The organism is Pseudenemella bisphenolivorans (assembly GCF_051133435.1).
GTDB lineage: Bacteria > Actinomycetota > Actinomycetes > Propionibacteriales > Propionibacteriaceae > JAAYAO01.
The window spans coordinates 167696-223214 of the sequence record NZ_JBPGNY010000003.1; the positions used below are offsets into that span (position 1 = coordinate 167696).

Here is a 55519-nt window from a genome sequence, read left to right on the forward strand (position 1 = left end):
TACAAGCTGAAGTTCGCCAGCAAGCGGGAACTCGGACGCGACTACGTCGTCCCGCCGCTGGAGGGCCTGTGGTGGGCCGACGACATGACGTCCTTCACCTCGGCCCGGGACAAGTCGCGGTGGCACTGGACGATGATGCTGATGGTGCCCGACTGGATCGACCGTCCGCTGTTCGAGGATGCGGTGAGCCAAGCCGGTGCCGCGAAGTCGGTACCACCGCAGCGCTTGACCGATGTGCGGTTGGCCGGGTTGTCGGAAGGCCGGTGCGTGCAGACCCTGCACATCGGCCCGTTCGACGCCGAAGCCGACGTCCTGGCCCGGCTGCACCACCGGTTCATCCCCGAGCAGGGGCTGACGATGACCGGTAAGCATCACGAGATCTACCTCAGCGATTTCCGCCGGGTCGCCCCCGAGAAATTGCGCACGATCCTGCGGCAGCCCGTGGCCGCCGGGCGATGATGCATCCTGCGCAGACCCGTCCGGTGCGCTGTTCAAGCCCGGCTACCGGGTTCGCAACAGGACGAACTGGAAAGCTCCTTCGACGAAGTAGGTACGGCTCCAGACAACTCGCCGCCCGGTGCTATCGACATGCACTTGGTCGAGCAGCAGGTACAGCGGCTTGGCCGGGCGCTCATCGCCCCAGCCCACCAGCGGATCGTCCACCGCATTGACCCTGGCCACCGCACGCACCGGTTCACAACCGAGTTCGCGCATCTCGGCGTACACGCTGGCCGTGCCCAAGCGGGGAACAACGTCATCGGGGAACAGCCCGTCGGGAAACACGTCGTAGGAGAAAGCCACCGCTTCGTTGTCGGCCAGAATCGTGCGTCGCAGATCGAGCACCCGGGCACCGTCGGCCAGGCCCAATGCTTCCTGCTCATCCGGGGTGGCCGGTCGGCGTTCGCTGAGATGTGGCGTCATGCCGGGTTCGAAACCCATCTCGCGGATCGTGTCACTCATCGACTTGAGTTCTTGGAGTCCGGCGCGAATCTCCGCCCCGGTGTCGAGCACGAAGGAGCCGGTGCCGTGTTTGGTCTCGATCAGACCGCTGGAGGCCAGCACCCCCAATGCCCCTCGGACGGTGGATCGGTGCACCTCGTAATAGGAGGCCAGTGAGGTCTCGCCGGGCAGCCGACTACCCGGGGCGAACTCCCCGCTCACAATGCGGGCCTTGAGATCGGACAGCACCTGGGTGACCAGCGAGTCCCGGGTACGATTGCTCAGCGACGTGCTCATCTGGCCCTCCCCTTGGCTCGGGCCGTGGTCAGTCGCTCACGGCCTGCCGGAATGCTTCGGCACGCATCCGCAGGTCGCCGCGGTGCAGGTCACCGCCCACCAGCAAGCAGACATCCGGTCCGTACTGCTCCATGATGCCGCCGATCCGATCGAGCACCATACCGCCCCCGGGAGTGGGCCAGCAGGGCGCCCATTCCTCCCCATTGCGGCAACCATCGGCGATCTCGGCACACTCGTCCGCAGTGAGGCCGAACCGGCCACCGCTGTTCGGAAAGACGCTGAGGTCGGCACCGGCCAGCCGCGGCAGGGTGCCGAGGACGAAACCGATCGGAAGCCCGTGGTCGCGCGGCACCGTGAGCGAGCCGAGCATGGCCGGGTGGGTCATGATCGGCAGTCCCGATTCCCGTGCCACCACCCTGATCGCGTCGAACCCCGAGATTCCGGGCAGCATCATCAGGGCTCCGCAGCCCAGTTCGGCAGCCCGGACGGCCTTGGCCACCACATCGTGGGCTCCCACGTTGAGGCTCGGGGCGTAAACGGCTCCGGTGCCTGCCCGCTCGGCCGATGACCGCACCGCCTCGGCACACCGGGCGACACGCTCTTGCCAGGGTGCCCACACCTGGTTACCCAGGCTGTGGTCGTCCTTGATCACGTCGATGCCGGCGGCCGCCAGTTCGGCCGCGTCCCTGGCCAGGTCGGCGGCGCCGAGTCCGATCGGCTTCAGGGCGGTGGCCAACAAGGGACGATGTTCGGCGTCGAACATCCTTCGTAGCCCGGCGATGCCGAAGCGTGGGCCGTCCATCGCGGTGACGAAGTCGTCCGGCAGGTCGATGCGGGTGACCCGGACGCCGTGCAGCAGTGAGACATTGCCCCACAACACATTCAGCATTTCGGTGATCGAGTCACCGAACAAGCGGGCGTCGAAGCTCAGCACGAAGCTGTTCTCACCGACCTCCTCGATCGTGGCAACGAGGTCGCGACGGATCCATTCCGGAGCCAAGTCGGGTGGGAACTCGATGGTTTGTTCCACCGCCACGGCGCGCGCCATCTCCTCGGCACCGGCCGAGGCCGCCGAGCAGTCGTAGCCGACCCGAAGGCGTGACTCGGTCACAGCGCCTCGGCCCGGGCCGCACTGTGCACTTGGATCTGCCGGGCGTCCAACACCGCCGACTCATCGACGCTGACCTGACACAGCTCGCCCACGGCGCGGCACAACGCGGTCGCGTCGATGCCGTACTCGCGCTGCAGGTAGCTCAAGGAAGCACCGTGACAGTAGGTGTCGTCGATGCCGATGCGCACGAGCCGGGTACCCAGGCCGTGTTCGGCGATCAACTCCGCCACCGCGCTGCCGAGCCCACCGACGCGGAGATGGTTCTCCATCGTGATCACCCCATCGGAGGCGCTGCGGATCGCGTCGAGCACCTGCGGGTCGTCGAAGGGCTTGATGGTGTTCACGTGCAGGTGCTTGACGGTGACGCCGGCTGCGGTGAGGGCCGGCACGGCACGGAGTGCTTCCTCGGTGCAGATGCCCGAGCTGATCAGCGTCACCCGGGGGCCGGTGACCTCGGGGGTCAGGTCGCGGGCCACCCCGAAACGCATCGCATCGGCCGGGTCGAACAGTCTGGGCACCTCACCGCGCAGCATTCTGATGTACACCGGCCCGTCGATCGCATGGGCCACATCGAGCACGGTCTCGACCTCGGTGGCGTCACCGGTTTCCAGGATGGTCATGTTCGGGATGGCACGCATCACGGCCAGGTCGTCGATGGCCTGGTGGGTCACCCCACCGGGGGTCATCAGGCCGGGCAGGAAGCCGACCAGCCGTACCGGCAGGTTGGGGTAGGCCACCGACATCTGCAGCTGATCGAGGGGGCGGCGATAGAGGAAGACCGCGAAGGTGTGCAGCCACGGTTCGAAGCCCTCCCGGGCCAGGCCGGCGGCGAAACCGACCATGTTCTGTTCGGCCATGCCCAGGGAGAAGTACCGATCGGGGTAGGTGTCGCGCCACTGGCCGACCTCACAGGAGTTGGTCAGGTCGGCGGTGAGGACGAGCACCTCGGGTTTGTCGGCGCTCCAGTCGATGAAGTTCTGGACGTGGGGCCGCGTGACAACCTCGGACATCATCGATTCACCATCTTCTTGTGTGCGGCGATATAGCGTTCTCGTTCTTCGGCGCCGGTGAAGCGCAGGTAATGCAGTACCGGACGGCGGGAGTTCAGCTCGTCCAGACCCCGGGCGGGATCGGTGTCGCACAGCACGACGTGGGGTTTACCGGTGTCGCGATGCACCGCGTTCCAGATCGCGTCGATGTCGTGTCCGTCGACCCGGTCGACCGAGGCGCCGAAGGCCTGCAGCCGGTCGGCCAGAGGTTCGATGGTCATCACCTGTTCCATCGGTCCATCACATTGGGCAGCGTTCACATCGACGATCACCCGCACCGAGTCCAACCCGTGGAAGGCCAGGGCTTGGAAGGCCTCCCAGGTCTGTCCTTCCTGGAACTCCCCGTCACTCATGAACACCCAGATCCGGCCCGACTCACCCTTGAGCCGGCGTCCGAGGGCAAGGCCACCGGCCACCGACAGCGCTTGGCTGAGCGAGCCCGTGGTCAGTTCGAAACCCGGCGAGTGTTCCGCGCCGATCATCTCGACGGTGGACCCGTCCCGGTTGAAGTTGTCCAGCGCGCCGGGGTCGAGTCGTCCGGATTCGATCAGCGCGGTGTAGATCACCAGGGCGTAATGGGCCGGGGACACGATGAAGTAGTCGAGATCGCCACCGCGCGGGCCGTGCACAGCGGCACCGTCCATGCGCGGGGTGTTCGGGCCGGGTACCCCGGTGAACTCCCCCGGCTGTACCGGCGCCTCCGGCATCTCCAGACGAGCGCCGCCCCGGTACATCACGGCGAGGAGTTCGGCCGCCGAACAGGCCTGTGACATGTAGCCACCGTTGTTGGCGATCACGTGTTCGAGGACTCGGACGCGGATGCGATCGGCGAGATCGGCTATCTCCGCGCGCAGGTCGGGGGTCAATGATGCGGTCATGCGGTGCTCCCGGGGGTGTTGGTACGGCTGTCGACGAGTTCTCGGGTGGCGAGGTCGAGCAGGGCGGGGCATTCCGGCGCGCGGCGGTGCTGCCAGACCTCGTTGAACATCGCCGTGGCGGTGCGCAGCACTCCTCGGGCGGCTCCCTCGCGCACCGGTTCGGCCAGCGTTTCGACGTCGGTGGTCTTGGCCGCGCCGACGATGCGGCGCGACATCTTGGCCCCGGCGAACAGCCAGGCATCGCGGCGCCATTGTTCGATCCGCTCGTCGCGGAAGGTGTCGTCCCAGATCCGGTCGTCGCGCCGCGAGGGCCACAGCCGGATGAACTCGGCGGTGAAGCTGTCCCAGGTGCGGCCGATCAGGCTCAGACACCAATGCGCCCGGTCGTCCTCCCCCAGAGCGAGGGCTCGGGCGGCGGCGATCACGTAGTTGGCCCACAGCGCGCCCACGTCGTAGCCGACCGGTCCGTAGAAGGCGAACTCCGGGTCGAAGGCCTTGATGCTGTCCACACGGCCGTCCTCGCCGCGGCGCACCATCACCGATCCGGTATGCAGGTCGCCGTGAATCAGGGCCTCGGCCTGGGTCATGAAGATCCATTTGGCCCATCCCAGCGCCCCGCGCACCGCCGGGTCGGCGGCGAAGGCGTCGGCGTCCGGTTGATTGGCCGCCAGCACCGAGTTGCGGCCGATGTCGTGGACGGGCTCGGTGCACACCAGGTCTTCGGTGATCTCACACAGCTGCGGGTTCTGGGTTGCGGCGATCTGTTCGGACAGTTCTTCGCGGGGCAAGGCGAAGACCGAGGTGCCGAAGGCCAGGGAACCGACATAACGTCCCATCGCCTCGGCGACGCCTTCGTGGCTCTCGCTCTCGTTCAGCAGCCCCCGCCACACGTTGTGGTCGGAGAGGTCCTCCATCGCCATCACGTAGCGGTCGTGGTTGAAGTCGTAGAGCGTGGGCACCAGGTCGGGGGTCAGCGCGGCGTGGGTGCGCAAGGCATTGGCCTCGCGCCGGGCCCGTTCGGGGGTCATCGGCCAGCCCTCCCCCGTCATCCGCACGTAGGGCAGTGACTGTTTCAGGCAGATTCCTCGTCCGGTGTCGTCCTTGGCGAGGAAGACCAGGTTGAGGTTGCCGTCACCCACCTCGCGCACATCGACGAGGTTCTCGGGGTCGATGTGTTCGCTCAGACCCGGCCGGGTGCGTAGGTACTCCGCGACGGTGTCGACGGTCAGAAACTCGTAATCCGACATGGATAGCTCCTCAACTTCGTTGTTAAGTGGCTGGGGTGTAGCGCATCTTGCGGCGCGACAGGGTGAACGAGAACAGCAGGGCCAGCAGCAACACGATGCCCTTGGCGGTATCCTGGACGTAGTACGGGAAGCCCATCATCGTCAGGCCGGTCAGCACGATCCCGACCAGCACCGCACCGAGCAGCGTGCCCCAGGCGTTGGGCTTGCCCAGCCCGAGCACCGAGGTGCCCACCAGTGCCACCGCGACGGCTTCCAACAAGCTGGACGCGCCCGCGTTCACGTCTCCCTGGCCGACCCGCGAAACCAGGATCAGACCACCGATGGAGGCGAACAGACTGCACAGGACGTAAGCCATCGAGCGGTAGAGCCCGACGCGGACACCGGACAGCCGGGCGGCCTCCGGGTTGGCGCCGACCGCGTACATCAGACGTCCCCACTTGGTGCGGCTCAGCAGGAACCAGGTCATCGCGGCCAGCACCAGCATGATCATCACCGGAACCGGGATCGGGCCGATCATGCCGCGGTCGATGAGCAGGAAGCCGGAGGTGAACCGTCCGGGGGCGGGGGTGCCGTCCTTCAACACCATGCCGGCGGCCACCGACTGGCCGTTGACCGGAATCAGCTTGGCACCCTGGATCACGAACATCATGCCGAGTGTGGCGAGCAGGTCGGGTATTCGACAGATCACGATCAGGAAGGCGTTCGCCAGGCCCACCAAAAGGCCACCGACCAGTACCACGCCGACCGCGACACCGCCGGTGAAGTTGTAGAAGACCATCGTCATCGCGGCCAACTGCACCGCCAGGCCGGCGGTCGAACCGATCGACAGGTCCATCCCGCCGACGACCATCGCGAAGGTCATGCCCAGGCCGAGGATCGCCGTCACCGAGGCGAACTTCAGCATCGCGAACATGGTGTCGGAGGTGCGGAAGGCGGGTTGGGTGGCGGCGAAGAAGATGAACAGGCCGATCGTCACCACGATGAAGCCGTACTTGACCACCGCATCGCGGATCCGCATGCCGGTGGTGAGTTCCTCCTCGTCGCGGATGGCGGCCAGGGGACGCTCCTCACCGGCGTCCTCCACGCTCAGCTTCGATTCTGAAGTACTCACGAGTGTGCTTCCTCCTGGGACATGCTCTGCATGATTGCGTCGGCGTCTACTTCGCTGGTGTAACGGTCGAGGGCGATCTCCCCGTCGACAAGGACGACGATGCGGTCGGCGACCTCCCGGATTTCTTCGACGTCACTGGCCAGGACGACCAGGGCTGCACCCCGTCCGGCGATCGCGCGCACCTTGCGGCTGATCTCGCGCCGCGCACCGATGTCGACACCTCGGAACGGCTCATCCAGCACCATTAGGCGCGGTTCGTGATCGAGCCAGCGACCCACCACGACCTTCTGCTGGTTGCCGCCCGAAAGCGCATCGACCGACTGTCGCGGGCTGGTCGCGACGACCCGGAAACTCTCGATCAGCCGCCGTCCGAGCCGTTGTTCGGCGGCGAAGTCGATGGGCCCGCGGCGGGCGACCTTGTTCATGAATGGGAGGGTGAGGGTGCGGGCGATGTCCCAACCGGGAAGCATGGCTTCCTCGGCCCTGTTCTCGGGGGCGAGGTAGATACCGCGTCGAACCGCGTCGCCGACATGGCGGGGGGCATAGCGTTTGCCGTCCAGCCGCATGGTGCCGGCACGCCAGGCTTCGGCTCCGACGATGCCACGGGCCAGTTCGGATTTACCCGCGCCGACCAGGCCGAGAATGCCGGTCACTTCCCCGGCTCGAATGTTCAACTCGATCGGCTCGGATCTGGGCAGGAGCTGTACCCCGCTGAGTTCGAGCACGACATCGGTGCCGCGCTGTTCGACGATCTCGTCGGCGGCGACGGCACCTTCGTTGCCGAGCATCGAACGGACGGCTTCGTCCATTCGCAGCGGCGCGTCCTGACGATCGGAGATGATGCCGTCGCGCAGCACCACCAAGTCGTCGGCCAGATCGCGGATCTCGTTGAGATGGTGCGAGACGTAGAGAATCGCGACCCCCTGGCCGCGCAGGTTGCGTACTACGTGGAAGAGCCGGTCGGCCTCGCTGTGCGACAGCGTCGAGGTGGGTTCGTCCAACACCAACACCTTCGGGTCACTGTCGAGTGCCCTGGCCAGCAGGAGCAGTTGCTGGTCGGCGATGGAGAGTTGGAAGGCGTCGGCCATCAGTACCCGGTCGGGCCACTCGAGGCCCAGTTTTCTGAGCATCTCCCGGGCCCGGGGAATACGACTGCGGGGTGAGCCCACGAAGGAGGCGATGCCGGCCACGATCTCGGGGAACACCAGGTTCTCCGCGACGCTCAGGTCGGGAACGATGTTCTCGTCGACCCGCTGGTGCACCGTGTGGATGCCGCGCTTGGTGGCGTCCATCGGCGAATCGATGGAGACCTGCTCGCCCTCGACGACGATGCGGCCACCGGTGGCGGTGTAGACCCCCGACAGGATCTTGATCAGGGTCGACTTGCCCGCACCGTTGGCGCCCAGCAGCGCGGTGATTCGGCCGCGGTGCAACGGCAGGGTGACACCGCGCAACACTCGGTTCGTGCCGAAGGCCATCTCGATGCCATCGAGCAGCACAACCGGTTCATTCGGGGTACTCATACTTCGCTCCCCTCGGTGTGGGACGCCGAACGACCGACGCCCCACACAACGGGTCAGAACTGGACCGAGGGGATCCAATCGGCAGACGACACTTCGGAGATGTTGAGCTCGGGCTTCGCCTTGCGAAGGTCATCCATGTTCTTGATGTTCTCCGAGCGCAGATCCTCCTGGGTCACCAGGATCGGCGGGAAGTCGACGGTGTCGCCCTCTTCCATTTCCCCGGCGATATCCAGGGCCAGCGTCCGGGTCACTGCGGCACCGATCGCATTCGGGTCGGTTGCCCCGGTGGCCATCCACGGGCTGTCCTCAGCCACCATCAACTCGATATCGGCGGTCGAGATGTCGGCGCCGTAGACCTTGACCTTGCCCTTCAGTGACGGGTTCTGGGTCAGCGCCGTCAGCGTCGCCTTGGTGAGCTCGTCATAGGGGGCGTAAATCGCGGTCACGTCCGGGTTGGCCTTCAACGCGTTGTCGACCATCGGCGCGGTGTCGGTGGCGGTGGAGGCGGTGTACTTGCCGGTGAAGAACTTCTCGGTCCAGTTGTTGTCCTTCTTGTACTCCTCCCACACCGCATGGCGCCGGTCGAGCGGGGCAATACCGCGGACGTTCACGTAACCGACGTTGATGTCCTTGCCGTTCTCCTTGACCATTTGGTCGAGGACGAGTTCGGCCATCACCTTGTCCGACTGCTGGGTCTGGATCGCCCGGGGTGCGCACTGCTGGATTTCCACGTCGTAGATCACGACCTTGATGCCCTGATCCAGTGCCTTGTTCACACCGGGGCACAAGGTGTCACCGAAGCCGTGCCGGACGATGATGCCGTGCGGCTTCGCCGCGATCGCCTGATCGAGCTGGCTGGCCTGGGTGGCGTTGTCACCCTGCGCGTCGTAGACGTCCAACTTCATTTTCAGGGCTTCGGCCTGCTGACGGGTGCCGTTCAGGTACTGCTGGAAGTAGTCACCCTGACCGGTGTTCTGAATGATGGCGATTCTGACGTCGCCGCTGGCGAAGGGCTCGGGCAGTTCGCCGCTGGCCTCGCCCACCTTGCCCTTGTCATTCTCCTCGGGGGTGGCCTCGTTGCCACCACCGTTGTCCTGAGTACAGGCCGCCATCCCCAGGGACAGGAATGCGACGAGCCCCAATGTCATTGCTTTCTTGATCTTCATGGGTTCCTCTCTTTGCGTCCTCGTTGACGCGGGGAGTCAGTTCGCAATGCGCGCAAGCAACTCGGGGTCGGGATCTGTGGCCGGCTCCACCACTCCCTGTTCGGTGACGATGGCGCTGATCACGTCATGCGGCGTGACATCGAAGGCCGGGTTGAAGCCTCGTGCTGCCTCCGGTGCGGTGCGCACCGAAGCGATGCGGAGGACTTCGTCACCATCGCGCTGCTCAATCGGGATGTCGTTGCCATCTGCGGTCTGCAGGTCCACGGTGGAGCTCGGAGCCGCGACAACGAAGGGGATCTGGGCCCGTGCGCAGGCAAGTGCCACGCCCGCGGACCCGATCTTGTTGGCGGTATCGCCATTGGCGGTGATTCGGTCGGCTCCGATCACCGCCACATCGACCAAGCCGCGCAGAATGGTGGAGGTCGCCGCACCATCTGCCTGGACGACATGGTCGATGCCGTCCTTGGTGAGTTCCCAACTGGTCAGTCGGGCACCCTGCAGCAAGGGACGCGTCTCGTCGGCATAAACCATGCCGAGGCGTCCACGTTCATGAAGTTCGCGAATGATGCCGTAGGCGGTTCCCCAGCCGGCCGTGGCCAGGGCTCCGGTATTGCAGTGGGTGAGCACGCGCACCTTCTCGGCACCGGTGCGTTCCAGAATCCAATCGGCCCCCAGGCGCGACAACTGCCGGTTGGCGGCCTCGTCCTCGGCCACGATGCGGTGACCCGCGGCCAGCACTGCGTCGTATCCCTCGGCCATCAGGGGCCTGACCTCGTCGACCCCCCACATCAGGTTCACCGCTGTCGGACGGGCATTGCGGATGGCGTCCACCCGTTCTTGAAGCTTCTCGTCACTCCACGACTCCCGGACACCCTGGTTCATGGCCATCGCCACACCCAGGGCGCCGACCGCGCCCAGGGCGGGGGCCCCGCGAACCGCCAGAGATTGGATCGCAGCCACCAGGTCGTCGACGGTGTCGATGTCGAGGTAGCGCTCCGTGCCGGGCAGCACGGTCTGATCCAGTAACCGTATGCACGGCTGTGGTTCGTCTATCCATTCCACCGCCAAGACCATGGCAACCACCTCGAACTACCTTGTCCGACAACTGACGACTAGGCTAAGTTGTCAACTCAGGCGGAGTCAATACCCCTGTTGGGATGAACCACACCGACCAGCGGCCGCCCCTTAAACTCCGGTGAAGGAGGTGAGCCCATGAGCCGTCGCCCCACTCTGGTGGCCCGGATCAGCGAAGAGTTGCGCAGCGAGTTGGCTGCCGGGCTGCACCGACCCGGCGCCCGACTACCGACCGAGACCGAACTCAGCCAACGGTTCGGGGTATCGCGACCCACCGTGCGCAATGCGATCCGTGAGCTGGAGGCCCTGGGCCTGGTCACCACCCGGCACGGGGCCGGCACCTTCGTCAACAGCACCCAGATCGAAGCCGGCCTGGAGAAGCTCGACAGCATCACCGAATCCATCCGGGCCACCGGCAAGACCCCGGGCATGCTCTACGCAGACCGCGTCAGGCGCCCCGTCCTGCCTGATGAGGCCTCGCACATGGGGGTGCCGGGCGATACCGAAGTGGTCGAGTTGCGCCGAATGATCCTGGCCGACGGGGTGGTCGTCGCCTATTCCTACGACTTGCTGCCGGCCCGACTGCTCCCCCCGGATCTGGACCTCAATACGCTCGACGGTTCCATCTTCGGTTTCCTGCGCAACACCTTGGGGATCCACCCCAGCCACGCCTCCGCAGAGGTGCACGCCATCCACTCCGAGCACATCGGCTGGGGCCCCGAGGCCGCGGCGCACCGGCTCTTCGTCCTGTTGAACCAGCTTCATTACGACGCCGACGATCAGGTGCTGCTGTACTCGCGGACGTACTTCATCGAGGGACGGTACTCCTTCACCATCCGGCGACGCAGCTGATCAACACTTGACTAGCCGCAACCCTCGAGCCTAAGTTGTAAAACAACTATTCGTCCTTGAGGGGTAGGCATGTCTGTTGCGATGCACCTCTGTCCGCCCGATCTGATCCGGGTCTCGCGCGAACTCGGCCACGATCCCGACGTGGTGTTGCACGGTGGCGGGAACACCTCGCACAAGACCACCACGACCGACATCGACGGTCGGTCGATCGAGGTGATGTGGATGAAGGCCAGCGGCAGCGACCTGGCCACCGTCACCGCGTCCGGCTTCGCTCCCCTGAGACTGGAACGACTGCGACAGTTACTGCCGCCGACCGTGGTGCCCGACGACCTGCTCGTCAACGAGTTGCGATGCGCACTGCTGCAGGCCGATGCCCCCGATCCCTCGATCGAATCACTGCTGCACGCTGCGTTCCCCGAACCCTGGGTGCTGCATTCGCATCCCGACCTGTTGTTGTCGATCACGCATTCTCCTCAGGCAGCGCAACGGCTCGCCGCTCTGGACGAACGCGTGGCCGTGGTCGACTACGCGATGCCCGGGCCCGACCTGGTGGCGGTGATCAGCACCGTGCTGGCCGAACAGCACCCCGATGCGGTGATCGTGTTGAACCACGGCATCTTCGTCGCCGGGAACACCGCCGATGAGGCCCTCGCTCGCCACAACAGCATCCTGGAGACACTGGCTCGCGACCTGCCGGAACAATCCCCCGTTACCCATCCGGCCGCCTTGAACCCCGACCCGCGGGCACTGGCCGAACTGCGCCGGGACGTGGCCGAGCTGGCCGGACGTCCCTTGATTGCCAAGGTCCAGGCCGACCCCCAGATCGCCGCGTGGTTGCAGGACGAAGATCTTCTGGCCGCCACCCAGGCCGGGCCTCTGACCCCCGATCACGTCACCTGGACCAAACCTTGGCCGTTGCTCGGACGCGATATCGCGGGCTTTGCGGAGCGGTACCGCGGCTACGTCGACGCGAACCGCGGCCGCCGCACCCGGGAGTTCGTCGAACTCGACCCGGCGCCACGGGTGGTGATCGACCCCGAGCTGGGCCTGGTGACCTTCGGACGCACGCCGGCGGAGGCCGGGGCGGCCGGCGACATCGCCCGCCACACCTTGGGCGCCATCGAACGGGCGCAGGGCCTGGGCGGTTACCTGCCGGTCGGTGATGACCATGTGTTCGACCTCGAGTATTGGACCCTGCAGCAGCAGAAGGCGGCCCGGCGACGGTTGCCGAGCAAGGCCGGCCGGGTCGCCCTGGTCACCGGTGCGGCCAGTGGTATCGGCCGAGCCTGCGCCCGCGCCCTGCTGGACGACGGTGCCGCGGTGATCGGCTGGGATCTCAACCCGGACGTGGTTGACGCCTTCGACGAGCCGGGCTGGTTCGGTCACCGCGTCGATGTCACCGACGAGGCCGCGGTCATCGCCGCTCTGGACGAAGCGGTGCTCCGTTTCGGCGGGCTCGACATCATCGTTGTGGCGGCCGGGGTCTTCCCCTCGGCGGCCGATTTGGGTGATCTCGACCTGGCCACCTGGCGCAAGGTGATGGCGGTCAACGTCGATGCGGTGACCGCTCTGTTCACCCACGCGGCCGGGTTGTTGGCCCTGGCTGCCGACCACGGGCACGTGGTGGTGATCGCGTCCAAGAATGTGGTGGCACCCGGCCCGGGGGCTGCAGCCTATTCGGCGTCGAAGGCCGCCCTGACCCAACTGAGCCGGGTGGCGGCCCTGGAGTGGGCGTCCGCCGGCGTGCGGGTGAATCTGCTGCACCCCGACGCCGTTTTCGATACCGGACTGTGGTCACCCGAGTTGTTGCAGGCGCGGGCCAGTCATTACGGCATGAGCGTCGAGGAATACAAGCGACGCAATCTGCTGCGCACCGAGATCACCAGTATGGACGTCGGACGGCTCGCGGCGGCAATGGCAGGACCACTGTTCGACTGCACCACCGGCGCACAGGTGCCGATCGATGGTGGCAGCGACCGAATCATCTGAAGGGACACGTTCATGAAACACGGTCACATCGACGAGGTCGAGTTGCGTCACGGCGACTGGGGCCCCGCCTACCTGATCCAGGACCCGTCCAGTGACACAGGCGTGCTGGTGCTGCGTCCGGGCGATGCCATGACCAACCACATCCACGAGCACTGCGACGAATCGTTCTTCATCATCGAGGGCACCGCGACCCTGTGGATCGACTGTGCCGAGTCCTACGAGTTGCGGCCCGGTGATCTGTACCGATGCCCGCCGAACGAAATGCACTACTTCGTCAACAACAGCGATCGGCTCTTCCGGTTGCTGTTCATCAAGTCACCGGCCAGCCCGGGCGACACCATCAACCTCCCCTGGGAGCCCGGGCAGCCCAAGCCCAGTCTCCCGACCCAACGAAAGGACGACTGACCATGGCGGATCTCGAGGGCAATATCGACGCAGATCAGTTCGCGACGTCACAACCACAGGAAACTCCCGGTTTCCATGTCAAGGGTGCCGGCCAGCTCGACTTCGGCATCCGACACCGCTTGGCCCGCATCTTCCGTGAGGACGGGCGCACCGTGATGTTGGCCTTCGATCACGGCTACTTCCAGGGGCCCACCAGCGGCTTGGAGCGGGTGGATCTCAACATCGTCCCCCTGGCCCCTCATGCCGACGCACTGATGGCGACCCGCGGCATCATCCGCTCGGTCATTCCGGCCGGGTGTGACAACGCCCTGGTGCTGCGGGCTTCCGGCGGGCCCTCGATCCTGAAGGAACTGTCCGACGAACGCGTCGCGATGGAGATGCGCGATGCCGCCCGGATCGACGCCGCCGCCGTCGCGGTGCAGGTATTTATCGGCGGGGAGCACGAGACGCAGTCGATCAAGAACCTCAACGAGATGATCGATGCCGGCCTCGACTACGGCATTCCGGTGCTGGGTGTGACCGCGGTGGGACGGGACTTGGTGCGCGACGCGCGCTACCTCGGTTTGGCCACCCGGATCATCGCCGAGTTCGGCGCCCAGATGGTGAAGACCTACTACTGCGACGACTTCGAGAAGGTCACCGCGGCCTGCCCGGTGCCGATCATCATGGCCGGCGGCAAGAAGCTGCCGATCGGCGACGCGCTCACGATGGCTCGTCGGGCGATCGATGCGGGTGCCGCCGGGGTGGACATGGGTCGCAACATCTTCCAGCGGACGCGTCCCGAGGCGATGATCCAGGCCGTCAACGCCGTGGTGCACGACGGCTTGCAGCCCGGCGAGGCCGAGGAGATGTACCGCGACCTGTCGGACGGTGCCGACGACTGACCGCCGGCCCCCTGACGAGACGGTGCGGCCGTCCGGGTGTTGATTGCCCGGACGGCCGCACCGTCCTTTTTCTGTTCCGGCTGCTGCAGGCCTGGCTGTCAGCCGACGAAGCCCAGCAGAGCACCGCAGATGCCACAGATCACACCCAGCACCGCAGCGGTGTACAGCAACTTGGAGGCGGTCGGATCGGGGCGGCCGCGCATCAGGCGGATGATCACGAAACCGAAGAAGCTCAGCACGGCCAGCGCGCCGACGATCATGATGACCCAGAGCAAAGGACTCATCGCTTCATCACTCCCGTCAGGGCGAAGCTCACACCGATCACCGCGGCCACCGCGGCGGCGACATAGGCGACGGTGCGCAAGGTGGACGCGAGATCTCCCGAGACCATGTGGGAGACGATGTAGCTGATGACCGCGATGGCGCCGACGACGCTGACGCCGATCACCTGGAGCTTGAAGATTCCGGCCATTGCGGTGGATCCGGCGGATCGTCCGCTGGATGGTCGTGGTTCGTGGCTTTCGGTGGTCATGAGTGAACCCCTTCGCGATTGCCTCTGGTGGCACCAGAACAACAGAGGTCGGGGCCACCGCGCTACGGTTCGGCGACTACTCATGACGAATGTCATGGGTACCGGCCGCACACGACAGACAGGGCCGAACCCCGTGCTGGGGTCGGCCCTGTTTCGCGAGTCGGTCAAGCAGGGGTTCGCTCGCGCGCACCCGCCCGGTCAGTGCTCGTCGTAGTGATCTCCGTGCTCGGCATGGCGGTGGCCGTCGTGGATGTAGTCGACGTGGTCGTCGTGCTTGACGGCCTCGTGGCCGCAGCCTTCACCGTGCTCGTGCTCGGCCTTGGAGTGCTCGGCCGGGGCATGGCACTCGTCGTAGTGATCTCCGTGCTCGGCGTGCCGGTGGCCGTCGTGGATGTAGTCGACGTGGTCGTCGTGCTTGACGGCCTCGTGGCCGCAGCCCTCGCCGTGCTCGTGCTCGGCCTTGGTGTGTTCTGCCACCTTGTGGTCGGTCATGGCGCTTCCTGCTTTCTGAGGTCAGTCCTCGGAATGGGGCATCGGTTCCTGCACATGGACGAGGGCATCGGCGACGACGTGGGCGACGTGCTCGTCGGCAATGGCGTAGATCATTGCCTTACCGCGCCTGGTCGCGGTTACCAGGCCCGCCTGCCGCAGTGTCTTGAGGTGCTGCGACACCAGCGGCTGCGACATTCCGGTCGCCTCGGCGAGCGCCCCGACAGTCATCGGTTCGCTCTCGAGGATCCGAACCAGCCACAGCCGTGACTCGTTGCCGAGCACCTTGAAGAGTTCGGCAGCCTGCTCCAGCCCCTCTTCCTTGTGCATGACCCCAGTCAACCATAGATATAAACAAATCGCAATACTTTAATAGATGGGAGTCGTTCTCATTACGGTTAGAGAAGCCCTCTCCGCGTCCAGCGACCCGATCCCCTTCCCGCAACCCGAACTCGCTCCTGCGTCACATGGTTCGTGACGCAGGAGCGAGTTCGGGTTGCATATGCGAGGAAGCCGGACGCGCCGGTCGTCCCGACGCGCCCGCTTCGTTCAGGGGAGCGGTTCGAAGCGGGCTTGGAAGAACCGCAGATACTTCGGCTCGTAGACCATCTTCAGACCCTGCACCGACTCCCGCTCGTCGTAACACTGCTTGACCGCCCCGGCCACCACGTCCATGTGGGCCTGGGTGTAGACCCGCCGCGGGATCGTCAGGCGGGTCAGCTCGAGCTTCGGACGGCGGTGCTCGCCGGTTTCGGGATCCCGTCCGGCCGAGACGATGCCACGCTCCATCGAGCGGATGCCCGAGTCGAGGTAGAGCTGCCAGGCCAGCGACTGGGCTGGAAACTGTTCCTGCTCGAGGTGCGGGTAGAAGGCCCGGGCATCCAGGAAGATGCCGTGCCCGCCGACCGGTTTCACGAAGGGGATCTCCCACTGCTCCAGCAGCATGCCGAGGTAGCGCACCTGCCCCACCCGCGACTTCATGTAGTCGTCGTCGATCGATTCGCGGATGCCGATCGCCATCGCTTCCATGTCACGTCCGGCCATGCCGCCGTAGGTGTGCAGGCCCTCGTACACCACGACCAGGTTGCGGGCCTCGTCGTAGACGTCCTTGTCGTTGGTCGACAACCAACCACCGATGTTGACCAGCGGATCCTTCTTGCCCGACATCGTCGCGCCGTCGGTGTAGGAGCAGAACTCCTTGAGAATCTCGGCGATCGACTTGTCGGCGTAGCCCTCCTCGCGCTCCTGGATGAACAGCGCGTTCTCGACCGCCCGGGTCGCGTCGAGGTAGATCGGGATGTTGTGCTTGGCGGTGAGTTCGCGCACGGCCTTGATGTTGGTCATGCTGATCGGCTGCCCGCCGGCCATGTTGACCGTGGCGGCCACACACACGTACGGGATCTGGTCGGCGCCGACCTCGTCGATCAGCTTCTGCAGCTTGTCGAGATCGACGTTGCCCTTGAACTCGAACTGGGACGAGGCGTCATGGGCCTCGTCGATCACCACGTCGTGGAAGGTCGCCCCGTTGGCTTCCTGGTGGTAACGGGTGGTGGTGAAGTACATATTGCCCGGCAGGTGATTGCCCGGGCGGATCAAGGTGGTCGACAGCAGGTTCTCCGCACCGCGTCCCTGATGGGCCGGGACGAGGTACCGGTAGCCGTAGACCTCGCGGATGGTTTCTTCCAGGTGGTAGAAATTCTCACTGCCGGCATAGGCCTCGTCGCCGAGCATCATGCCCGCCCACTGGCGGTCGCTCATCGCGTTGGTGCCCGAGTCGGTGAGCAGGTCGATGTACACATCTCGGCTGTGCAGTAGGAAGGTGTTGTAACCGGCTTCGGCGATCGCGGTCTCGCGTTGTGTGCGAGTGGTCATGTGCAGCGGTTCGACGGCCTTGATTTTGTAAGGCTCGGCCCAACTGCGGCGATCCTGCTGTTGCCCCATGGTGTGGAGGCTCGGCATGAATTGTCCTCTCGGTCGTTCGCCGGGCATCGTTGCCCGGCTGCCCGGAATGCTATTGCCTGGCCGGGTGCGCGGGATAGGTCCCCGGGCGGCCTCCAATAGGTCCCTGACGACGGTGCTCGCTGCCGGACGCCGCGGGCCGTCGATACCGACCCTTCCCCTGCTATTATTTGACTGAGCACTCAGTTAATCTAAGGGGGCACGATGGCCGGACGGGTGAACCCCGAACGGGTCGCACGGAAACGGGAACAAATCGCCCTGACCGCTGGGCGGCTCTTCGCCACGAAGGGTTTCGAGGCGACCAGCGTGGCCGACATTGCCGCGGCGGTCGGGGTCAGCCAGGGGACGATCTTCTACTACTTCACCGACAAGCCGGCGGTGTTTCGGGCGATCTTCGAGCGGGACCTGCCGGCGGCACAGCAACTCATTGCGTTGCACCACGATGCACCGCGAGCCCTACCCGCGATTTTGGAGGTGCTCAGCGAACTCGCCAGGGATGCTGCCGACCCCAGCGCGTCGGGCTTGGTCGTGGAACTGCTACGCCGCATCGAACACGACCCGGAACTGCTGGACGTGGTAAGGCGCACCGAGGAAGTGATCACGATCGGCCTCAGCGAACTCATCACGCGCGGCATCGCGGAGGGTGACATCGACCCCAGCCTCGATCCGTTCGAAGCCGCGAAGTGGTTGCAGGCGATTGTCGACGCCGTCTACCTGAATGCACGCCCCGACCACTCCCCCGTGAAGGACCTGCGCCGCACGGCCCTCGGCTACCTTACTCGCCCCCACCGCTCAGGAGAACCCGCTGATGTCTGACAATGAGACCCGAGTTGCCATCCCAAAGGCCTGGGTCATCTCCTTCTGCCTCGCGGGCGCAGCCGCCGGCTTCGGCGCCTCCTTCATCGTGGGCCCGGTCGTGGACTGGCTGATCTCCCTGGTCGGGGGCGCGCCCGGCCCCCTGGAGATCGCAGCCCGCCTTCCGCGAGCGATGGTGGCACCCATCCTCAGCGTCGGTGGCGCATTCCTGGGGCTGTGGTTCGCCGATGACTGGAGCAAGGACGTGGGCGAGGTGACTGTCTCGAACACCGGCGTCACCATCGCCACCGGAAAGGTCAAGCAGCACGTCGCTCGCGACCGGATCGGAGGCATCTTCACCGACGGCAAAGACCTCGTGGTGACCGATGCGGCGACGAACGAACTCTCGCGCACCAGGACCGACTCGGTGCTGGCCGGGCGACTCCAGCGCGCCTTCGAAGTGCGCGGGTACCCGTGGCAGGGGCGCTCCGACCCCCACGAGAAGGCGTACGTCACGTGGACCGATGGCGGCAACGGCCTGGATCGTCGGATCAACGACCTGCTCAGGACACGGCACCGAGCCTGCTTGACAACCGGGTGGGAGCTGCCGATGACGCGCGCGACCACCTACGAGCACTCGGCATCGCCGTCCGGGATCGGGACGACATCCAGCAGTATCGAGAAATCCCCAGCAGCGAACAGTGAGCCACCCCTCGGCATATCGTCCGTGTATCGAGAATTCGATACACCACCGCAACAAGGCACCGCGTTGATTGGTGGACGTGGTTTTGACCCTTCGGCCCATTGGCACCCCGGAACACATGGCCTTCACACGGGCTCGGCGAGATGTGAGCTTTCAGCAGACGCCCGCGTGGGCCAAGGTGAAACCCGAGTGGCGCAGTGAACTGGTCGGCTGGTTCGACGCCGGACGGCTCGTCGGCACCGCGCTCGTCCTGCACCGGCCGGTGCCCGCACTCAAGCGCTACACGCTGGCCTACCTGCCACAGGGCCCGCTCATCGACTGGTCCGGTGACGTCAGCCGTTGGCTCGCTCCCCTGACCACCTATCTCCGGGCGCAGGGGGCTTTCGCCGTCCGACTGGATCCACCGGTGCGCACTCACCTCTGGAGCGCCGAGGAGGTCAAACGAGGAATCGCCGACCCGATGATCTCCACGCTGCCGGAACTGCCGGCAACACGGAGCGACCCGGTGGGGATCTGGGTGACTCATCAACTCGAGGCCGCCGGCTGGCTCCCTCAGCACAGCGAACATGGTTTCGGGAGCGGTCAACCACAGTTCACCTACGAGGTCCCGTTGGCAGACCGCTCGCCCGAAGACGTGCTCGGGGGGATGAACCAGCTGTGGCGACGCAATATCAAGAAGGCGGCCGCAGCCGGGGTCACGGTCACGGTGTCCGATGACCTTGCGGCGTTTCACGCCTTATATGTGCATACTGCCGAGAGGGACGGCTTCACGCCCCGACCACTGCACTACTTCGAGAACATGTTCGCGGCAATGAGAAGCGAACAGCCCGATCGGATCCAGCTCTACCTCGCCCGTCATGACGGCGACCCGGTGGCCGCCGGCATCTGCGTCCGGGTCGGTGGCAACGCTTGGTATGTCTACGGCGCATCCGCCACGGCCAAACGCGAAGTTCGCGGTTCGAACGCCTGCCAGTGGGCCATGATCCGCGATGCGCTGGCTGCCGACTGTGACCGGTACAGCCTCCGCGGCATCACCTCGACACTCGATCCGGACGATCCACACATGGGTCTGACCCAGTTCAAGGTGGGTACCGGCGGTGCCGCGGTGAGGTCTGTCGGGGAGTGGGATCTGCCGCTTCGCCCGACCATGTACCGCGCCTTCCAGTTCTACCTGCGGCGGCGAGAAGCCAAGAACAGGCGATAAGCCGACCTCGACGGCTCCACCTTGGCGCGTGCGCACCTCTTATCGTCCCCATATCGAAAATCCCATACGGGCTCACAACGTGGTTCTCCCTTGACTGGAACCATGACATTCAACGAACTGCATGCAGTACCGACCCTGCCTATCCCGCTCGGCCGGAGAGCAGGCGCACTCACCGCCTTCGGATGCGACCCGGACGAGGAAGCAGCATTTGACGATCTGGCCAACCGACTCAACGTGGAGCTACGACTCACCGACGCCCCGATCACCGAAGTCAACGCCGATCTGGCCCTGGGACACCGCTGTGTCAGCGTGAGTCACAAGACTCCGGTCGCCGAGAACACCCTGAATGCGCTGAGCCGAATCGGCGTCGAGTACGTCTCCACCAGGAGTATTGGGCGCAATCACATTGCCACCGGATACGCGGCGAGCCTCGGCATCGAGGTGGGTCATGTCGACTACTCACCGGACAGCGTCGCCGACTACACGTTGATGCTGATGTTGATGGCGGTGCGCCGGATGAAGCCATTGATCCGCCGCACCGACAGCCACGATTATCGGTTGGACACCACGCGTGGGCGAGAACTGCGCGACCTGACCGTCGGCGTCATCGGTACCGGACGCATCGGGACCGCCGTGATCCGTCGACTGCGGGGCTTCGGCTGCCGGGTTCTGGCTCATGACGGACGTTGTGTCGGTTCGGGCCGGATGCCCCTCGGAGAGGTGCTGAAACGCAGCGACATGGTCACCGTGCACACTCCGCTGACCGCACAGACCCACCACCTGCTCGACCACGACCGAATGGCCCAGATCAAACCCGGTGGCTACGTGGTGAACACCGGCCGCGGCGCCCTCGTCGAAACCGAAGCCTTGATCCACCTGTTGGAGCAGGGTCACTTGGCGGGAGCTGCCTTGGACGTCCTCGAAGGAGAGGACGGCATCTTCTACACCGATCGTCGCGGCCGATCTGTCGAGAACGAGGCGTTGCTGCGGCTCCAACAGATGCCCAACGTTCTGATCAGCCCGCACACCGCCTACTACACCGACCACGCACTGCGCGACACGGTCGAGAACAGCCTCATCAATTGCCTGAACTACGCGCGAAAGGAATCGGCATGAGCGCACTGGACGTCGGAATCATTTTTGGCGGGACGGGCGAGGAGCATCCGGTGTCGGTCAAGTCCGCACGCGAGGTCGCTCGACATCTCGACACCACGAGGTACCGACCCCACTGGATCGGAATTACGACCGAAGGCGCCTGGCGGCTCTGCGATACCCCCGAGGGTGATTGGGCGAATACACGCTCTCGGCCGGTGGTGATCTCACCGGACCGAAACGTCCACGGTTTGATGGTGTTGGACGACGGTCGCTACGAGCTGATCCGCCTCGACGTGGTGTTTCCCGTCCTACATGGCTCCTTCGGTGAGGATGGGACCATTCAGGGGCTGTTGGAGTTGTCCGGCATTCCCTATGTGGGCTGTGATGTCCAGGCGTCGGCGGTCTGCATGGACAAGGCGCTGACCTACACGGTCGCGCGGAGTGCCGGCATCGAGACGCCGCCGTATTGGGTGGTCGATGCCGACCAGCAGCCGGACGCACAGCGTCTCCGGTATCCGGTGTTCGTCAAGCCGGCGCGATCCGGTTCCTCCTTCGGCGTCACCATGGTGACTGGTGAAGACGAACTGTCCGAGGCGGTGGCCGAAGCTCGGCGTTACGACACGAAGGTGGTGATTGAGCAGGCGGTGGCCGGAGCCGAGGTGGGTTGCGCGGTCCTCGGCCAGGGCCACGACTTGCTCACCGGTGAGGTCGACCGCGTGGCGCTCACCCACGGCTTCTTCCGGATTCATCAGGAGGACGCACCGGAAACCGGATCCGAGAACGCGAGCTTCATCGTGCCCGCCGACATTCCCGAGGCGTCCCGTCGCCTCGTCCACGAGAGTGCCAAAGCGATTTATCGGATCATGGGCTGCACGGGGCTGGCTCGTGTCGATCTGTTCCTCACCGAAGACGGTCGGGTGGTGCTGAACGAGGTCAACACCTTGCCGGGGCTGACTTCCTACAGCCGTTACCCCCGGATGATGGCTGCTTCCGGGATCTCGATGGCCGACCTGCTCGACCGACTGTTGTCGATGCCCCGGCAGGAGGCGAAGCGATGAACCCGGATTTCGTGTTCATCGACGAGTTCGTGCCCGGCATCAGGTGGGACGCCAAGTACGCCACCTGGGACAACTTCACCGGGCGGCCCGTCGACGGTTATCTGGCCAATCGCGTCGTCGGCACGAAGGCACTGTGCGCTGCCCTGGGTTACGCCCAAGCACGCGCCGAGTCCCAGGGATTCGGTTTGCTGCTGTGGGACGGCTACCGGCCACAGCGCGCCGTGGACCGCTTCAAGCAGTGGTCACAGGAGCCCGAGGACGGGCGCACCAAGCTGCGTCACTACCCCAACATCGCCCGCAGCGAGATGTTTGCCAAGGGCTACATCGCCGCGCATTCGGGCCACAGCCGAGGCAGCACCGTCGACCTGGCACTGTTCCACCTGGACACCGGGGAGCTCGTTCGGATGGGTGGAGGTCACGACTTGATGGATCCGATTTCACATCACGCGGCCGAGGGCATCACGTCCGACGCGGCACGTAACCGTCAGCGGTTGCGCACGATCATGGAACGCAGCGGATTCAGCAGCTACGAGCCCGAGTGGTGGCATTACACGCTGATGGACGAACCGTACCCGCACACCTACTTCGATTTTCCGATCACAACGGTGTCGAGTGTGGCGGCGTGATCGGCGCTCACCTCGTTGGTGCGACCCGGGGCAGCCGCACCGTGACGTTCAACCCACCTTCGACACGTGGGCTGAGGGTGAGCGTCCCGTTGTGGGCTCGGGTGATGCCTTTGACGATCGCCAGACCGAGGCCGACGCCCGCATGGTCGCCACGGGCGCGTTCGGTGCCTCGTTGGAACGGCTCGGTGAAGGTGTCCACCATCTGTGGGCTGAGCCGTTCACCGGTGTTCGACATGGTGAGCACGGCCGATTCCATGTCACCTGCAGTCGTGATCTGCACTGTGCCGTGCTCGGCAAGATTGTGCGCGATGGCGTTGTGCAGCAGGTTCGTGATCAGTTGCAGCAGCAGTGCCTGCGAGCCACTGGCGAACACCGGGGTTCCGGCCACCTCGACGGTGATGCCCTGTTTTTCCGCCAGGGGAAGCAGGTTCTCGGCTGCTTCTTCCGCGATCAGGGACAGGTCGACCGGTTCGCGGACGAAGGATCGCTGCTCGGTTCGGCTGAGCAATAGCAGCGCTTCGGTCAGTTCGATTGCTCGGGAGTTGACGGCCCTGAGCCGCGCATCGATTTCGCCGCCGTTGCGGTTCGGGTCATTACCGGCGACATCGAGCAAGGTTTGGGTGATCGCCAAGGGAGTGCGCAGTTCGTGCGAGGCATTGGCGGCGAAGCGTCGCTGTTCTGCGTCGTGGGATTCCAGACGGGCCAACATGGTGTCGAAACTGTCGGCGAGTTCGCGAAACTCGTCCCGGCGCCCGCTCATCTCGATGCGATGTGACAGCGAGCCCCGTGCTGCCGCACGTGTCGCGTCATTGATCTGTGTCAGGGGAGCAAGCATCCGTCCTGCCAGGAGCCACCCACCGACCAGGCCGAAGATCAGCAGGAACCCCAGCACCATGATCGCCGAGGGGACGAACACCACCGGACCGAAACTGCCCGGGGAGAACACCCGGACGAAATCGTCCAGGCTAGGAGGTCGCAGGGCCTTTCGGGCATCCTGCCCCAAGAGAAAGAGCCACACCGCAGTCAGCAGCAGAACACCGGCGATCATGAGGAAGCCGACGTAGCTCAGGGTCAGTTTGACGCGAACGTTCAGGCCGCGCCTTCTACGCGTCATCGGCCGCAGCATCTGTGTCGGCCGTGGCGATGCGATAACCGACACCGGGCACAGTGATGATCAGCCACGGCTCGCCCAAGCGTTTACGCAGCGCGGAGACAGTGATGCGGACAGCATTGGTGAATGGGTCGGCGTTTTCATCCCATGCGCGTTCGAGGAGTTCTTCGGCTCTGATCACTCCACCTTCTGCGCCCACCAGGACTTCCAACACCGCGAACTGTTTGCGGGTCAGTGCCACGTAGCGACCGTCGCGGTACACCTCCCGACGGAACGGGTCGACCCGAAGGCCGGCAATCTCACGCACCGGCGGTCGAGTGTGGGCTCGACGCCGATCGAGGGCCCTGAGACGTAGCACGAGTTCGCGCAGTTCGAAGGGCTTGGTGAGGTAATCGTCGGCACCGAGTTCAAAGCCGGACGCCTTGTCGTCGAGGCGGTCGGCCGCGGTCAGCATCAGAATCGGGATTCCGCTCCCGGACGCAACGATGCTTTGGGCGACCTCGTCGCCGGAGGGACCCGGAATATCGCGGTCCAGAACAGCGATGTCGTAGTCGTTGATGGTGAGCATCTCCAAGGCGGTATCGCCGTCGCCGGCAATGTCGGCGGCGATGGCTTCGAGGCGCAGCCCGTCACGAATGGCTTCCGCCATGTATGGCTCGTCTTCCACGACCAACACGCGCATGGACTCATGGTAGGAGCGGCCACCTATCGTCGACGTATGAAAACGTGACCGCCGCGACTCGGGCCACGACGTAGCGTGCCGACGGCAGCGGGGTGTTACGGAAGCCGCGCTTGACTTCCGGGGATTCACCCATAGAATAGGTGCATGCACACACACCTACCTGATCGATCGCCGGGCACCCTCGCCTGCGGCGAGACCTGGTCGCGTGTGGCAACCTTCGTCTCGGCGGTGGACGCGAACCTCGACCGATGGCTCACCGACACCCATCGGGTCGGCTTGAGTGATTACCGCGCCCTGGCCGCGATCAGCCGCGCCCCTGACAAGGAACTGCGCATCGCCGTACTCGCCGAGCGGATCAGGTTGACCTCAACGTCGACCACCCGCCTGGTGAGCCGACTGGAGACCAAGGGACTGGTGCGGCGCGACGTGTGCGGTGACGACGCCCGCGGCGTCTACGCCGTCATCGAGAAGGCCGGCGAAGAACTGCTGACCCAGGCGCGTCCTGCCTACGAGGAACGACTCACCGACCTCCTGAGCAACCCTGCGCAGCATTTTCCGCACCTGGACCCCGCTGCCACCGCCTCGGCACTGAAGGAGGTAAGCGAACTCACTGCCCACTGACGCCCGCAGCTCGTGCCCTGCGGGCTCTTTTCTTGACCATATAGATGCATGTACACACACTTTCACTTTGATCAGCCCGCTGGTCGCGTGTCCGCACGACTGAGCCACCCGAAAGGAACACCCATGAGCTGGATCCATCTGAGCATTGCCGTTGTCTTCGAGATCGTCGTCGCCTTCGCCGCCGGCAAGGCGAACGGCTTCAAACACCGCTGGTGGACGGCCGCCACCCTGATCAGCGGAGCAATCGCCACACTGTTCTTGAGCCTGGCCCTGCTGACCTTCGATGTCGGCGTGGGTTACGCCCTGTGGACCTCACTGGCCGGCGTCGGGATCGTCATCAGCGGCGCATTGTTCTTCGCCCAACAGCTCACCTGGCGCAAGTTGATCGGCATCGCCGTCGTCATCGGCGGCGTCGTCGGACTGAACCTCGCCGGAACCCTCTGACCCCCACCCCACCCCCTGAAGGGATCTACCCATGACCACCTCCACTTCCGTCCCGACTCCGGCCACCGTCCGCAAGAGTGGCGCCTGGATCGCCCTGCTCATCGCCGGCGGCTTCGAGGTCGGCTACGCCTTGAGCGTCAACGGCAGCGTCGGCTTCACCCAACCACTCTGGTCGGCCATCGCCGTGGCGTTCTTCCTCGCCACCCTGTTCTTTCTCAGCGTTGCCCTGAAGAAGATCGACGTCGGCATCGGCTATGCCGTGTGGGCGGGCATCGGCGCCGTCGGCGCAGCCGTGCTGGGCCCGGTGTTCTTCGACGAAACGTTGACCCCGACCAAGGGGTTCTGGCTCGCGGTGATCATCGCCGGAGTCATCTGGCTCAAGCTCGCCGACAGCCCGAAGGCACCGCCGTCCGATACCGACGGGCCTCCCGCTCCCGGACCGGCCGGCATCACCATGATGGCCGCGCCGCCCCGGTCAGCGCCTTCGATGGAGCAACCTCACGTGGCGCCCTGGCGGGACCCCAACTCCAAGACGCATGCCTGGAACCGTTGAAGATAAACGTACATTCGTTTATCTTGTCGGGATGGCATCCTTCCACGCCTTCCTCGGCTGCAGCCTCGATGGCTACATCGCCGGACCCAACGGCGAACTGGACTGGCTCACCGTTTACGACAACAGCGGCTTCGACGACTTCTTCGCATCCGTCCAGGCGATGGCCATGGGACGCGAGACGTACGACGTGATGCGCGAACTCGCGCCGGACTACTACCGGCAGATGCCGATTTATGTCCTCTCGACCACGCTGGCGCCCGGATCGCACCCCGACATGGGCTCGTCACCGATCACCGTCCACCCCGACCTGCAGTCGCTGCGTGCCAAGCTCTCGCAGGACGGGGTGGAACGGGCATATGTGGATGGTGGCCGGACGGTGCAGTCGTTCTTGGCGGCCGGACTGCTCACTGAACTCACCGTGACCCGCGTCCCGGTGATTCTGGGTGACGGCATTGCTTTGTTCGGGCCGGTACCCGAACCGGTGACTGCAGAGCTCGTCTCCTCCCACACCACCGTCGACGGTGCCGTCCAGTCGGTGTATCGCTTTCCGACCGCACCCCACCAAGACTCGGTGTCCTGATGCCGAGGCCCAAAAGCGTCGCGGACGAACAGGTTTTGCAGGGAGTGCTGCGTCTCGTACAACGCATCGGGCCGCAGCGCTTCACCTTGGCCGCTGCCGGCGCGGAGGTGGGTCTGTCCGCCTCGACGCTGGTGCAACGGTTCGGCTCGAAGCGGGCCCTGCTGCTGCAGGCCGACCGGTGGGCCGTCGACCGTTGGGTGAACGGCATGGACGAGGTGCCGCCGCAGGGCGCGGCGCTGGATCGCCTGATCGCGGGCATGGTCCACTCCGTCGCCACCGATACGACCACCGAGGAGGTGGCCAACTCGGTCTCGCTGTTGCAGATCGCGTTGGCGGATGAGGAGTTTCACGAACCCACCCGGGCAGGAGCTGTGGAACTGCGCACGAAGATCGTCGAGCGGCTGGGCGAAGCCATCAGCAATGGCGAGGTCAAGGCGGACGTGGACCCCGTGGCGCTGGCGGAGTTGCTCGAGGTCACCTATCACGGCGCGATGATCAGCTGGGCCATCCATCGCGACGGCGCCCTGGTGGAGTCGCTCAAGGCACGGTTCAACCAAGTGCTGCAGCCCTATCGGGCCTGACGCGCAGGCAGTCGGCACCCGACACGTCACGAGTTGTCCGGCAGGCCCGGTTCACGAACCGGCGAAAGTCCCCGTTCGGGTAACGCCTGTTCCGGCGCTTTGTCCATAGCCTGGAACGATCCCAGCACGCCCGGACCAGGAGAGGCGCTCCCTCATGGATCTCACCAAGCTCACCAAGCAGTACATCGACGGACAGTGGTGCGATGGCAGCGGCAGCGCCCGGCTCACCGTCCGAAACCCTTACTCGAATGCAGAGATCGGCAGTTTCGCGATCGCCACGGAGTCCGACATCGACAACGCCTATGCGGCGGCGAAGAAGGCGCAACCCGGCTGGGAGGCGATGTCGACCTACGAGCGGCGCGGCGTCTTCGAGAAGGCTGCGGCCATCGTGGAGCGTAGGCGCGATGAGATCGCCGACCTGATCATCCAGGAGGTCGGCGGGACGGGCCTGAAGGCGGGTTTCGAGATCGGGCTGACGATCGACGCGATCAAGGAGGCGGCGTCCACCGGGTTCCGGGTACAGGGCAGCATCATCCCGTCGCCGGTGCCCAACACCGAGAACTTCGTGTACCGCAAGGCGCTGGGCGTGGTGGGCATCATCAGCCCGTTCAATTTCCCCTTCTTCCTGGGGCTCAAGCCCGTGGTCGCTGCCCTTTCGACCGGAAACGCGGTGGTTCTCAAACCGCACGAGGAAACCCCGATCACCGGCGGCACGCTGATGGCCGACATCTTCGAGGAGGCCGGGCTCCCGGCCGGGGTCTTCAACGTGACGGTGACCGAGATCTCCGAGATCGGCGACTTCTTCCTGGAGCACCCGATCCCCCGGGCGCACATTTTCACCGGGTCGGCCCCGGTCGGACGCCACGTCGGCGAGGTGTGCGCCCGACACTTCAAGAAGGCGATTCTCGAACTCGGCGGCAACAGTGCCTTCATCGTTCTGGAGGACGCCGACATCGACTACGCGGTCGAGTCCGCGGCGTTCAGCCGGTTCACCCACCAGGGACAGATCTGCATGTCGGCCAACCGGTTGTTGGTGCACTCGAGCATTGCCGAGGAGTTCCGAGAGAAGTTCGTTGCGAAGGTGTCGTCGTTGCCGGTCGGAGATCCGGCCGATCCCGGCACGATCATCGGCCCGCTGATCAACGAGAAGGAAGTTCGGGGGCTCGAAACCCGTATCGATGCGGCGGTCGCTGCCGGAGCGACCGAGTTGGTCAGGTCCGGCAGTGAAGGAACAGTGCTGGGCCCGGTCGTGCTCGGCAACGTCTCCCCCGGCGACGACATCGCCCAAGGAGAGTTGTTCGGGCCCGTCATCGTGATGATGGAGTTCGACTCCGACGACGAGGCGATCGAGATCGCCAACGACACCGACTTCGGCCTCAGTGGCGCGATCCATACCCGTGATCTCGCGCGTGGGGTGCGGCTGGCACGTCGCATCGACACCGGCATGGTGCACATCAACGACTCGACGATCTCGGACGAGCCGATCGTCCCCTTCGGTGGCGAGAAGAACTCCGGTATCGGCCGACTCAGCGGCCAGGCGACGATCGACGAGCTGACCACGCAGCAGTGGATTTCGGTCAACCATGGGCAGAGCCGCTACCCGTACTGATCGTTCGTACCAACCCGGCAGCTCGCGAAACCGCCGAGCCGCGGGGTGACCTGCGCGCTCAGCCCGAGCATGTGGCATCAGCCGCGATGACCGGTTGGTCGTACCCTGAAGAAGGTGCGCGAGACCGAGGTACGCGTTGAGGACTGGCTCATCCAACCCCATGCTGTTGCCACCATTTCCGACATTCTTGTTGTTGCCGCCACGGTGGCTCGCGAGACCGTCAGAGAGCCGGCCGCGAACAGGCGCACCTGCCGGAGTTGACCCACAAGCTGCCGCAGACGATCGGGGACACGCGTCCCGTGATCCCCACGGCACCCGGCCTACCGGCACTCGCAGAAGGTGTTTCGCTCGCTCCCGCGCGGCGCCGAGTTCATCGGACCCGAGTCGCGGGCCGGCTGAGTGCCCACATGCCCAGGGACGGAAGATTGCTATAACCGGCGCAACGAATGGAGAGGCCATGAACGACCAGCGCCTGCTGAATGCCCCGCTCCCGATCGTGGCCGCTCCGATGGCCGGAGGGCCCACCACCCCTGAGCTGGTGACAGCGGTCACCGAGGCGGGCGGGTTCGGATTCCTTGCCGGCGGCTACCGGACTCCCGATGCCCTGGCTGCCGACATCGCCCGGGTACGCGGACGCACCGACCGATTCGGGGTCAACCTGTTCGCGCCGGGCGCAAGCAATTTCGACCGTCAGGCGTTTCACCGCTACGTCGAAGAGCTCCAAACCGAAGCCGACGCCCACGACATCGAACTCGATCCCGAACCGGTTGTCGACGACGACCACTGGGACGACAAGCTACGCCTGTTGATCGAGCAACCAGTGCCGGTCGTCTCCCTGACCTTCGCCCTGCCCGACCCGGCGACGATCACCGCGCTGCGGAGGGCCGGCTCCCGGGTACTGGCGACAGTCACCACACCTGAGGAGGCCCGTGAGGCGCAGACCGCTGGGGTGGACGGGCTGATCGTCCAAGGCCCGTCAGCCGGGGGACACAGTGCCACCTTCGACCCGGCACGTCCCCTCGATGAGGTCTCGACCGGCAGTCTCGTGCGCGACGTTCGATCGGTAGTCACTCTGCCGCTGATTGCCGCAGGTGGGGTTGACGGGCCGGTCGCCGTGCGCGAGTTGCTCGATGCCGGGGCCGAAGCCGTTGCGGTCGGCACTCTGCTGTTGCGCACCGATGAGGCGGGCACCTCGGCCACGCATCGATCCGCGTTGGCTGATCCGGCATTCACCGAGACGGTCATCACCCGGGCGTTCACCGGGCGACCGGCACGAGCCCTGCGTAACGGTTTCACCGACCGACACACCGACTCGGCGATCAACGCCTACCCCGCCGTCCATCATCTGACCCGCGAGCTGCGGCAAGCCGCCGGACGAAGAGGCGACACGGAACGGCTGCATCTCTGGGCAGGCACCGGCTACCGCAACGCCCCCACAGGCCGAGCCGCAGACGTGATCGGATGGCTGTCCGACACCCACGGCTGAGCGGCGGACACACAGCGCCCTGACGTCGCCCCCCGGTCAGGTACAGCAGACCGCCTCGCCGTCCCGATTCCGGGTTCTTACCGTCCGGAGTGCAATCGCGGCGGTGAGGCCCAGAGCGAGTACGGCAGGGATGATCGCCCATGCCGCGAGATCCAGGGCCGTGGACCCAGCGGTGAGCAGGCCACTGCCGAGGGCTGACCCCACGGCCGAGCCAAGATACATGGCAGCCATTTGGAACGCGATGATCGGCATCGCATGCGCAGGCCTGTCGGCCGTCAGCGCCTGCTGCAACGTCGGCACGCTTGCCCATCCCGCTGCTCCCCACACTGCCGCAGCGATCAACCATGCGAATGGCGATGACGACAACCACGCGACGGCGAAACTCGCTGCGAGCAGCCCGGGCAGAAGGCACAGGAGCGGTTCCGGCCGCGTCGAGTTGCGCAGGGTTCGTGCGCGTAGCGCCAAGCCGACCATGCTGAGGGCCCCGATGAGAACGACCAGGCCCATCGTCCACCGCCAGCCGACACCTCGCCAATGAGCATCCCCACCGGAACACCTGCCACCGTGCCGGTAGACAGTCCGAACGTCACCATGGCCATCGCGCGACCCCACTGCTGATCCGACACCATCGCGGCGGCGGTCGCAGTGGCGACTGCGGTGAGGATACCCGCCCCGGCACCCGCCACCACGCGGGAGACGAGGAACACCTCAATACCGGGGGCGATCGTGGTGATGAGGTTGCCCAGATTGAACACACCGAGCGCGACCAGTAACGCTCGTGCCGTGCTACCGCGCGTCAAGCGACCTGACAGCAACGGTCCGGCGACCGCATAGGCAGCGGTGAACGCGGTCACACCCAAGCCAATCATCGCCACCGAAGTTGTGAGGGAGGTCGCGATCTGCGGCAGCACGCCGGCCAGCACATAGGCGTCGATGCCAAGTGCGATCGCTGCGACGACCAACGGCCAGACCCGGCGGATCACGTCTCGTCCGCTTCCTCATCGGTGGATTCGTATGCGGTGAGCACGATGTCCAGCAAGCCGGGAAAGCGAACCTCGAGGTCATCGGTGCGGAGCTGGATCATGCACTTACGGCGCTGCGCCCGCACGAACACCACCCCGGATTCGCGTAGCAGGCTGGTGTGGTGCGTGAGGGTCGACTGGGGCAGGTCCGGACCGAGTTCCGGGCTGCCGGTTTCCCCGCGCACGCCATTGCGGACCGACCAAGCCGTGCGCGACATCCGCAAGAAGAGAGTCGAACACATGAGTGACGCGGCGCAGCGCCGCAAGATCGGGCAGATCGAAGACGCCTCCCAGACCGCCGAATACACGGAGGCTCCAGCAAGAAGCCGACCTCACCTCCGGCCATCGCCTCCTACGCGTCACCGGCCTCATCTCCGTTACCGCGCCCACCGTCGAGGAGTTGGATGCGGCAGTGTCGCAGATCGAGCAGGCCGTGATCCAAGCTTCCTGCGAAACCCACCGCCTTCACCGCGGCCACACTCCCGCTATGTCGACGTGTCTGACTCTGTTGCAGATTCTTGCAGGCGCCGAGAGAAGTGGGCTTCGTTTGGGGCAATGTCGGGACGAATCCAATGCAGAACTTGGTATGTGTTGTTGACGAGCATGAAGCCGTCGGCTGCCATCGCGCTCGCGGCGAACACGACCTGGTCGTCACCAAGGGCATCGAGCAGCTCGGCATTGTCGTCGCCGTGGACGAGGTCGCCATAGAGGAACTTTCGGGCGATCTCGTTGTCCCACGCATCGACCCGAGGACCATCGACCGCGGGGTCGCTTGGGCCCCGCATGATGCGCATCCGACGCGCCGGGTAGCTCGTCCAGAATCCTCGGAGCTCATCGAGATTCTGGCGAATATCCGTCCGCTCACTCGGGCAGAAGAACTCGAGCGCAGTGAGCACCGTGACCCAGGCGAGCGGGTCGCCCTTCTTGGTCAGCGTCAGAGGTCGGATCAGCGTGAGCGCATACGCCACTTGTTCCTTGGGCGCGATGACCCGGCGGAAGTCACGAAACCCCGATGCGCCTGTTCGTTTGTCCACCACGAAGTTCATGTGGAACTGCTGACCGAGATTGAGTGCGTCCTCCCGTTGGGCCAGCTCGCAGCTGAAGATGTCCTCGGCACGCCGCTTGAATAGGCGCAGAGTCTGATGATGCTTCTCGGCAGCAGGATCTTCGCTCACACTGGCAACACTAGATGAGGCAGCTGACGAACGACGTGGGCGGCGCACCTCCCGGACATACACCGTTGAGGAGCATCATGCCCACCTTCTAACGACCCCGGGTGACGGTGTGGACGCATACAAAGGACCTGCTGTCGTGATCAACGCGCCTCAGCACACCTGGCAGGATTGCCACGTCAGATGCATCGGCTCCCCGTGACTGCGAGCGAAGCGCGGCGAAGGCTATGTTGCGTCGACGGTGACCGGCACACGGAGATCGGTCGCGATAGGCGTATAGAGGTCAACGCCCTGTTCCCTGGTCTTGAGGGAGACCATCAGCGAGTATCGGACAGGCAAGTCAAGCCGATCCTTTCGGCTGTTTCGCTTCCACCACCCACCAACGGGGTAGACGCCGACCACACCGCAAGCGGCGAGATCTTGCCCCGAGCCCTCCCAAATGTCTTGGTGGAGCGAGCCCAGGTTGCGCTGGTTCGGGCCGATCAGCCAGCGGTCGTCCGACCCCGACGAACGAGAAACACGCGAGGACCCTTCGTCATTCTCGGCTTCGCGGTTCAGCCGCGATATGAACTCGGCCTCGGTCAGATCGGTCGGCGACTTCAAGTCGAAACGGAGAAGATGCGACGGGTAGGTGTAACGCTGTCGCCACCCACGTCGTGAGGCGGAGGGCTCCACGAAGTACGAAAGCGTGATCTTCAGGGTAACATCGCCGGCCCCGATGGCTTCTAGTACTTCGGTGGGCCACGGGAGAGCATGCAGCCTGAATCTGCGCATCTTGTAGTCGGTTCCCTCGAAGGGAACGAAAGTATCTTGGGCGACGAGGGTGACCGATTGCCGCGACGAACGGAGTACGGCGTCCTCGGTGGGTACGCCCCAGCCATAGCGGCGCAGCAGATCGAGTTTGGGCTCCTTCTTCTTCCCTGTGGCATCGAACTCGGCGCGCATGGCCGGGGTCCATTCCGCTGCGTGGACCAAAAGCCCACGGATCGTCTCAGGCCAATACTCCGGATAGTGCGCGATGGTGAGTGCTGCCAACCTCGACGCCTGCGCCGTGGCGGCACTGGTGGCGTTAGCGGACGTCAGCGCCAAATCGTTGTTGAGGCCAGTGCTTCGTAGCGACAACATAGGATGGCGGTCGTTGAAGCCAGTGGCACCGTCGGTGAGCACGTTGCCGCCCTCAAAACAGATGTCCGGTTTGATCGGCCACTTCCGCGTGCCGAACAGCAGTGAGGTCCGGCTGTGCGGTGAGAGTTCACCCTCGGCCGCCATGGCTGTCCATCCAGCGAAGTCGGGATGGGACGGCAGAGTCGTGAGGTCGGTGTACGCACCTACGGTCAGCGCGTTCCACGCCTGCGCGGGGTCTTCCACCGCGGAGAGATCTGACTCGGTGCGGTGGTCGGCGGTGTAGTTGTCGACGTTCCCGGCGGCGACGATGATGAGCCGGCTTGCTTTCGGGTCGGGTGCTGCCAGCAGTTGCAGTTGTTCGCCATCGCGCACAATATCGGTGCCCGCCGCAAGCGCGTCGACCGTCGATGACCACAGGCTCGGCACGCCGGGGCGATCCGGTGCGGTGGAAATGGGCATGCAGAACACTCGGCGTCGCTGTGCCGTCGCCTCGGTCAACGCAACGGCATCAACCGTGACCGTGCCGTAATCGCGGGGATCGGTATCTGGCTCACCGGGGATGGGGAGCACTCGCACGGACTCAAGCCTGTGATGCAGCTGAACGGTTCCCGACCCGGTGAGCAGATCATCGAGTGGCCCGTACAACGCCAAGCCCGCCATTGCAGTGCCGTGGCCTTGGGTGTCGGCGCCGGAGGTTCCGATCGCTGTATGCACGTCCGCGGGGTCGAGTGAGTCCACCAGCAGTCGGTGGGAACGGGCTACTCCGGTGTCGAGGTGGCAAACCGCTGGCGCTTCCACGGGAGCGGCGCTCACCCGGCTGGCCAGATCATCGACATACTCGTCTTGTTCCTCGGGCAGGAGATCCTCGATCGTGTCGACGAACTCCGGCCTGCGGATTTCGGCGATGGGAACGCTGGTGAAGGGCAACACCTCCAATTGCTGCCACGTTGCCCTGATCCACACGATGACGCGATCATTGAGCACCAGCGAGCGTTCCAGAACCTGAAGGTTCAAAGCCGCCGCGAACCTGCCGATGGTGTCGACGCCCTCATGTGAGGCATCAAGCCACAGTTCCCACCAGTTGACTCCACGCTTGGGCGGGTCGCCTTCGGATTGCCACAGGTCATCAAGGATGGTCTGGCGGATGCGCGAGATGTTCGCCACGAGTGCCCGATGGGCGGGGTTTCCCTCTGGCGTCTCCCACTTGTCTTCGGTCCCTCTGGTGATCTTCTTTTCCAGGTACTCCTCGAATATCCTCAGGAACTGCTCGCGGTAGGTGTCGGCGACCCACACCACCGCCCGCTCAGGCAGACCGTCGGTGGCTAGCTGCACTGACAGCAACAACCACTGGGGGACTCGCGGTTTCTTGGCGCTCCCCCGGGTGAACTTCTGAAGCGACTCGATCTTCAACGGATAGGTCGCATCTTCCCCCTCAAGAGTCACGAAACTCCCGAGTGCCCGCAGTTCTTCGTCGCTCAGGATTGCGTCCGTGCGCGCGGCATCGCTTCCGGCAAAGACGTCCTGGAGTTGCTCCTTCAGCGCGAGCCCATGAGCACGGTACTCGACCGGCCTGATCTTCGGGTTTCCCCCACCCTTGCGAGAGAAGTCCTCGCTCCGAACGCGATCGAGGACGTGTAAGTGGGTCAGGTGCCTCAGTTCGTCAGGCACAGCTCGCCGTTCGACGATCCCCCAAGGCAGACACCAAGTCGGCAGCTCGAACCGTGGTGTCGCCGCGCATCAGAACAGCTTTGGCAGCCGCTTCGGCCGCCTTAACCAGATCAGCGTGGCTGAGACCTTCAGTGTGTGCGCCGACCGTGTCCCACCGCATGCCCTTGATCAGCGACCCTAGTCGCCCCCTGATGACGGTCCGCGCCTGCATGGTGTCGGGAAGGTCGTAGGTTAGAACCATGTCAAACCGGCGGAACAACGCTTTGTCGAGAATGGCGCGGTGATTCGTCGCAGCAATGACGATGCTCTCGGGGCTGGCTTGTTCCAAGAACACTAGGAACGAGTTCAAGATACGCCGCGCTTCACCGATGTCGTTCCCGGATCGGTCGCCACCAAGGGCATCGAACTCGTCGAACAGGTAGACACCGCGGCGTTCCGCAACCGCATCGAACACCAGTCGCAGCTTTCCTGCGGTCTCCCCCATATACTTGCTCAGCAGACTGTCGAGTCGCACCGTAAACATCGGCAAAGACAGCTCGCGTGCCAACACCGCCGCCGTCATGGTCTTTCCTGTTCCCGGCGGCCCCTCCAGCAGCAGGCGATGGGTAGGTGCGAATCCGTGCTCCAAGAGTCGCTTGCGTTGGCGCTGCTCGGCGATCACTTGCCTGAGCCGATCCGTCAGTTCGCTCGGACCGACCAGGTTCCGCAGGGTGACGTCCGGATGGCTGACCTCGATGAGTTCCGCAAGGTCACCACGTGGCTGGGCCAACTTGGTGACGTTGTCGCGTGGCACCACGCTGCGGGAGGCGTCGACGGCCTTCTTGATGTCGTCAGCCAGCAGATGGTGGCCCTGGCGGGCCTCACGCGCCGCGATCTGTAGCGCGACCGAATAGAACGCCGAGTCATCACCGGAGGCATGGCTACGGACCATGGCGGTGATGTGTTCACCCAATCCGGCCATCGTCCCTCCTGGCGGCATCATTCCAGAGACCCCTGACGGTCTTGCAGCCTCAGTCTACGGTCGACCAGGCTCGCGAGCCGAACGACCCGGCGAGCAAGACGAGCCGCCCCACGTGGCAGGAGGCAGGGGTGTCGTGTGCTGGCTCAGATCCAGCGCCGATGTCTGAATCTGTCGATACCCTGAGAAGACGGTCGCCGGGGCCGTGCACGTCGGCCGGTAGGAGCGACCTGAGACTGACGACCTTGTACATCCGGTTCTTCCGGTCGTTCAACCTCGACTACCTGCGGAACAGCCGTGAGGAGGACACAACCCATCCCGACCGTTGGATCTGCTCGGTCCGGACGAGTTGTTCTTCCCATTCGTGCGGGTCCCGCTGGGACCCGACGTGACGACGGTTGTTGAACCAGTCGGCCCACTCCAAGGTGGCGATCTCGACGTCGTCCTGCCCCTTCCAAGGGCCGCGTCTGCGGATGACCTCGGTCTTGGACAGGCCGATGATGGACTCGGCCATGGCGTTGTCGTAGGAGTCTCCGACCGACCCGGTCGAGGGAGTGGCGCCGGCTTCGGCGAGTCGTTCGGAGTAGCGGATCGAGGTGTATTGGCTGCCGGCGTCGGAGTGATGCATGAGTCCCTGGATCGACTGCCCCTCGCGGGATCGCTGCCAGATCCCCATCTCGAGGGCATCCAGGACCAGGTCGGTGCTCATCGACCGAGAGACCCGCCAACCGGTGACACGGCGGCTGAAACACGTCGACGCAGAACGCGACATAGACGAACCCGGCCCAGGTCGCGACATAGGTGAAGTCCACGACCCAGAGCTGGTTGGGCCGTTCGGCTGCGAAGTGCCGCTCGACCAGATCTTCCGGACGCGGGACCTTCGGGTCGGCCCGAGTCGTCGTCTTGGACGCGCCGCGAACCGCCCCGGCCAGACCGTCGGCGCGCATCAGGCGTTCGATCGTGCAACGGGCAACGTCGAAACCCTCACGACGCAGCTGATGCCACACCTTCCGGACCCCATAGACCCCGAAGTTGGAATCATGAACCCGCCTGATCCGGGCCAGGATCTCCGCATCGCGAACCGCCCGGGAGCTCGGTGGACGCTTCACCGCAGCCCAGTAGGTCGACGGGGCGATCTGGCAGCCATGCTCGGACAGCACTCTGCAGATCGGCTCGACCCCGAAGACCCGCCCCTCGAACACGTCATGGCGATGCTCGTCGATGAATATCACGAGCGTGGAGATGGGCGGTCGAGCTCCGCCGCGAAGAAAGCCGCAGCCGTCTTCAAGATCGCGTTGGCCCGCTGCAACTCACGGTTCTCCTTCTCCAACTCGATGATCCGCCGACGATCACTCCTGGACTGACCCGGTTTAGCTCTCGAGTCGATCCGGGCCTGTTTGCCCCAGCCACGCAAAGTGTCGCGATGAACCCCGAGCTGCTCGGCAACCCGCCGGCAGGCAGCCGTGACCGACAACCCCAGTTCCGGATCAGCAAGCAAATCCTCGACCAGACGGATCGATCGTTCCCGAAGCTCCTCGGGATACTTCTTCGGTGCTGGCATGGTCATCATCCTTTCGGGATTTCAGACCCTCCACCAGACCCGGGGCGGTTCAGAACTCATCCGCGAACTCACCCTCAACCTCAACCGCAACTACCAGCCAATACAAGCCCGCCCGAACACGACAAAACCCCCGAAACCATAAGTTCGGGGGTTTCAGATGTCCTGAGACATCACAAACGTGGAGCTAAGGGGATTCGAACCCCTGACCTTCTCATTGCGAACGAGACGCGCTACCAACTGCGCCATAGCCCCATGTCTTTCGACCAGAATACGTTACCACCAACGGCGGCGCTGACAAATCCTCATTCGCCCACAGCGGGGCGCAGATCGATCGGGCAGGAGTCCTCGGCGATCTCACCCAAAGGCTCTGCGGTCACCGGCAACTGGTCGTTCGGCCGACGCAGCGATTCGGTCAGTTCGGGCGAGGACAGATCAATGGTGCGGACGGTCCGCGGGGCCAGGGGCCGCGACACATAGGTGGGACGCGTCACCGGCAGCGGCTCCCAGACGTTGCCGGCGCTGTCGGGCGACACCGGCAGCGAGTGCTCGTCCGGCTCGGGCTCCTCGGAGGCCTTCTGCTCGGCCTCCTTGCGGCCGATGAGCACGGTCGACTCGTTGTTGCCGCGGTTCATGATCTGTTCGTAGCGACGGTCGAGGTTCTTGCGCATGGCTTTGACGCTGAACCGGGCGACGACCACGAAGGCCACCAACAGGGCGACCGGAATGAAGATCGACCACCACAACAGGTAGCCGGCCACGATCCCGACCGCGACGGCGGTGGTGACCACCATCAAGAACACCAGGACGTGCCGGCGCCGGGCCGCGGCCACCGCCTCGGAGCGACGCAGTTCGTAGACCATCGCGCGGCGGGTCAGCGGGGTGGAGACATCGGCGGTGACCTGCGAGGTTTCCTCGTCGTCGTCCGGCTCGACATCGCGGATGATTTTCACCCCACGCAGTTGGATGCGCGGGTCAACACCGGTCTTTTCGTCCTCGTTCGCACGCTTGCGGAGGAACCACGGGACCAGATACGCAAGCCAAGCTATGGCAATGGCTGCGTATATCAATCCGGTCACATCCCAGACCGTACGGCCTTGCCGGGATTCTTTCGAGCAGCCTCACCGGAGTGTCATCAGTCCGGGTCGACATTCTGCTCCGGACCTCCTTCGAGGCGTGCCACCAGCCCGCCCGGAACCTCCTCGACGTTGAGGGCGAACACCTCGTGATCGCGCCAATCACCGTCGATGTGCAGGTAGCGCGGACGGAAACCCTCGTGCCGGAATCCGAGCTTCTCAACCACCCGAAGACTGGCGGTGTTCTCCGGACGGATCGTGATCTCGATCCGGTGCAGACCCATCACCTGCCAGCAGTAATCACAGGCCATCGCAACAGCCAGGGGGATGATCCCCCGCCCGGCATAAGCCCGGTCGATCCAATACCCGACCTGGGCCCAGCCGGCCGATCCGCCGGTGATGCCGCTGACCGTCAGTTGCCCGACCAGGCGGGTGTTGCGTTCGGGTCCGTAGCGCACCATCCAGGGCAGGGCCGAGCCCTGGCGTCCGAGCCGGTTCATCATGGCCACGAACTGCCCGAAGCTGCGCGGCCCCACTTCGGCACCGGGCGGCATGGTCGCCTCCCAGGGCGACAGCCACTCCCAGTTGCGGGCGCGGATCTTCTGCCATTCGCGGCCGTACCGGCGATGTACGGGAACCAGTTCGACCTCACCGTGGCGCAGGCTCACCGGCCAGCGGTGCACCCCTCGGGTTGTGCCCCACACCGATCCCATCTCAGGTACCGCCCGCTTCCACCGAACACCCCGGCTCAGTGATCCCCGCCGCGAAGCTGGGTCACCGCGTGGTCGACGATCTCCGCGAGCACATCGAGGCCGTCGCGCACCCCACCGACCGATCCGGGCAAGTTCACCACGAGCGTGGTACCGGCAACCCCGCACGCGCCGCGGCTCAACACCGAGGTGGGCACCCCCTTGGCAACCCCTCGGGCCACCAGTTGGGCTTCCAGGCCGGGCAAGGTCTTGTCGAGGTGCGGACGGGTCATCTCCGGCGTGAGGTCCTTGGGTCCAATACCGGTGCCACCGGTGGTGACCACCAGATCGGGACTCCCGGCCAGCACCTCGGCGATCGCGTCGGCATAGGACGGTCCGTCGGCGACGATCACCGAATCGGTGTCGAAGCCCCATTCCCGGAGGCGTTCTTCGATCACCGGGCCGGATCGGTCGGTGTAGATCCCGCCGGCGGCCCGGGTGGACACCGTGATCACGATCGCCGTGCGCGGGGCGTCGGTCTGCTGGGTGTGTTCACTCACCGCGGCCTCCTTCGTGCTGACGCAGCCGATTCAGTCTCTGGTCCAGTCACCGGAGCGTCCGCCGGATTTGGCGGTCACCTTGATCTGGTCGATCACGGCCAGCTTGTCGACGGCCTTGACCATGTCGATCAGGGTCAAGGCGGCCACGCTGACCGCGGTGAGCGCCTCCATCTCCACCCCGGTGCGATCGGTGGTACGGACGGTGGCGGTCAACTCCACGCCTTCGTCGACGACCTCCAGGTGCACCTCCACCCCGCTCAGCGACAGCGGGTGGCACAGCGGGATCAGCTCCCAGGTGCGTTTGGCCGCCTGAATGCCGGCGATCCGCGACACCGCGAGCGCGTCCCCCTTGGGTACCCCGGTGCCGCGCAACAGCTCCACACATTCGTCGCTGAGCAACACCCGTCCGGTCGCCGTAGCAGAACGTGCGGTGACGTCCTTGGCGGACACGTCGACCATCCGGGCCGCGCCCATCTCGTCCAGGTGGGTGAACTTGGTCATGCTTCCTCGCCCATCACCCACACGTCGACGTTCTCGCCGACCGCGAGCTCGGTATCGCCCGGAGGCAGGATCACCAACGCATTGGCCTGCTGCATCTCGTGCACCAGGTGCGACCCGTGGCCGCCGACCAACTCGACGGTGCGCTGTCCCTGCTCGTCGGTAGTGACCAGGCCGCGGGCGTACCGGCGCCGCACGGGGTCGGGTTTCATCGACTTGGTCAGCGTCGCCGAAACCGTCGGCCGCACCAGCGGATGTACCCCCATCAGTTTGCGGATCACCGGCCGCACGAACACCTCGAAGGACACGAACGCGCTCACCGGGTTGCCCGGCAGCATCAGGATCGGGGTGTCGTCCTCGCCGATCAGCCCGAAGCCCTGGGGCTTGCCCGGCTGCATGCTGATCTTGGCGAAGTCGGTGGCCCCCAGCGACGGGGCGATCTCCTTGACGATGTCGTGGTCACCCATCGACACCCCACCGGTGGTCACGATCAGGTCGGCGCGCACCAACTGATCGGTGATCACCTGCCGCAACTCGTCCGGGTCATCACCCACCCCACCGACCCGGTACACCTGCGCACCGGCCTCCTGGGCCAGAGCGGCGACCAGGTAGGAGTTCGAGTCGTAGATCTGGCCGGGTTTGGTCAGGTCCAGCCCGGGCGAGACCAGTTCGGAGCCGGTGGAGATCACCACCACCCGCGGACGGGGCCGCACCAGCACCGTGTCGATGCCGACGGTGGCCAACAGCGACACCGTGCGCGGGCCGATCACATCACCCATCGACAACACCGGGGTGCCGTCGGCGATGTCCTCACCACGGGCGCGAATATTGGCACCGCGCTTGGGCGGGACGAAGACCTGCACGTCCTCCTCACCCTGGTCGGTGTCCTCGATCTTCACCACGGTGTCGGCGCCGACCGGAACCGGCGCGCCGGTCATGATCTTCATCGCAGTGCCCGGTGACAGTTCGTCCTCGGCAACCTGGCCGGCCGGGATGTGCCCCACCACGGCCAAGCTCACCGGGTTGTCCTCGGTGGCCTCGGCGATGTCCTCATGGCGCACCGCGTATCCGTCCATCGCGGAGTTGTCGAACTGCGGCACGTCGATGTCGGCGACGATGTTCTCGCTCAGGCTCAACCCCAGGCAGTCGGAGATGTGCTGGCCGAACGGTGGCAGTTCTTCGACCAGCGACAGGATGTAGTCGAGGTGGTCCTCCACCGAGCGGAATCCTCGCTCATCGGGCGCGGGCGGGTCGGGCAGCGACGGCGGTGGGGCCGGCTCCTCGTCGACGACCGCCTTCTTCTTCTTGCGTCCGAACAGTGCCATGGCGCCTACCATACGGCCATGACCACCCCGGACGGCCCGTGCGACTCGCCTACTCCCGCCACCCCCACCAGCTCGGCAGATCTGGCGGCTCTGGCTGAGGCAAAACAGACCATGCGCCGGGCGGTGCGGCGGGCGCGTTCACTGCAGGATGCCGAAACCCGCGCGGCCGCCGACCGCGAGCGAACGGCTCGGGTGTTGGGCTTTCTGGCCGGACGGGTCGGCCCCGGCCTGACGGTGGCGGCCTACCTCTCCCGGGATGATGAACCCGGCACCCTGGAGTTGATTTCGGCGCTGCACGCGAGCGGTGTTCGGGTGTTGTTGCCGGTGTTGGGCCCACCCGAAGCCCCCCTGCGGGAGCCGGATTGGGCCCGCTATGCCGGCCCGGAGCAACTGCGCAATGCCGCCCACGGCATCACCGAACCGGCCACCCCGGCTTTGGGCCCGCAGGCCCTGGCCGAGGCCGAGGTGATCATCTGCCCCGCTCTCGGGGTCACCCGCCTCGGTGATCGGCTCGGCATGGGTGCCGGCTGGTACGACCGCGCCCTGACCCGGGCCGCGGCCGAAGCGGTGACAGTGGCCCTGGTCGATGACGCGGAGGTCTTCGACATCCTGCCGATCGAGCCCTGGGACCGCCGGGTGGACGTGGTGGCCACACCGAGCGACCTGTTCAGCACCCTGGAACCGGACGCGATGCGGTGACGCCGTGTCCCACCGGTAAGCAGATCGGCGCCCGACCGATTAGCAGTCGCTATACTCGAGTGCCAGATCGTCTCGTCTTTTCGTGAACTGCCAAGGAACGTCCATGCCCACTTACCAGTACCGGTGCACCAGCTGCGGCAATGAACTCGAAGCCGTGCAGAAGTTCACCGACCCCGCTTTGACCGAGTGCCCCGCCTGTGAGGGCGCGTTGCGCAAGATCTACAACGCGGTCGGCGTGGTGTTCAAGGGTTCGGGCTTCTACAAGACCGACAGCCGCAACGACGGCAAGGCCAAGTCGGTCTCGTCCGGCAAGTCGGAGTCTTCCTCCGACTCGTCCTCCTCCGGTTCCTCCGGCTCCGATACCGGGTCGTCGAGCACACCTGCTGCGGCCGGGTCGTCGGCGCCGGCCAAGAGTTCAGCCGCGTCCTGAGCCGGGTGGGGCTGCACCGGGTGGCTGCCAGTTCACGCCCGGAGTCGGCTACCCGATCGCTTCGATGATCGCCGCCACCTGACCGGGATCGGTCAGGCCGGTCTGCTTGTCGACGATCGAGCTGTACACATGCGGCACCACGTGGGTGGCCCCGTTGCTGAGGCAGACATCCACGATCTGGGGGACGTGGGCCGGCTCGATTCCGCCGGTGGGTTCGAACATCTCGATGCCGTTGGCCGTTGCGGCACGCACCATTGCCTCCAGATGGTCGAGTTTCTGCGTTCCCTTGATCGGGAAGAACTTCACCGACGGCACCCCGATCTCGGCCAGCAGCACGGCCGCGAACTCGGCCGGCACCTCACACTCGGCATCACTGCTTTCCGGCCCGGTGCCGATCCGCACCAGACCCGGACGACTGCCCGGCCCGACCAGGGCATTCACCAGGGTCGTGGCACCGACCTGTTCGATCCGGCCCAGGGTGTACCCAGCAGCGGGAAACACCTGGTTCGCGTGCGGCGGTGAGGTGAGGGCGGTGACTTCGGCGACGCGTCGCCACATCGTCGGGTCGCCGTCACCCAGGCCCACCGACACCCGCACCCCGGCCGCCAGGTGCTCCCGAACGGCTGCCGCGCCACTGTCGGTGTCCGGGTGGTCCTTCATCAGGACGCCGCAGTAGACCCGTCCCGGCGCGGCGGCGGTGATATCCACGGCATTGTCCAGGTCGCGTGACAGGACGTTGAGTTCAACTGTGGTCACCAGATTCTCCTTCGATGATGTCGATGATGCGCTCGACGATGATGCGTTCCTGGCCTTCTCGCAGCGGCCGCGGGTCGATGCTGATCGAACCGGTGTTGGCCAGGTGATCCCGGGTGTGGATCGCCGGTGTCCCCTCGCGTAGTCGTCGGCTGAGTTCGACCGCGTCGAAACCGGCTTCCGTGGGGTCAACGGTGACCGTCGCCCGCCAGATCTCCCGGCCCGCCTCGTCCTGGGTGACCCGCGACCGGATGCCACGGACCCCCTGGAGTTCATCGACGACGTACTGCGCCACGTCCCGGAGGCGTCCGCTGTCGGGCGGCCCGTCCCGGTACTCCTCCAGCGCGGTGCACAGGCCGATGATGGCTTCCTTGCCCACCTTCATCGGCCGGCCCACACCCGCATACTGCGCCCGGGCGGCCGCGATCAGGTCGGCCCGCCCGCACAGGAAGCCACTGGTCGGCCCGCCCAGTGCTTTGCCGCCGCTGTAGGCAACCAGGTCTGCACCGGCCGAGATGTACCTGCGCAGATCCTCTTCGGCGGCCGCATCCACGATGACCGGCAGGCCCGCCTCGTGAGCCGCCTCGATCGTCGCTGCCAGCGATTGCATGCCCTTCTGCACGGTGTGGTGCGACTGGACGAAGAGCAGCCCGGCGGTGCGCTCGCTGATGCTGCCCCGAAGGTGGGCCTCCAGGGTGTGGTTGACCTGGCCGACCTCAATGGGGACGCCGCCGCCGAGTCGCACCAGTTGGGTGATCGCCGAACCGAAGTGGATGGCGTGACCCTTCTGCAGCACGATCTCGTTGGGTACCCCGGTGGATTCCGGGATGGCTTCGATCCGGGTCAGGTCCTCGCCGGCGATCAGCGCCGCGACGGCCAGGACGACTGCCGATGCGGCTCCGGTGGTGGGGACGCCGTCCTCGGCCCCGGTGGCCGCACCGATCACCGTGCCCGCTCGGCGCAGGAGCTGGTCGATGTTGACGTAGTCCTGAGCTGCGGTGGCCATCGATCGGGCGACCGTTTCGGTGACCGCGCTGGCTCCCAGGGCGGTCATCTTGCCGCTGGCGTTGATGACCGGGTGGCATCCGATTGATTCGAACGAACTCACGCAAACCTCCTATTCGGTTGCGATCGGGAAGAAGAAGCCGAACAGCATGGCACCCAGAATCGCTCCGCCGGGCAATGGCTTCTTGAAGTAGTAGGCGACCGCCGCCCCCAGGATCGACCCGATACCCACCGGGATCGAGGCCGTGGCGGCCGCGATGACGATCAGGGGGCCGAGGTACTGTCCGGCGGCATTACCGGCGCCCATCATGATCTCGGTGCCGTAGGTGGCTTGGGAATCGGACGCGACGGTGAACTTGCGGATGACCACGATGATCGTGCCCATGATCAGTCCGATCCCCGCCCCCACCAGCAGCGCCAGCGGGAAGGACTCCAGTGGTGCGGTGATGCCGGCCCCCAGCAACATGGCCGGGATTCCGATACCCACACCGGTTTGGATGGAGCCGCCGATGTCCAGGATGCCGACGAGCGGACCTTCCAGCACTCGGGCGAACAGGAAGCTGGCCCCGAAGGCTGCCGCGGCCCCGTAGCTCCCGGTGTCGACGCCCGCCTTCAGCAGGGCGACGATCGGGATGTCGTTGAACGCCCCCACCCCGTACACGAAGTACAAATGGGTTCCGGCAAATACTGCCGAAGCGAGCGCCGCCACGAACAGTGGGAAGCTCCACTCCGCGTACCAGAATCCTTTCGGCGGGGTCGGATCCATGGCAATGTCGGCGGTTTCCGACGATTCGTTGGAACTCATTCCTTCACCTCATATCCAAGAGTTTCGTGCACGCTGATGAGCCAGTCCGGGATGGGGATGTTGAACGCCTGCAGCATTTGGATGTCGAATCCACGCAGGAAGGCGCTGGCGGCGAAGAGCACCAGGATGGCAATGAGCAGAACCTTCGAAATCCGGTTCCAGCCTCCACCGTCCACGCTCTTGCCGAGCAGAATCCCGAGCACCACGCCCGGCACGGCATTTCCGAGCACCAGGTGCGCGAAACCACCGAGCACCGTGCCCCACATGCCGGTGCGTTTTCCGGCGTCCATGGCGGCAATCCAGAAAATCACCGGCATCACCGGGTTGATCAGCCACGCGCCGGCCGGCACGAGCACTTCCTCGGCGACCAGGCGCAAGGAATCGGGGACGGCTGCCGCGGTCGAGTTGAGTGCCGCCACCAAGACCGCGCCGATCGCCGCACCGGCGATGGCCATCTTCTTCGGGTTGTGCATGGTTTCGGCGACGTTCTTGTTGCGCAGCAACAAGGTTCCGGCCGCCCAGTTGGGAATGATGCGGTGGTCGACGTCCTGGGTGAGGGCGCCGGCCCCCACGACCGAGGCCCACGCATTGAACAGGAAGCCGAGACCGAAGCTGTAATGGGCAACGGCGTCACCCTGACAGGCATTCATCTCGCCATAGGTTCGGAAAGCACCCATTCCCTGTACTGCCGGGGCGTGGAACATGCGTGCCGCACCGGCACTGGCACCGAATCCGGCCAATGCGCCGATAATCACCGACTCGATGATCACAATCCAGTTCACGTCACACCTCCTATCTGAGTTTCAGAGCGTGCTGAGCCAGCGAGAGGCTCTCGTATTGGGTTCGATAGTTGATGTCGTCCAAGGAGACCGACCGAACTTCGACGGTGAACTCCAGATCCAGTGAGTAGGTCACCCGCTCACGGGGAAACAGGACTCCGAAGAACCTTTCGGTCCGAACTTCCTTGACCGCCTTCTTGATGTGGCAATCCGACGGCTGAATCTGCAGGATCACCTCGGCACGCTCGTTCATGACCTTCTTGCGCATGCTCGTCAAGGCGTCCTGGAATGCTCTCGGCGTGGAGTCACCACGACCGGAGACCGATATTTTTCGTTCTTCGATCAACATCATGAGGAATCACCTTCGGGGTGTGCCTTGCGGAAGGCTTCGACCAAACGCCGGCCGAGGTCTTCGGAGTCGAGAAACCCGAACCCGACCACCACCGCACCGTTCTGGACGGCGGTGACCCCGGCATCGACGGACCGGAGTCCGAACTCCATCGGGTAGCCGTACTTGGTGTTGGCGGTAACCGCGCCGGCTCCCCCGCTGCCGCAGAAGGAGATGCCCAGGTCGGCGTTCTCGGCGTGCATCACGTCGCCGAGTTTCATGTCGGCACCGACCCCGGGAATGACCACGGCGGTACCTCCCGCGGCTTCGACACCGGCGGCCACCTGCTGGCCCTTGCCGAGGCGATGACCGATCACAACCTTGACTGGTTTCATAACTCGTTCCTTTCCAGGAGTTTCGCGGTGTCGAGGTGAACCGCGATCAGGAAATCTTCTTCGCGCTGGGTTGCGCCGGGTTCGACCGCGGCCAGTAGTTCGTGGGCCAGTTCCATGGACTGTGGGCTGACCTGGTCGAACATGGCTTCGTCGAACGGTTCCAGGGGCTGGTCTGCGGCCACCCGGCGCAGCACCGTCACCACGTGCAGTGCCAGCAGTTCCAACCGGTCCGGCTCCAGCAGGTAGCCCTGGGCGTCGGTGAGTTCGTCCAGTTTCGGAACCGCCCTGCGCAGCGTGGCCCGTTCGGTGTCGGTGAGTTCGGTCTTGGTGGCCACCGCGGCGATGGTCTGTTCGACCCGTCCGTCATTCGCAGCCATGGACGTCATCTCCCCGCACCACCCGGCGCGGCCGCACCACTTCTCGGCCCGGCAAGGTGGCGCCCTGCGAGTCCCGAAACTCCCGGTCGGTGTGTCGGATCTCGAAGACACTGAGGTCTGCGGTCGACCCGGGGGCCAGGCTCGCCAGGTCCGGACGGCCGATGGCTGCTGCCGGACGTGTCGTCACGGCGGCGATCACGTCCTCGAGTGGGTAGCCGAGGGCGAGCATCTTGCTCATGGTTTCGGCCAGGGAATACACCGGGCCGTCGACATTGCCCTCGTGCAGGTCGGTGCTGATGGTGTCGGCCGGCAGCCCTGCTTCACGGGCCGCCCGCGCCACCTCGAACGAGAGGCTGGCCTGGCCGTGCCCGACATCGAACAGGACGCCCCGCTCCTTGGCCTCGACCGCTCGGGGGTCCAGCCGTCCGGTCTCGTCGAACAGGCCACCCGGTTTGCCGTGGAAGGCGTGGGAGCACACATCGCCCGCCCGCAGCAGGTCCAGGCACTCCCCCATCTCCGGCGGCCGGTTTCCGGTGTGAATCATGATCGGCAGCCGGACGGCGTCGGCGAGTTCGCGGGCCATCTGCAGGGGTTTGAGGCCGTTGCTGCCCAGCACCGATGCCGACATCCGCACCTTCAGGCCGATGATCCGGTCGGAGTGGGCCCGAATGGTCTCGAAGGACTTGTCCGGGTCGATGTTGGCCAGGTCGACGAGCTCGTGGCGGTCGTCCACCAGACCCGAGCTGGCGATGTTCAGCCAGGCCAGCACGTTCGTTCGTTGGGTGTCGATGACGTCGTGCTCGAACCGGTCGAAGTCACGCGCACCGCTGCTACCGGCGTCGACGACGGTGGTGACGCCTTGGTTCACACCGATCCGGTCGGCCGGAATCCCCAGGGTCTTGGCCGGGAGGAAGACGTGGACGTGTTGGTCGATGAACCCGGGCGTGACATACGCCCCTTCGACATCGATGCGTTCCCAGTCGTCGTCCGGCTGCGCCACGATCTTGCCGTCGGCGAAGGCGATCTCGGTGCCGCTCACCTCGTCGCGGTGGGCTTCGGGAAAGGTGCAGTTGGTCAGAACCGTTCCACGGGTCATGAAGCCTCCTGGTTCAGGTAGGTGGCCGCTGCTTGTTTCTCGGCCGTGGTGAGTGCCCAGCCCTGATCGTGTTCGGCCGCATCGATGGCGGCGGTGTCGTGCGCAGCGTCGAGGTCTGTGTCGAACTGGGTGTTGCTGGCCACCCGCTCGGCCAGCAGGATGCAGTGCAACCGCAGCCCCTCGGCGAGTTCGGGTGACAGGGGTTCGCGATGGTGGTGGGCGATGCGGTTGGCGAACTCTATTCCGGCCGAGACCAGGGCGATGAAGTCCGTCGAGTTGACCGCATGGGTCTCGCGGCGTGCCCCGGGGGCGGCGGCCACACCCAGATCCTTGACGTGTTCTCGAAGAATGTCGTAGTCGCGTTCGGTGGGTACGGGCTTGATCACCGCGGTGGGCTTGCACAGGTTGAGCGGGAAGGTGGTGATCACCAGTTCGACCTCGGGGTCTTGGGAGCGTCGTGGCGCATCGAAGGTCGAACAGGTTCCCACCACGTCGATCTCCGGGACGGCGGTGGAGATCAGCATCGTGATCAGTCGGGAGTTGCCTCGTCCGGTAGCGCACACGACCAACGCGCGCACCGGGCCGACGTCGGCGCAGTGTTCGAAGGCGGTGGCGAAATGCACCACCAGGAAGGCCAGGTCGGGCTCGCTGAACGACACCCCCAGCGGCAGCAGATAGTCGTCGCAGGCGATCTTGACCGCCTCGTACACGGGTTGGTACTTCAGCTTGAGTTCATCGAGCAGTGAATTCGGCTCGAGAATGTCGTACTTGTATTTGGTGATCCGGTCGCTGAGGTGGGCGATCAGCCCGGGCAACAGGGCGTGGTAGTTGAGCAGGTTGACGCCCAGTTCGGTGCCGACACGTTCGGCGATCCGCCGGGCCAAGGGGGCCACCTCGACGTCATCGGCATCCGACACGTCCAGGGGCATCAGCTTCGCCGACACCGCGATGGCTGCTTCCACGAAGAAGAAGTCGAACTCGTCGGTCGTCAGGTCCAAACCGGACAACTCGTCGAGGAAGGCGCTGCGCAAGGGAGCGGCTGCCACGTTCGGTGGTTGTGCCGACCTTTCCTCATCGCCGAGCAGTCGGCAGATCGCGAGCCTGAGCACCAACCCCGCGATGGCCGAGTCGCTCAGTTGGACGTTGAAGTCGGCCATGATGCGGTGGGTGATCCGATGGACGGCTTCCAGGGTCACCTCGATATACGGCCCGGCCTCGAGGACGTGTCGCAGTTCGGGTGACAGGACGGAGGGGTCGAGCTTCTTGCGTCCCGCCACCGCTGCCGAGCACCAGGCGAGGTCGTCGTTGGTCATCCGTGACCGCACGATGCGGTCCAGGCTGGCGCGGCGGGTGCGGATGTCGGTGTCGGCGATCAGCCCGGTCCGTCCTGGTTCGACGGTGATGCCGAAGGGCGTCAGCAGGGTCTGCACCGCCCGCAGGTCATTGGTCAGGGTGCTGCGGCTGACCCCGAAGAACTCCTGCAGTTCGGCCTTGGTCATCGGGCCGGTGCTCAGCAGGAGCTGCACCGCGCAGAGGTAGACCCGGGCTTCGTGGGAGGGGAATACCTGGGCCGACGCCAGCTTCTGCAGCAGGTCTGCGCGGGTGGAGTCGTCGACCTCGATGGCATGTCCCTGCCCCGGCACCGAGATCATCGTGGTTCCGTGCCGACCCAGCCAGCGGCGGATCGCCTGGATGTCGTACTTCGCCATCCGGTCACTGATCGCGTACTGCTCGGCGATCTGGCGGACGTGGATGGGCACCGACGACTGCAACATGTCGCTCAAGATGGCGTTCGATCTCTCCGACAATGCGGCCATCACGAACACCTCCCCCGGGTAGGACTTCACTCGACGATAGGTTCCGTCCGGGAAGGGCGGTAGATGGAAGGTGTTGCCCTGCAGCGGGGCAATGCATTGAACTCGCTACCTGCCCCAGCGGCGCCCCACGGTCTTTGTCCACAGCCCTGCGGGCCGGACGTGAGTGGACTTTCCACAGCCTTGGCCGATCGAGGGAATTCCCGTCGTGCGCGTACCACCGTGAAGGGTATGAACACTTCTTGGTGGCGCTCGGTGACCCGGGCGGTGAGTTGGCATCGCCGACGGTTGGCGGCGGTTGCGGCCGCGGTGGCCGTGGGCGCGACGATCATGGCCGTGCGTCCGGCGCCGGCCCCGACGGTTCCGGTCGTCGTGGCGGCAGCCGATCTGCCCAGTGGCGTGACGGTGAGCGACGAGCACTTGACGGTGGCGCGGTGGCCGGCCGGCACGGTTCCGGATCGGGCGGTCACCGATCCCACGGCGGTGCACGGACGGCTGGTCGCGGCCCCGCTGACCAAGGGCAGTCCGCTGACCGAGGCCAGTGTGATCACCCCGCACACTGGTGCAGCCGGACGAGTTTTGGTGCCGATCACGCTGGCCGATCGTTCGGTGCTGTCGGTATTGCGGGTCGGTGATCGGATCGATCTGTTGGCGGCCGGGCCAGAGGGCCCGATCACGGTGGCGACCTCGGCGCGGGTGGCGGCCCTGCCGCACCAGGATTCCGCCGGTGGTGGATTGTTCGAGTCGGACGGGGCCGGTTCCCCACTGTTGGTGGAAGTGAGCGAGTCGGAGGCGCCACGACTCGCCGGAGTGCCCGGATCAAACCTATCTGTGGTGTTGCGCTAGTTTTTCTCATGGCGCAACCACACCGGAGCCCTTGGCGGGCACGCGCCGGAAGGAGAAACGCAATGAGTGGTTTCAAAGAGTTCCTGATGCGCGGCAATCTGGTCGAACTGGCCGTCGCCGTCATCATCGGCACCGTCTTCGCCGCAGTCGTCGAGCAGTTCACCGCCGTGCTGATGGGCTTCATCGGCAAGATCGGCGGCCAGCCCGACTTCAGCGCCGTCACCCTGCTCGGGGTCAACATCGGCCATTTCATCAACGCCATGATCACCTTCCTGATCACGGCCGCGGTGGTGTACTTCTTCGTCGTCAAGCCCTACAACGCGATGCGCGACCGCTTCAAGAAGAAGGACGAACCGGCTGCTGCCACCTCCGAGGAACTCCTCACCGAGATCCGCGACCTGCTGCAGAACCGTCAGGTCTGAGTCGGACCTCTCCGGGCTCCGACGTCGTAGCCCCGTCAAGGCCTCCGAGGCCCTCGCCCCACACCGGGGTGGGGGCCTCGGTTCCATTCACCCGGCAGAACGGCCCCGACGAACGCGCCGGTTCAACTCCAGTGCGGTGGCACATCGGCGGCCAGGCGACGCTCCTCGGCGGTGAGCGGACGGGCCGGCGCGGGCCCGGCATGCTGCCAGGCATGAACGTCCAGATGGTCGGTGACCTGTCGCAGCACCGAGATGAACTGGGCAGCCCCGATCCCCGGGCGTCGCTCGGCCGGTACCCCGAAGGGCCACGGCAGTTCGGCGGCCTGCCGCTCGGCGACCAACCGGGCCAACCGCTGCCGGTCGAAACCCGCCGCGGTCAGGGCCGCACCGACCTCGTGTGGGGTCGGGGGCGGCCCGGGGTGTGACTGCTCCGGGTCGGGGCCGGGGTCGTCGAGTTCGTGGCCGGTCAGGGCCAACCCGAGGGCGGCGTACCAGCCCATCAGCCCTCGATCACCGTGCCCGCCGGCAGGCTGTGCGGCTGCCCCGGTTCGGCATCGGGCACCCGATCCTCGTCCAGCACCGCATCACCCACGCAGGTCACCTCGGCCCCGAAGGTCCAGTCGCCACGCACGGTGAGGCTGTCGGCGGCCCGCAAGGATGGTGCTCCGGCGGGGAACCGGGCATCGAAGTCGGCGATCGTCTTGTAGAACCGGTCGTCCAGGTTCACCACCGGATCGACCTGACGAACCGCCTCCAGCGACCCGTCCTCCACCAGTTCGTAAGCGTCGGAGCGCGCCAGCAAGAGGTCGCCGGTGGTCTTCACCGGCCGGAACCGTCGTCGATCCACCGCGATCGCGGTTGCCCCGGGGAACACCTCGATCGCCGCACCCATTGCGGTTTCGATCTGGAACACCTCGGGGGAATCCGGATCGGTCGGGTCGACCCGCTTGGTGTTGCGGATCAACGGCAGGCCGAGCACGCCCTTGCGTTCGGTCAAGATGGTGTGCAGGGCCCGCAGGTCGAACCACAGGCTGTTGGTGTTGAACCACCGGTGCCGGTCGTGATCGGTGAAGGTGTCCAGGTCCTCGTCGGGGGTCTGGGCGACCTCGCGCAGCACGATCTGGCCGTCGCTGCGACGCACGGCGAGATGGCCGCCCTTGCGGTCGGCGACGGTGCGGCGGCACACCTCCATCGCGAAGGGCGCCCCGGAACGGGCGAACCATCCGGCCAGGCGGGCATCGGGGGTGGCGCCGAGGTTGTCGGCATTCGACACCGAGGCGTAGCGGTAGCCCTGCTCCAACAACGTGTCCAGCAGACCCGAGGCCAACAGCGCCGGATACAGGTCGCCGTGCCCGGGCGGACACCATTCGAGGGATTCATCGGCCGGCCATGACACCGGCATGAGGTCGTCGGTGCGGATCTTCGGCTCCTGGCTCTGCAGGAAATCCAGCGGCAGCCCGGACACCTCCAGACCCGGGTGGGCGCGCAACGCGGCCAGCGAATCGTCCCGGGTGCGGAAGGAGTTCATCAGCACCAGCGGCAGTGCCACGTCGTGGCGTTCCCGGGCGGCTTCGACCTGTTCGGCGATCAGGTCGAGGAAGGTCTTACCCTCCCGCACCGGCAGCAGGGACTTCGCCCGGGTCATGCCCATCGAGGTGCCCAGTCCGCCGTTGAGTTTGATCATCACGGTGCGCGAGAGGGCGTCGCGGGCGTCGGCGTCGTCGACCTCGACCTCGTCGAGGTGCACCGGATCGGGCAGCGGCTCGATGTCGGCCTCGGGCATCATCCCGGTTTCACCGGCCTCGAGGGCTCGGTAGTAGTGCGAGAAGACCTCGATCGCCGTGGCGTCCACACCCGCCTCGGACATCTTGCGTTGGGCATGACGAAGACCGGAGCTGCTCATGGATCGATCCTACGTGAGCGCTTCTGGCGGCCATCGACCCCGCCCGGGGCCCGGGTTGGCGGGCGGGATTACGCTACCTGCGTGAACAAGACCGTGGCCGAACGACTGGTGGTGCGCCCCAACCACCGGGTGTGGGTATCCGCATGGGCACCCGAACTGGGCCGGCGACTGTTGTCGCCGTTGCCCTCGGGGGCGATCTTCGTCGATGACCTGTCACCCGAGGTGGACGTGGCCGTGCTGTTCATCAACAGCCGCGCCGAGTTCGATGCCATCTGGTTGGCCCAGTCCGAGCCTCTGGCCGAACGTCCGGCGGTGTGGGTCTGTTACCCCACCGCCAAGGCACAGTCGGGGAAGAAAACGATCACCGGCGATGGGCTCTGGGCCGCGCTGACCCCGTTCGCCTGGCGTCCGGTCTCGACGGTGGAACTGGACGCCAACTGGTCGGCGGCGCTGGTGCGTCCGATGAACCGGGCCGAATTGTCCGCGGCCGAACCGGACAAGTTGATCGCGGGCAATCGCAAGGCCATCGCGGCGGTGCTGGAAGCAGATTCCAGCTCCTAGTGCGAGCAGATCCAACGCCACGCCGGATCAGTGGGTGTGGCAGGTCTGGTGCTCACCGTCACGGAGCGCCCGTGCCCAGGTACTGCTGAATCCACTCGGCCGGGAGATCGCTGGTTCTGGCAACGTCGAGAACAACGTTGGCCATCAATTGGTTGCCCTCGACCCGGGCGCGGCACACCGCCAGTTGGCCTCGCTCGGCCAGACCTCGGACGACGGGCAGCATCTGCTCCGAGGTTCCCGAGGTCAACTGGCCGACCCGCTCCCCCAGGCACCGCACTTCGACGACAGCTTTGCTCCCGCTCTGCTGCTCGTGCAGCGTGACCGCGATGGACCGGCTGGGTTGCCCATCCAGTAGGCCCACCACGGTCTCCAAGTGCTTCTCCTCGCCGGTGACCTGGTACTTCCGGCCCCCGGGCAGGACGACGTGGGGTTGGTTCGGCACACCCGCCGGTGGGAACACGTCCTCGGGTGCGGGCAGCCGGATCGTGGCACGGGCGAAGATGCGATCTTCCTCACGAGCCCACAGACGCACGGGGACGGCCAGTCCGGCGCCGCTGCGGGCGAGCCGTGTCAGCACCGAACCGTAATCGGCCACGGTGTGTTCGGGCAGACGCCCGACCGGGAATCCGTTCACCAGCACAACGGGAGGTTGACGGGTATCGGTCACCAACACCCCACCCAACTCATCGAGTTCGGTCCCGTACGACGTCAAGGAGGCACCGACGGTACGGAAGACCTCCCGGATCGCCTCGCCGAAGGCCCGTTCCTCGTCCAACTCGATGCGCACGGGTCGGCGACCCCACGGGGCGTACACGGTCATCGGCGCCGGCGGGACGATGGGCCAGCGGTGGCGGGACGGCAGCAACCACACATACGCGGTGCGTTTGTCGTGGATGCGACCGGGCGCGATGATCGTCGGCTGCCTGTCGGCGTCCATATCGATCGCGTACCGGGCAGCATGTTCCCGAGGCAGGTACCCAACTTTTCGGTTGTCCACGTACA

General features: G+C 65.5%; 61 protein-coding genes, 1 tRNA gene and 2 pseudogenes (2 of these 64 cut by a window edge). 24 read left to right on the forward strand and 40 right to left on the reverse strand.

Translation table 11 applies throughout. The features are described from left to right. Window positions 1–459: the 3' portion of a GyrI-like domain-containing protein gene (locus ACR4XW_RS08275; protein ID WP_434760075.1), read on the forward strand. It extends 171 nt beyond the left edge of the window; the window shows 459 of its 630 coding nt (coding positions 172–630); its start codon lies off the left edge, out of view; the stop codon is at window positions 457–459. Between the two features lie 42 nt (window positions 460–501). Here ACR4XW_RS08275 and ACR4XW_RS08280 read toward each other — a convergent pair whose 3' ends face one another. Genes ACR4XW_RS08280 through mtnA form a run of 9 tightly spaced genes read right to left on the reverse strand, consistent with a single transcriptional unit; the run spans window position 502 to window position 10395 of the window. Further along, window positions 502–1236, reverse strand: a complete 735-nt coding sequence (locus ACR4XW_RS08280) for a GntR family transcriptional regulator (RefSeq protein ID WP_434760076.1) — start codon at window positions 1234–1236, stop codon at window positions 502–504. A gap of 28 nt (window positions 1237–1264) precedes the next feature. After that, a complete protein-coding gene (locus ACR4XW_RS08285; protein ID WP_434760077.1) occupies window positions 1265–2347 on the reverse strand; it encodes a RuBisCO large subunit C-terminal-like domain-containing protein in 1083 nt (360 codons plus the stop codon). Continuing rightward, the gene (locus ACR4XW_RS08290) at window positions 2344–3357 is read right to left on the reverse strand and encodes a transketolase family protein (RefSeq protein ID WP_434760078.1); all 1014 of its coding nucleotides are present in this window, start codon (window positions 3355–3357) and stop codon (window positions 2344–2346) included. The genes ACR4XW_RS08285 and ACR4XW_RS08290 overlap by 4 nt, the downstream gene beginning before the upstream one ends. Then, the gene (locus ACR4XW_RS08295; protein ID WP_434760079.1) at window positions 3357–4274 is read right to left on the reverse strand and encodes a thiamine pyrophosphate-binding protein; all 918 of its coding nucleotides are present in this window, start codon (window positions 4272–4274) and stop codon (window positions 3357–3359) included. Before ACR4XW_RS08295 ends, ACR4XW_RS08290 begins: the two co-directional genes overlap by 1 nt. Beyond that, entirely contained in the window at window positions 4271–5521 is a 1251-nt protein-coding gene (gene mtnK / locus ACR4XW_RS08300; RefSeq protein ID WP_434760080.1) for an S-methyl-5-thioribose kinase, read from the reverse strand. The genes ACR4XW_RS08295 and mtnK overlap by 4 nt, the downstream gene beginning before the upstream one ends. Window positions 5522–5543: 22 nt before the next feature. After that, the gene (locus tag ACR4XW_RS08305) at window positions 5544–6632 is read right to left on the reverse strand and encodes an ABC transporter permease (RefSeq protein ID WP_434760081.1); all 1089 of its coding nucleotides are present in this window, start codon (window positions 6630–6632) and stop codon (window positions 5544–5546) included. Beyond that, the gene (locus ACR4XW_RS08310) at window positions 6629–8155 is read right to left on the reverse strand and encodes a sugar ABC transporter ATP-binding protein (RefSeq protein WP_434760082.1); all 1527 of its coding nucleotides are present in this window, start codon (window positions 8153–8155) and stop codon (window positions 6629–6631) included. The genes ACR4XW_RS08305 and ACR4XW_RS08310 overlap by 4 nt, the downstream gene beginning before the upstream one ends. Before the next feature lie 53 nt (window positions 8156–8208). Continuing rightward, window positions 8209–9321, reverse strand: coding sequence for a substrate-binding domain-containing protein (locus ACR4XW_RS08315; RefSeq protein ID WP_434760083.1), 1113 nt, complete (start codon window positions 9319–9321; stop codon window positions 8209–8211). A gap of 36 nt (window positions 9322–9357) precedes the next feature. After that, window positions 9358–10395, reverse strand: a complete 1038-nt coding sequence (gene mtnA / locus ACR4XW_RS08320; protein WP_434760084.1) for an S-methyl-5-thioribose-1-phosphate isomerase — start codon at window positions 10393–10395, stop codon at window positions 9358–9360. Window positions 10396–10533: 138 nt separating this feature from the next. Here mtnA and ACR4XW_RS08325 point away from each other — a divergent pair, with 138 nt between their 5' ends. From ACR4XW_RS08325 to lsrF, 4 genes are all read left to right on the forward strand, one after another. Further along, the gene (locus ACR4XW_RS08325) at window positions 10534–11247 is read left to right on the forward strand and encodes a GntR family transcriptional regulator (protein ID WP_434760085.1); all 714 of its coding nucleotides are present in this window, start codon (window positions 10534–10536) and stop codon (window positions 11245–11247) included. A 69-nt stretch (window positions 11248–11316) separates the two neighbouring features. Beyond that, window positions 11317–13236 carry an SDR family oxidoreductase gene (locus ACR4XW_RS08330; protein ID WP_434760086.1) on the forward strand — a complete coding sequence of 640 codons (1920 nt, stop codon included), beginning with the start codon at window positions 11317–11319 and terminating at the stop codon, window positions 13234–13236. Between the two features lie 12 nt (window positions 13237–13248). Next, window positions 13249–13641: a cupin domain-containing protein gene (locus ACR4XW_RS08335; RefSeq protein WP_434760087.1), complete on the forward strand. Its 393-nt coding sequence runs from the start codon at window positions 13249–13251 to the stop codon at window positions 13639–13641. Window positions 13642–13643: 2 nt separating this feature from the next. Beyond that, a complete protein-coding gene (lsrF, locus tag ACR4XW_RS08340) occupies window positions 13644–14525 on the forward strand; it encodes a 3-hydroxy-5-phosphonooxypentane-2,4-dione thiolase (protein WP_434760088.1) in 882 nt (293 codons plus the stop codon). Window positions 14526–14623: 98 nt separating this feature from the next. Here the strand turns inward: lsrF and ACR4XW_RS08345 are convergent, their stop codons facing one another. The 5 genes from ACR4XW_RS08345 to ACR4XW_RS08365 form a co-directional block, all read right to left on the reverse strand. Further along, window positions 14624–14809, reverse strand: coding sequence for a hypothetical protein (locus ACR4XW_RS08345; protein ID WP_434760089.1), 186 nt, complete (start codon window positions 14807–14809; stop codon window positions 14624–14626). Further along, a complete protein-coding gene (locus tag ACR4XW_RS08350; RefSeq protein WP_434760090.1) occupies window positions 14806–15057 on the reverse strand; it encodes a hypothetical protein in 252 nt (83 codons plus the stop codon). The genes ACR4XW_RS08345 and ACR4XW_RS08350 overlap by 4 nt, the downstream gene beginning before the upstream one ends. A gap of 198 nt (window positions 15058–15255) precedes the next feature. Beyond that, on the reverse strand, window positions 15256–15549 hold the full coding sequence (locus ACR4XW_RS08355; protein ID WP_434760091.1) for a hypothetical protein: 294 nt from the start codon (window positions 15547–15549) through the stop codon (window positions 15256–15258). 21 nt (window positions 15550–15570) lie between these two features. Continuing rightward, window positions 15571–15876 (reverse strand): ArsR/SmtB family transcription factor, encoded by a 306-nt coding sequence (locus ACR4XW_RS08360; RefSeq protein ID WP_434760092.1) that lies wholly within the window; start codon window positions 15874–15876, stop codon window positions 15571–15573. A 219-nt stretch (window positions 15877–16095) separates the two neighbouring features. After that, the gene (locus tag ACR4XW_RS08365; RefSeq protein ID WP_434760093.1) at window positions 16096–17505 is read right to left on the reverse strand and encodes a tyrosine phenol-lyase; all 1410 of its coding nucleotides are present in this window, start codon (window positions 17503–17505) and stop codon (window positions 16096–16098) included. A gap of 216 nt (window positions 17506–17721) precedes the next feature. Between ACR4XW_RS08365 and ACR4XW_RS08370 the strand changes: the two genes are divergently transcribed. The 7 genes and pseudogenes from ACR4XW_RS08370 (at window position 17722) to vanX (ending at window position 22986) form a co-directional block, all read left to right on the forward strand. Further along, window positions 17722–18321 (forward strand): TetR/AcrR family transcriptional regulator, encoded by a 600-nt coding sequence (locus ACR4XW_RS08370; protein WP_434760094.1) that lies wholly within the window; start codon window positions 17722–17724, stop codon window positions 18319–18321. After that, window positions 18314–18769, forward strand: a pseudogene (locus ACR4XW_RS08375) (YqeB family protein); the annotation flags it as partial. The gene ACR4XW_RS08370 and the pseudogene ACR4XW_RS08375, both read left to right, overlap by 8 nt. A 128-nt stretch (window positions 18770–18897) precedes the next feature. Next, window positions 18898–19005 carry a CysS/YqeB C-terminal domain-containing protein gene (locus ACR4XW_RS08380; protein ID WP_434760422.1) on the forward strand — a complete coding sequence of 36 codons (108 nt, stop codon included), beginning with the start codon at window positions 18898–18900 and terminating at the stop codon, window positions 19003–19005. A 77-nt stretch (window positions 19006–19082) separates the two neighbouring features. Next, window positions 19083–20207, forward strand: coding sequence for a lipid II:glycine glycyltransferase FemX (locus tag ACR4XW_RS08385; RefSeq protein WP_434760095.1), 1125 nt, complete (start codon window positions 19083–19085; stop codon window positions 20205–20207). Between the two features lie 102 nt (window positions 20208–20309). After that, complete coding sequence (locus tag ACR4XW_RS08390; RefSeq protein WP_434760096.1) at window positions 20310–21323, forward strand: NAD(P)-dependent oxidoreductase; 1014 nt, start codon at window positions 20310–20312, stop codon at window positions 21321–21323. After that, window positions 21320–22360 (forward strand): D-alanine--(R)-lactate ligase, encoded by a 1041-nt coding sequence (vanA, locus tag ACR4XW_RS08395; protein ID WP_434760097.1) that lies wholly within the window; start codon window positions 21320–21322, stop codon window positions 22358–22360. Before ACR4XW_RS08390 ends, vanA begins: the two co-directional genes overlap by 4 nt. Continuing rightward, complete coding sequence (vanX, locus tag ACR4XW_RS08400; protein ID WP_434760098.1) at window positions 22357–22986, forward strand: D-Ala-D-Ala dipeptidase VanX; 630 nt, start codon at window positions 22357–22359, stop codon at window positions 22984–22986. The genes vanA and vanX overlap by 4 nt, the downstream gene beginning before the upstream one ends. A 7-nt stretch (window positions 22987–22993) precedes the next feature. Here vanX and ACR4XW_RS08405 read toward each other — a convergent pair whose 3' ends face one another. Beyond that, window positions 22994–24100, reverse strand: coding sequence for a sensor histidine kinase (locus ACR4XW_RS08405; RefSeq protein ID WP_434760099.1), 1107 nt, complete (start codon window positions 24098–24100; stop codon window positions 22994–22996). Then, complete coding sequence (locus ACR4XW_RS08410; RefSeq protein WP_434760100.1) at window positions 24090–24779, reverse strand: response regulator transcription factor; 690 nt, start codon at window positions 24777–24779, stop codon at window positions 24090–24092. Before ACR4XW_RS08410 ends, ACR4XW_RS08405 begins: the two co-directional genes overlap by 11 nt. A gap of 144 nt (window positions 24780–24923) precedes the next feature. On the opposite strand from ACR4XW_RS08410, the gene ACR4XW_RS08415 reads away from it, so the two are divergent. From ACR4XW_RS08415 to ACR4XW_RS08445, 7 genes are all read left to right on the forward strand, one after another. After that, window positions 24924–25400 carry a MarR family winged helix-turn-helix transcriptional regulator gene (locus tag ACR4XW_RS08415; RefSeq protein ID WP_434760101.1) on the forward strand — a complete coding sequence of 159 codons (477 nt, stop codon included), beginning with the start codon at window positions 24924–24926 and terminating at the stop codon, window positions 25398–25400. Window positions 25401–25523: 123 nt separating this feature from the next. Further along, window positions 25524–25844, forward strand: coding sequence for a DMT family transporter (locus ACR4XW_RS08420; protein WP_434760102.1), 321 nt, complete (start codon window positions 25524–25526; stop codon window positions 25842–25844). Window positions 25845–25875: 31 nt separating this feature from the next. Beyond that, complete coding sequence (locus ACR4XW_RS08425) at window positions 25876–26397, forward strand: DMT family transporter (RefSeq protein ID WP_434760103.1); 522 nt, start codon at window positions 25876–25878, stop codon at window positions 26395–26397. A 31-nt stretch (window positions 26398–26428) separates the two neighbouring features. Further along, the gene (locus ACR4XW_RS08430) at window positions 26429–26977 is read left to right on the forward strand and encodes a dihydrofolate reductase family protein (protein WP_434760104.1); all 549 of its coding nucleotides are present in this window, start codon (window positions 26429–26431) and stop codon (window positions 26975–26977) included. Continuing rightward, on the forward strand, window positions 26977–27558 hold the full coding sequence (locus ACR4XW_RS08435; protein WP_434760105.1) for a TetR/AcrR family transcriptional regulator: 582 nt from the start codon (window positions 26977–26979) through the stop codon (window positions 27556–27558). The genes ACR4XW_RS08430 and ACR4XW_RS08435 overlap by 1 nt, the downstream gene beginning before the upstream one ends. 154 nt (window positions 27559–27712) lie before the next feature. Then, window positions 27713–29167: an aldehyde dehydrogenase family protein gene (locus tag ACR4XW_RS08440; RefSeq protein WP_434760106.1), complete on the forward strand. Its 1455-nt coding sequence runs from the start codon at window positions 27713–27715 to the stop codon at window positions 29165–29167. 457 nt (window positions 29168–29624) lie between these two features. Continuing rightward, window positions 29625–30653 carry a nitronate monooxygenase gene (locus ACR4XW_RS08445; protein ID WP_434760107.1) on the forward strand — a complete coding sequence of 343 codons (1029 nt, stop codon included), beginning with the start codon at window positions 29625–29627 and terminating at the stop codon, window positions 30651–30653. Window positions 30654–30991: 338 nt separating this feature from the next. Here ACR4XW_RS08445 and ACR4XW_RS08450 read toward each other — a convergent pair whose 3' ends face one another. From ACR4XW_RS08450 to glp, 12 genes and pseudogenes are all read right to left on the reverse strand, one after another. Continuing rightward, window positions 30992–31636 carry an MFS transporter gene (locus tag ACR4XW_RS08450; RefSeq protein WP_434760108.1) on the reverse strand — a complete coding sequence of 215 codons (645 nt, stop codon included), beginning with the start codon at window positions 31634–31636 and terminating at the stop codon, window positions 30992–30994. Beyond that, the gene (locus ACR4XW_RS08455; RefSeq protein ID WP_434760109.1) at window positions 31633–31893 is read right to left on the reverse strand and encodes a hypothetical protein; all 261 of its coding nucleotides are present in this window, start codon (window positions 31891–31893) and stop codon (window positions 31633–31635) included. Before ACR4XW_RS08455 ends, ACR4XW_RS08450 begins: the two co-directional genes overlap by 4 nt. Window positions 31894–32160: 267 nt before the next feature. Next, entirely contained in the window at window positions 32161–32850 is a 690-nt protein-coding gene (locus ACR4XW_RS08460; RefSeq protein WP_434760110.1) for a hypothetical protein, read from the reverse strand. Between the two features lie 222 nt (window positions 32851–33072). Continuing rightward, window positions 33073–35640, reverse strand: a complete 2568-nt coding sequence (locus ACR4XW_RS08465) for a S8 family peptidase (RefSeq protein ID WP_434760111.1) — start codon at window positions 35638–35640, stop codon at window positions 33073–33075. Beyond that, window positions 35633–36601: an AAA family ATPase gene (locus tag ACR4XW_RS08470; RefSeq protein WP_434760112.1), complete on the reverse strand. Its 969-nt coding sequence runs from the start codon at window positions 36599–36601 to the stop codon at window positions 35633–35635. The genes ACR4XW_RS08465 and ACR4XW_RS08470 overlap by 8 nt, the downstream gene beginning before the upstream one ends. 277 nt (window positions 36602–36878) lie before the next feature. Continuing rightward, a pseudogene (locus tag ACR4XW_RS08475) lies at window positions 36879–38159 on the reverse strand (IS3 family transposase). Between the two features lie 179 nt (window positions 38160–38338). Next, a tRNA-Ala gene (locus tag ACR4XW_RS08480) sits at window positions 38339–38411 on the reverse strand. Window positions 38412–38461: 50 nt separating this feature from the next. Beyond that, window positions 38462–39235 (reverse strand): divisome protein SepX/GlpR, encoded by a 774-nt coding sequence (gene sepX / locus ACR4XW_RS08485; protein ID WP_434760113.1) that lies wholly within the window; start codon window positions 39233–39235, stop codon window positions 38462–38464. A 56-nt stretch (window positions 39236–39291) separates the two neighbouring features. Then, window positions 39292–39936 (reverse strand): GNAT family N-acetyltransferase, encoded by a 645-nt coding sequence (locus ACR4XW_RS08490; protein ID WP_434760114.1) that lies wholly within the window; start codon window positions 39934–39936, stop codon window positions 39292–39294. A gap of 44 nt (window positions 39937–39980) precedes the next feature. Continuing rightward, window positions 39981–40481, reverse strand: coding sequence for a MogA/MoaB family molybdenum cofactor biosynthesis protein (locus ACR4XW_RS08495; protein WP_434760115.1), 501 nt, complete (start codon window positions 40479–40481; stop codon window positions 39981–39983). A gap of 30 nt (window positions 40482–40511) precedes the next feature. Then, window positions 40512–40982, reverse strand: a complete 471-nt coding sequence (gene moaC, locus ACR4XW_RS08500) for a cyclic pyranopterin monophosphate synthase MoaC (RefSeq protein WP_434760116.1) — start codon at window positions 40980–40982, stop codon at window positions 40512–40514. Beyond that, entirely contained in the window at window positions 40979–42304 is a 1326-nt protein-coding gene (gene glp / locus ACR4XW_RS08505) for a molybdotransferase-like divisome protein Glp (RefSeq protein ID WP_434760117.1), read from the reverse strand. The genes moaC and glp overlap by 4 nt, the downstream gene beginning before the upstream one ends. 18 nt (window positions 42305–42322) lie before the next feature. On the opposite strand from glp, the gene ACR4XW_RS08510 reads away from it, so the two are divergent. Then, on the forward strand, window positions 42323–43003 hold the full coding sequence (locus ACR4XW_RS08510; RefSeq protein ID WP_434760118.1) for a 5-formyltetrahydrofolate cyclo-ligase: 681 nt from the start codon (window positions 42323–42325) through the stop codon (window positions 43001–43003). A gap of 103 nt (window positions 43004–43106) precedes the next feature. Beyond that, window positions 43107–43433 (forward strand): FmdB family zinc ribbon protein, encoded by a 327-nt coding sequence (locus tag ACR4XW_RS08515; protein WP_434760119.1) that lies wholly within the window; start codon window positions 43107–43109, stop codon window positions 43431–43433. A 48-nt stretch (window positions 43434–43481) separates the two neighbouring features. On the opposite strand, the gene ACR4XW_RS08520 is transcribed toward ACR4XW_RS08515, so the two are convergent. The 9 genes from ACR4XW_RS08520 to ACR4XW_RS08560 are packed head-to-tail and all read right to left on the reverse strand — an operon-like array spanning window position 43482 to window position 50818. Continuing rightward, complete coding sequence (locus ACR4XW_RS08520) at window positions 43482–44189, reverse strand: KDGP aldolase (RefSeq protein ID WP_434760120.1); 708 nt, start codon at window positions 44187–44189, stop codon at window positions 43482–43484. After that, a complete protein-coding gene (locus ACR4XW_RS08525) occupies window positions 44176–45294 on the reverse strand; it encodes a DgaE family pyridoxal phosphate-dependent ammonia lyase (RefSeq protein ID WP_434760121.1) in 1119 nt (372 codons plus the stop codon). The genes ACR4XW_RS08520 and ACR4XW_RS08525 overlap by 14 nt, the downstream gene beginning before the upstream one ends. 9 nt (window positions 45295–45303) lie before the next feature. Beyond that, entirely contained in the window at window positions 45304–45996 is a 693-nt protein-coding gene (locus ACR4XW_RS08530; RefSeq protein WP_434760122.1) for a DUF4310 family protein, read from the reverse strand. After that, window positions 45993–46778: a DUF4311 domain-containing protein gene (locus ACR4XW_RS08535; protein WP_434760123.1), complete on the reverse strand. Its 786-nt coding sequence runs from the start codon at window positions 46776–46778 to the stop codon at window positions 45993–45995. Before ACR4XW_RS08535 ends, ACR4XW_RS08530 begins: the two co-directional genes overlap by 4 nt. 10 nt (window positions 46779–46788) lie before the next feature. Then, window positions 46789–47127, reverse strand: coding sequence for a DUF4312 family protein (locus ACR4XW_RS08540; RefSeq protein ID WP_434760124.1), 339 nt, complete (start codon window positions 47125–47127; stop codon window positions 46789–46791). Next, the gene (locus tag ACR4XW_RS08545) at window positions 47124–47498 is read right to left on the reverse strand and encodes an SFCGS family glycine-rich protein (protein ID WP_434760125.1); all 375 of its coding nucleotides are present in this window, start codon (window positions 47496–47498) and stop codon (window positions 47124–47126) included. Before ACR4XW_RS08545 ends, ACR4XW_RS08540 begins: the two co-directional genes overlap by 4 nt. Then, window positions 47495–47875, reverse strand: coding sequence for a hypothetical protein (locus ACR4XW_RS08550; RefSeq protein WP_434760126.1), 381 nt, complete (start codon window positions 47873–47875; stop codon window positions 47495–47497). Before ACR4XW_RS08550 ends, ACR4XW_RS08545 begins: the two co-directional genes overlap by 4 nt. After that, window positions 47862–48971 carry an amidohydrolase/deacetylase family metallohydrolase gene (locus ACR4XW_RS08555; protein WP_434760127.1) on the reverse strand — a complete coding sequence of 370 codons (1110 nt, stop codon included), beginning with the start codon at window positions 48969–48971 and terminating at the stop codon, window positions 47862–47864. Before ACR4XW_RS08555 ends, ACR4XW_RS08550 begins: the two co-directional genes overlap by 14 nt. Next, window positions 48968–50818 (reverse strand): BglG family transcription antiterminator, encoded by a 1851-nt coding sequence (locus ACR4XW_RS08560; protein WP_434760128.1) that lies wholly within the window; start codon window positions 50816–50818, stop codon window positions 48968–48970. Before ACR4XW_RS08560 ends, ACR4XW_RS08555 begins: the two co-directional genes overlap by 4 nt. Window positions 50819–51016: 198 nt before the next feature. Between ACR4XW_RS08560 and ACR4XW_RS08565 the strand changes: the two genes are divergently transcribed. Beyond that, window positions 51017–51631, forward strand: a complete 615-nt coding sequence (locus ACR4XW_RS08565) for an SAF domain-containing protein (RefSeq protein ID WP_434760129.1) — start codon at window positions 51017–51019, stop codon at window positions 51629–51631. Window positions 51632–51693: 62 nt separating this feature from the next. Continuing rightward, complete coding sequence (gene mscL, locus ACR4XW_RS08570; RefSeq protein WP_434760130.1) at window positions 51694–52053, forward strand: large conductance mechanosensitive channel protein MscL; 360 nt, start codon at window positions 51694–51696, stop codon at window positions 52051–52053. Window positions 52054–52175: 122 nt separating this feature from the next. Here mscL and ACR4XW_RS08575 read toward each other — a convergent pair whose 3' ends face one another. Both ACR4XW_RS08575 and ACR4XW_RS08580 read right to left on the reverse strand, forming a co-directional pair. Then, window positions 52176–52553 (reverse strand): hypothetical protein, encoded by a 378-nt coding sequence (locus ACR4XW_RS08575; protein WP_434760131.1) that lies wholly within the window; start codon window positions 52551–52553, stop codon window positions 52176–52178. Further along, complete coding sequence (locus tag ACR4XW_RS08580; RefSeq protein ID WP_434760132.1) at window positions 52553–53956, reverse strand: UTP--glucose-1-phosphate uridylyltransferase; 1404 nt, start codon at window positions 53954–53956, stop codon at window positions 52553–52555. The genes ACR4XW_RS08575 and ACR4XW_RS08580 overlap by 1 nt, the downstream gene beginning before the upstream one ends. A gap of 81 nt (window positions 53957–54037) precedes the next feature. On the opposite strand from ACR4XW_RS08580, the gene ACR4XW_RS08585 reads away from it, so the two are divergent. Then, window positions 54038–54517, forward strand: a complete 480-nt coding sequence (locus ACR4XW_RS08585) for a hypothetical protein (RefSeq protein ID WP_434760133.1) — start codon at window positions 54038–54040, stop codon at window positions 54515–54517. Window positions 54518–54575: 58 nt separating this feature from the next. Here the strand turns inward: ACR4XW_RS08585 and ACR4XW_RS08590 are convergent, their stop codons facing one another. After that, window positions 54576–55519, reverse strand: the 3' portion of a protein-coding gene (locus ACR4XW_RS08590; RefSeq protein ID WP_491777672.1) for an HIRAN domain-containing protein. The gene runs 184 nt beyond the window's last position; the window shows 944 of its 1128 coding nt (coding positions 185–1128); its start codon lies off the right edge, out of view; its stop codon occupies window positions 54576–54578.

Bases quoted from the DNA above. Each gene is read 5' to 3' on its own strand.
- ACR4XW_RS08390 (WP_434760096.1), top strand. From the start codon at position 20,310: ATGACATTCAACGAACTGCATGCAGTACCGACCCTGCCTATCCCGCTC.
- ACR4XW_RS08550 (WP_434760126.1), bottom strand. From the start codon at position 47,875: ATGGCTGCGAATGACGGACGGGTCGAACAGACCATCGCCGCGGTGGCC.
- ACR4XW_RS08355 (WP_434760091.1), bottom strand. From the start codon at position 15,549: ATGACCGACCACAAGGTGGCAGAACACACCAAGGCCGAGCACGAGCAC.
- ACR4XW_RS08295 (WP_434760079.1), bottom strand. From the start codon at position 4,274: ATGACCGCATCATTGACCCCCGACCTGCGCGCGGAGATAGCCGATCTC.
- ACR4XW_RS08545 (WP_434760125.1), bottom strand. From the start codon at position 47,498: ATGAAACCAGTCAAGGTTGTGATCGGTCATCGCCTCGGCAAGGGCCAG.
- ACR4XW_RS08575 (WP_434760131.1), bottom strand. From the start codon at position 52,553: ATGGGCTGGTACGCCGCCCTCGGGTTGGCCCTGACCGGCCACGAACTC.
- mtnK (WP_434760080.1), bottom strand. From the start codon at position 5,521: ATGTCGGATTACGAGTTTCTGACCGTCGACACCGTCGCGGAGTACCTA.
- ACR4XW_RS08310 (WP_434760082.1), bottom strand. From the start codon at position 8,155: ATGAGTACCCCGAATGAACCGGTTGTGCTGCTCGATGGCATCGAGATG.
- ACR4XW_RS08290 (WP_434760078.1), bottom strand. From the start codon at position 3,357: ATGTCCGAGGTTGTCACGCGGCCCCACGTCCAGAACTTCATCGACTGG.
- ACR4XW_RS08325 (WP_434760085.1), top strand. From the start codon at position 10,534: ATGAGCCGTCGCCCCACTCTGGTGGCCCGGATCAGCGAAGAGTTGCGC.
- lsrF (WP_434760088.1), top strand. From the start codon at position 13,644: ATGGCGGATCTCGAGGGCAATATCGACGCAGATCAGTTCGCGACGTCA.
- ACR4XW_RS08530 (WP_434760122.1), bottom strand. From the start codon at position 45,996: ATGAGTTCCAACGAATCGTCGGAAACCGCCGACATTGCCATGGATCCG.
- ACR4XW_RS08405 (WP_434760099.1), bottom strand. From the start codon at position 24,100: ATGACGCGTAGAAGGCGCGGCCTGAACGTTCGCGTCAAACTGACCCTG.
- vanX (WP_434760098.1), top strand. From the start codon at position 22,357: ATGAACCCGGATTTCGTGTTCATCGACGAGTTCGTGCCCGGCATCAGG.
- ACR4XW_RS08415 (WP_434760101.1), top strand. From the start codon at position 24,924: ATGCACACACACCTACCTGATCGATCGCCGGGCACCCTCGCCTGCGGC.
- ACR4XW_RS08330 (WP_434760086.1), top strand. From the start codon at position 11,317: ATGTCTGTTGCGATGCACCTCTGTCCGCCCGATCTGATCCGGGTCTCG.
- ACR4XW_RS08445 (WP_434760107.1), top strand. From the start codon at position 29,625: ATGAACGACCAGCGCCTGCTGAATGCCCCGCTCCCGATCGTGGCCGCT.
- glp (WP_434760117.1), bottom strand. From the start codon at position 42,304: ATGGCACTGTTCGGACGCAAGAAGAAGAAGGCGGTCGTCGACGAGGAG.
- ACR4XW_RS08580 (WP_434760132.1), bottom strand. From the start codon at position 53,956: ATGAGCAGCTCCGGTCTTCGTCATGCCCAACGCAAGATGTCCGAGGCG.
- ACR4XW_RS08510 (WP_434760118.1), top strand. From the start codon at position 42,323: ATGACCACCCCGGACGGCCCGTGCGACTCGCCTACTCCCGCCACCCCC.
- ACR4XW_RS08335 (WP_434760087.1), top strand. From the start codon at position 13,249: ATGAAACACGGTCACATCGACGAGGTCGAGTTGCGTCACGGCGACTGG.
- ACR4XW_RS08515 (WP_434760119.1), top strand. From the start codon at position 43,107: ATGCCCACTTACCAGTACCGGTGCACCAGCTGCGGCAATGAACTCGAA.
- ACR4XW_RS08350 (WP_434760090.1), bottom strand. From the start codon at position 15,057: ATGACCACCGAAAGCCACGAACCACGACCATCCAGCGGACGATCCGCC.
- moaC (WP_434760116.1), bottom strand. From the start codon at position 40,982: ATGACCAAGTTCACCCACCTGGACGAGATGGGCGCGGCCCGGATGGTC.
- ACR4XW_RS08455 (WP_434760109.1), bottom strand. From the start codon at position 31,893: ATGTCGCGCACGGCTTGGTCGGTCCGCAATGGCGTGCGCGGGGAAACC.
- vanA (WP_434760097.1), top strand. From the start codon at position 21,320: ATGAGCGCACTGGACGTCGGAATCATTTTTGGCGGGACGGGCGAGGAG.
- ACR4XW_RS08420 (WP_434760102.1), top strand. From the start codon at position 25,524: ATGAGCTGGATCCATCTGAGCATTGCCGTTGTCTTCGAGATCGTCGTC.
- ACR4XW_RS08440 (WP_434760106.1), top strand. From the start codon at position 27,713: ATGGATCTCACCAAGCTCACCAAGCAGTACATCGACGGACAGTGGTGC.
- ACR4XW_RS08425 (WP_434760103.1), top strand. From the start codon at position 25,876: ATGACCACCTCCACTTCCGTCCCGACTCCGGCCACCGTCCGCAAGAGT.
- ACR4XW_RS08435 (WP_434760105.1), top strand. From the start codon at position 26,977: ATGCCGAGGCCCAAAAGCGTCGCGGACGAACAGGTTTTGCAGGGAGTG.
- ACR4XW_RS08315 (WP_434760083.1), bottom strand. From the start codon at position 9,321: ATGAAGATCAAGAAAGCAATGACATTGGGGCTCGTCGCATTCCTGTCC.
- ACR4XW_RS08430 (WP_434760104.1), top strand. From the start codon at position 26,429: ATGGCATCCTTCCACGCCTTCCTCGGCTGCAGCCTCGATGGCTACATC.
- ACR4XW_RS08565 (WP_434760129.1), top strand. From the start codon at position 51,017: ATGAACACTTCTTGGTGGCGCTCGGTGACCCGGGCGGTGAGTTGGCAT.
- ACR4XW_RS08470 (WP_434760112.1), bottom strand. From the start codon at position 36,601: ATGGCCGGATTGGGTGAACACATCACCGCCATGGTCCGTAGCCATGCC.
- mscL (WP_434760130.1), top strand. From the start codon at position 51,694: ATGAGTGGTTTCAAAGAGTTCCTGATGCGCGGCAATCTGGTCGAACTG.
- mtnA (WP_434760084.1), bottom strand. From the start codon at position 10,395: ATGGTCTTGGCGGTGGAATGGATAGACGAACCACAGCCGTGCATACGG.
- ACR4XW_RS08540 (WP_434760124.1), bottom strand. From the start codon at position 47,127: ATGATGTTGATCGAAGAACGAAAAATATCGGTCTCCGGTCGTGGTGAC.
- ACR4XW_RS08345 (WP_434760089.1), bottom strand. From the start codon at position 14,809: ATGAGTCCTTTGCTCTGGGTCATCATGATCGTCGGCGCGCTGGCCGTG.
- ACR4XW_RS08280 (WP_434760076.1), bottom strand. From the start codon at position 1,236: ATGAGCACGTCGCTGAGCAATCGTACCCGGGACTCGCTGGTCACCCAG.
- ACR4XW_RS08410 (WP_434760100.1), bottom strand. From the start codon at position 24,779: ATGCGCGTGTTGGTCGTGGAAGACGAGCCATACATGGCGGAAGCCATT.
- ACR4XW_RS08365 (WP_434760093.1), bottom strand. From the start codon at position 17,505: ATGCCGAGCCTCCACACCATGGGGCAACAGCAGGATCGCCGCAGTTGG.
- ACR4XW_RS08360 (WP_434760092.1), bottom strand. From the start codon at position 15,876: ATGCACAAGGAAGAGGGGCTGGAGCAGGCTGCCGAACTCTTCAAGGTG.
- ACR4XW_RS08555 (WP_434760127.1), bottom strand. From the start codon at position 48,971: ATGACCCGTGGAACGGTTCTGACCAACTGCACCTTTCCCGAAGCCCAC.